Raw genomic sequence first — 55,480 nt, 5'->3', positions numbered from 1 at the left:
GCCCTACGAGTGCTCCATCGGCAGCGGGAACTGCTCGCGCGGCGTCTTCCAGGTGATGGCCGACGCGTTCGACGGTGCCAGTGCCCAGGCCGTGGCCGAGGAACGGATGGCCGGGTACGCCACGATGATGTTCGAACGCCTCTCCTCGCACCGCCGCCTCGCCTCCGGGCCCGTCACCGTCGCGGGCGTCCCCGGCTACGCCGAGCGCTGGCAGGTCGATCCGGTGACGGGGCCGAACGGGCAGGTCATCACCGTCGCCGTCCCGGCGGTGGGCGGTGGCTACGCGATCCTGGTCGGCTCGGTCGACGAGCACCCGGACGCCCCGCCGCTCGACATCCTCGACCAACTGGTCGCCGCCATCCGCCCGTTGTCCCCCCAGCTCGGCGCCGGTTAGCCCGCTGCCCCCGCTCCGTCGGCCAACCTGCGCTCCACCGAAGCGAGTTCGAGTGCGGTCAGCTCGGCGATCAGCAGCCGGTACACCTTCTCGACCAGCTCCGGCGGCAGGCCGTGCGCTTCCGCCAGCGCCCGCACCTTGGCGACCACCTGCTCCACCCGGTCGGGTGCCCGGACGGCGGCCTCGTCCGTCTTGTGCCGGGCCACCTCCCGCACCACGCCGACCCGTTCGGCGAGCACCGCGATCAACTGCTCGTCCAGGGCGTCGATCCGCCCGCGCAGTTCGGCGATGCGCGGGTCCACAGGCACTGACACGGAGGTCCTCCCAGGTCGGGTGCGGCCGGGCGGCCGATCACCCGGGATCCTACTGCCGGGCGCGGCGGACCTGCGGTGCCCGCCCGGCTGCGGGGCCACGGGCCTGACCTGGGAGCGGTGAGGGAAGGGAAGGGCGGTGGCCCGGAGTCAGTTCCGTCGTGCGCACCGCAGCGCCGTCGTCCAGGAAGCGCTGCGTCGCCCCGGGGCACCGACGGAGTCCACCCCGCCACGCCCCGGCTCACAGGTCCGCCCGCCGTCTGCCCGCGCCGCTCAGCCTCCGGACGCCAACCCGCCGACGATCAGGCCGACTTGGCGGACCGGACGAATTCGGTGATCAACGCCGGATCCTTCACTCCGCGCCGCACCTCCACCCCGCTCGACACGTCCACCCCCCACGGCCGGGCCGCCGCGATCGCCGCCCGCACGTTGGCCGGGGTCAGCCCACCCGCCAGCAGCCACCGGCCGGCCGGCGGCTTGGCCCCCAACTCGGCCCAGTCCCAAGCCTCCCCGGACCCCGGCACCGGCGAGTCCAGCAGCAGCAGTTCCTCGCCGAAGTCCCCGCAGGACGCCCCGGCCGCAGCCGCCGCGGAGGTCGCCCGGATCAGCGGCAGCCCGAGGTCCGCCAGCTCCGCGAAGGCGGCGGGCGGGTGGTTGCCGTGCAACTGCGCCGCCCCGACCCCGGAGGCCCGGACCATCTCCCGGACGTACGCGGCCGGTTCCTCCCGGAACACCGCCACCGTGAGCACGCCCTCGGGCACCTCGGCCAGCAACTCCCGCGCCAACTCCGGCGCGACCCGCCGAGGGCTCTCGGTCAGCACGAACCCGACCGCGTCGGCCCCCGCCGCGACGGCCGCCGCGACGTCCGGCGCGGTGCTCAGACCGCAGATCTTGACGAACACGTCCCCGCTCACTTCCACTCGACCGACCCCGTCAGCCTAGATCCTCGACGTGTCCGCGCTCCGCCCCCGAGTGGCCGTCCGGCCGAGCTGGACGCGATCGGCGCACCGGGCCACGCTCCTCCGGGCCGCCACCCATGACCTCCCGCCACCCCCTGGGGCGGTCCGTCCCGACAGCCGGCTGCCGCGCGTCCCGGGCCCCCCGCCCCGTCTCGGCGCAGCGGCAGCCCACGGCGTCACGGCCCACAGCGCCACGGACGCGCCGCAAGGCCCGGTACGGCCCCCCACCCACCGCCCCCCGTGGGACGGCCACCGGCTCCGGTGGAGCCGCCCGGACCCTGAGGCCGGGTCAGTCCCCGTACCGCGCCCAGAGCAACGGGAAGCGCTTCGCCATCTCCGTCGGGTCGTCGAAGTCGAACGAGTCGCCCTCCGGCTGCCTAGGCTGCTGCACCCCGAGATCGGGCAGCGGGAGCCCGGTCAGCTGCTCGTGCGCCTCGTCGGCGGCGTAGCCGATCTCCTCGGCCTCGCCGTCCTCCTCCTCGTCGAAGTCCGGCACCAGCTCCGCCAGCGCGTCGGGCTCGTGCAGCGCCCCCTCGAACACCTCCCGCCCCTGCGCGATCAGCCAGCAGCGGAAGTAGTCGAAGCTGTCCTCCGACGCCCCGTCGAGCAGCAGGTACGCCGCCCCCCAGAGGTCGTACCGGTACGCCCGCTGGAACCGCGCCTCGAACAGTCGCGCGAAGTCCACCACGTCATCGGGCGTCAGCTGCGCGAGCCGTTCGACCAGCGCCTCCGCCTGGTCGTCCGGATCGCCCTCGGCCGTGTCCCGGCTCTCGTCGATCAACTGCCAGAAGTCCGTCTCGTACATCACCGCTCCAGCATCGTCGCTCGCCGCCCCGGACGCTAATGCGACCGTCCGACCGGTGGCGCCGGTTCGGCCGTCCGCGCTACGGCTGCTGCGGCGACCGCCCGTCTGACGGTGGGTCGGACGGGACGCCGACCGACCGACTCACCGACCGGACCGGACCGCCGAAGCGGTGACCGGGCCTCCGGTCCGTCCCGGACGGCGGCTGTCGGCGGGGTACGGTCGGGGGCGCGGACCGCCGTGAGGGCGGGCCGGAGGGACGGTCGGAGTCCAGGGCGGTGCGGTCGGCGAGGACGGCATCGCCGCCACCCCCACCCAGTTGTTCGAACGCGCCCTGCCCGCCCGGCAGTTCGACACCGGCCGGGTCGGATCACAGTACTCGCGCGGCAGTCCCCCGGAGACGGGAACGGCGGTGCCCCACCGGTCCGAGGACCGGTGGGGCACCGCCGTTGGATCAGCCGGAGCTGACGGCCTTACAGGCCGAGCTCGACCTCGAACTCGCCCGCCTCGAGGATCTCCTTGACCGCGACCAGGTAGCGGGCGGCGTCGGCGCCGTCCACCAGGCGGTGGTCGTAGGAGAGCGAGAGGTAGGTCATGTCACGGATGCCGACGGCGGTCGCGCCGTCGACCTCGATGACGACCGGGCGCTTCACGGTGGCGCCGATGCCGAGGATGGCCGCCTGGTTCGGCGGCACGACCACGGTGTCGAACAGCGCACCGCGCGAGCCGGTGTTGCTGATGGTGAAGGTCGCACCGGAGAGCTCGTCCGGGCTGATCTTGTTGCCGCGGACCTTGCCGGCCAGCTCGGCGGTCTTCTTGGAGATGCCGGCGATGTTGAGGTCGCCCGCGCCCTTGATGACCGGGGTCATCAGGCCCTTCTCCGAGTCCACCGCGATGCCGATGTTCTCGGTGTCGAAGTAGGTGATGGTGCCCTCGGCGTCGTTGATCCGGGCGTTGATGACCGGGTTGGTCTTCAGCGCCTGGGCCGCGGCCTTGACGAAGAACGGCATCGGCGAGAGCTTGACGCCCTCGCGGGCCAGGAAGGACTCCTTGGCCCGGCCGCGCAGCGACATCACCTTGGTGACGTCCACCTCGACCACGGTGGTCAGCTGGGCCTGCTCGTGCAGGGCCTTCAGCATGTTGTCGCCGATGACCTTGCGCATGCGGGTCATCTTGACCGTCTGACCGCGCAGCGGGGACGGGGCGGCAGCGGCCTTCGGCGCGGCGGCCGGAGCGGCAGCGGCGGGGGCCGGAGCAGCGGCGGCGGCCTTGGCGGCCTCGGCGGCGGCCAGCACGTCCTGCTTGCGGATGCGACCGCCGACACCGGTGCCGGTGACGGAGGACAGCGCGACACCCTGCTCGGCCGCGAGCTTGCGGACCAGCGGGGTCACGTACGCGTCCGAGCTGTCACCGGCCGGAGCGACCGGGGCAGCCGGAGCCGCGACGGGGGCGGCCGGGGCGGCAGCCGGAGCAGCCGGGGCCACGGGGGCCGGGGCGGCGACCGGCGCGGGGGCGGCAGCGACCGGAGCCGGGGCGGCGACCGGGGCGGCGGGCGCGGCCGGAGCCGGCGCGGGGGCCGGAGCAGCGGGCGCGGCCGGGGCGGCCGGAGCGGCGGCGGGGGCCGGAGCGGCGGCCGGAGCCGCACCCGCCGCACCGATCAGCGCGAGCTGGGCGCCGACCTCGGCGGTCTCGTCCTCGCCGACCAGGATCTTCACCAGCACACCGGCGACCGGCGACGGGATCTCGGTGTCGACCTTGTCGGTGGAGACCTCGAGCAGCGGCTCGTCGACCTCGACGGTGTCACCCTCGGCCTTCAGCCAGCGGGTGACGGTGCCCTCGGAGACCGACTCGCCGAGCGCCGGCAGCACCACGGGGGTGGCGTCGGCGGCCGGCGCGGCCGGAGCGGCAGCGGCGGGCGCGGCCTCGACCGGAGCCGGGGCGGCGGCCGGGGCCTCGGCCACCGGGGCCGGGGCGGCCGGGGCGGCCTCGGCGACGGGGGCGGCAGCGGCAGCCGGGGCGCCGGAGCCGTCGTCGATGATGGCCAGCTCGGCGCCGACCTCGACCGTCTCGTCCTCGCCGACCTTGATCGCGGCCAGGATGCCGGAGACGGGGGCGGGGATCTCGGTGTCGACCTTGTCGGTCGAGACCTCGAGCAGCGGCTCGTCGACCTCGACGCGGTCACCCTCGGCCTTCAGCCAACGGGTCACGGTGCCTTCGGAAACGCTCTCGCCCAGCGCGGGCAGTGTTACTGAGACCGCCATGGTGTCAGCGACTCCTCTTCAAGTCTTGCGTACAGGTAAGGGGGGAACTGCCGTGGGGCGCGATCAGTCGTGGGCGTGCAGCGGCTTGCCCGCCAGTGCCAGGTGCGCCTCGCCGAGGGCCTCCGACTGCGACGGGTGCGCGTGGATGAGCTGGGCGACCTCGGCCGGCAGCGCCTCCCAGTTGTAGATGAGCTGGGCTTCGCCGACCTGCTCACCCATGCGGGCGCCGACCATGTGCACACCGACCACGGCGCCGTCCTTGACCTGGACGAGCTTGATCTCGCCGGCGGTCTTGAGGATCTTGCTCTTGCCGTTGCCGGCCAGGTTGTACTTGAGGGTGACGACCTTGTCCTTGCCGTACAGCTCGACGGCCTTGGCCTCGGTCAGGCCCACCGACGCGACCTCCGGGTTGGAGTACGTCACGCGGGGGACGCCGTCGTAGTCGATCGGCACGGGCTTGAGGCCGGCCAGCCGCTCGGCGACCAGGATGCCCTCGGCGAAGCCGACGTGGGCCAGCTGGAGGGTCGGGACGAGGTCACCGACGGCCGAGATGGTCGGCACGTTGGTGCGCATGTACTCGTCGACCAGGACGTAGCCGCGGTCCATCGCGACGCCCTGCTCCTCGTAGCCGAGGCCGGCCGAGACCGGGCCGCGGCCGATGGCGACCAGCAGCAGGTCGGCGTCGATGGTCTTGCCGTTCTCGGTCGAGACCCGGATGCCGGTCTCGGTGTACTCGACGCCGGAGAAGCGGGCCTTCAGCTCGAACTTGATGCCGCGCTTGCGGAACGCGCGCTCCAGCAGCTTGGAGGAGTTCTCGTCCTCCAGCGGGGCCAGGTGCGCCAGGCCCTCGACGATGGTGACCTCGACGCCGAACGACTTCCAGACCGAGGCGAACTCGACGCCGATCACGCCACCGCCGAGGATGACGGCGGACTTCGGGATGCGGTCGAGCTTGAGGGCGTGGTCGGAGGAGATGATCCGGTCGCCGTCGATGGTCAGGCCGGGGATCGACTTCGGCACCGAGCCGGTGGCCAGCACGATGTGCTTGCCCTGGACCCGCTGGCCGTTGACGTCCACCGAGGTGGGGGAGGAGAGCTTGCCCTCGCCCTGGATGAAGGTGACCTTGCGGGACGCGACCAGACCCTGGAGGCCCTTGTACAGGCCGGCGATGACGTCGTCCTTGTACTTGTGGACGCCGTTGATGTCGATGCCCTGGAAGGTGGCCAGCACGCCGAACTCGGCGGCCTCCTTCGTCTCGTCCGCGATCTCGGCCGCGTGCAGCAGGGCCTTGGTCGGGATGCAGCCGCGGTGCAGGCAGGTGCCGCCCAGCTCACCCTTCTCGATCAGCGCCACGCTCTGGCCGAGCTGCGCGGCACGGAGCGCCGCGGCGTAGCCGCCGCTTCCGCCTCCGAGAATGACTACGTCGAAAACGGTGCTGGCGTCGTTCGCCACGTCACGTCCTCCATGCAAAGGGGTGCGGTTCGCCGGGCCGGTCGCGGTCCGGTGAGCGTGCGCCCTCGTAAGGCGCCCACGTCTTCCGGAGAAACATCTTCGCACTTGTTCACGGCGGCTGGTGGCCGGGGCCACCGAGGTGACGCCGACGGGCCGTGGCACGCGGTGCCCGATGTCCCCTGTGTGAGGGTATCTCCGCAGCTCACGGATGCGTAACGGCGGGGGTGACGAGGGCATGGAGGGTCGCATCACCGTGCCGGTTCCGCACTACGGAACAAAGTTTCGCCTATGGCGAACAGACGTTGTCAGAAACGGGCCCGGCGTATTACCAGCAGGTAACTGGCAATGCGCCGGGCCCGTGAATGCCCTACCGGAGGGTTCAGCCCTTGGCGGCGGCGGTGTCCTCGGCGAAGCGCAGCAGGGTGCGGATGGCCGAACCGGTACCACCCTTCGGGGTGTAGCCGTGCGGTGCGCCCTCGTGGAAGGCCGGGCCGGCGATGTCCAGGTGCGCCCAGTCGATGCCCTCGGCGACGAACTCCTTCAGGAACAGACCGGCCACCAGGCCGCCGCCCATCCGCTCGCCCATGTTCGCCAGGTCGGCGATGCTGCTCTCGGTCATGCCCTTGCGCAGCTCGACCGGCAGCGGCATCGGCCAGGACTGCTCGCCCGCCGCCTCGGCGGTGGCGTGCAGGCGGTCGCGCAGCTCGTCGCTGTTGGACATCACGCCGAAGATCCGGGTGCCCAGGGCCAGCACCATGGCGCCGGTCAGGGTGGCGACGTCGACGATGACGTCCGGGTTCTCCTCGCCGGCCTTCACGATCGCGTCGGCCAGCACCAGGCGGCCCTCGGCGTCGGTGTTCAGCACCTCGACGGTCTTGCCGCCGTACATCCGCAGCACGTCACCCGGGCGGGTGGCGGTGCCGGACGGCATGTTCTCCGCCAGGGCGAGCCAGGCGGTGACGTTGACCTGCAGGCCCAGGCGCTTGGCCGCGACCACGGTGGCGAACACGGCGGCGGCGCCGGCCATGTCGCACTTCATGGTCTCGTTGTGGCCGGCCGGCTTGAGCGAGATGCCGCCCGAGTCGTAGGTGATGCCCTTGCCGATGAAGGCGAGGGTGGCCTTGGCCTTCGGGTGGGTGTAGGCCACCTTGACCAGGCGGGGCGGGTTGGCCGAGCCGGTGCCGACGCCCAGCAGGCCGCCGAAGCCGCCCTTGGTCAGCGCCTTCTCGTCCAGCACCTCGACCTTGAGGCCGTGCTCCTTGCCGGCCGCCGTGGCGATCGCGGCGAAGGACTTCGGGTTGAGGTCGTTCGGGGCGGTGTTGACCAGGTCGCGGGCGCGGTTGATCTCCTCGCCGACGGCGGTGGCGCGCTCGACGGCGGCCTTGGCGTCCTTGCTGCCCTTGCGCTCGGTCAGCACGACCAGCTCGCCGACCGGCGCCTTGGCGTCGCTCTTGTACGAGCCGAAGGCGTACGAGCCGAGCAGACCGCCCAGCGCGACCGCCTCGACCTCCTCGGCGGTGGCGGCGGGCAGCGCCAGCGCGGCCTTCTTGGTGCCGGCCAGCGCACGCGCGGCGGTGCCGGCGGCCTTGCGCAGCGTCTCCAGCCCGAAGCCCTGCTCGCCGTCACCGAGGCCGACCGCCAGCACCAGCGGGGCCTTCAGCCCGGCCGGAGCGGCGAGCTTGACCGCCTCGCCCTCGGCGCCGGTCGCGCCCAGGGTGGCGAGCACCTCGGCCAGCTTCCCGTCGAACGCCTCGGCCACCGCCTCCGAACCGGCCGCCGGCAGCAGCCCCTTGGGGCCCTTGGCCACGCCGATCACCAGGGCGTCCGCGCGCAGCGAGGCGGCGGAGGAGGTGCTCACAGACAGTGCAGTCACGTAAACGAGTCCTGTTCTTCATCGGGTTCACGGCCGGTACGGAAGCCGCACCCGGCACAGTGCTCACCGCATGGTAGTCCGCATGCTGGAATGCTGCCCCGTCCGGCCGCCCCAATCGGTCAGGACGGCGCTCCGGGCCGCCACCCCGTCGCGGTGAACGGAAACCGACGACCCGTCAGGAGGTCCGTGGGCTATCGTTCTCCGCCGGGGACAGGGGGGGCAGTGGCGAACGCCGGGCTGACGCACCAACTTCGCATGCAGTACGCCGGCGTGGGCGATCCACAACTGGTGCTGGCGGAATTCCGGGCCGGCCTGGTGCTGGTGCCGCAGACCGGTCCGGACGGGCCGGTCTGGACGGGTGACCAGGGCGGGATCCGCTGGATCCACGCCTTCACCGACGAGGCCGAGCTGGTCGCCTTCGCGCGGGCCAGGGGGCAGCAGAGCGGCGCGGTGGACTACCTGACGGTCCGTGGGGCACGCCTGCTGGACGTCGGGGTGCCCGCCGTCGGGGTGCCCGCCGGGGTGGCGCTGAACGCGGCCGGGAGCATGCCGATGCTCTTCCCGCCGGTCCGCGGGATCGTGCCGGACGCGGTCGCGTTGGACGGGGCGGGCGGCGCGGGCGCGGTGGCCGGCTGATGGCCTCGTACCAGGTGGATCCGCAGGCGCTCAAGCTCGCCGCGGACGGGATCGACCACGCGATCGAGGAGCTGCGCTCGCTCGGCATCGAGGAGGCGGCGCTGGTCGGCCGGGGCTTCGGCGACATCAGCCTGACGGGGCTGGAGATCGGCCACCCCGCGCTCCAGTCCGTCTTCGAGGAGTTCTGCGACCGCTGGTCCTGGGGCGTGCGGGCACTGATCCAGGACGGCAACGAGATCGCCCGCCGGCTCAACCTCTCGGCCGGTCTGTACGCCGAGCAGGAGGAGTACGTCAGCGGGGTGGCGAAGGAACTGACCAACGCGGCGCTCGGCAATCCGAACCTGACCGGCGAGGACCTGGCGAAGATGTCCTACGGGGAGGTGCTGGCCGACAACCCGTTCACCCAGGTCCGTGACGCGGACTTCTCCGCCGAGTCCTTCGCGCAGTCCTCGCTGCGCACCGAGGCCGCCGTGCAGGCCACCAAGGCCGACCTGCTGGAGAACTCCTTCGTGCGCGGCAACGTGGCCGCCGCCGGCTTCGGTGCCGAACTCGCCGAGGAGACCGCCGAGTCCAAGGACCGGGCCGAGCAACTCACCCGGCAGGCCGAGCAGTTCGTGGACCGCAGGTGAGCAACCTGTTCGAGCGCGTGGTCGACGGCGGCAAGCGCGCGCTGGGCGAGACGGTCAACGCCGGTGCCCACCTGGTCGGCGACGGCTTGGACCTGGTGGGACTGGACAGTGCCGCGCACGCCGTCGACCAGTGGGGCGACGGCGTCGCCGACAGCCTGGGCGCGCTGGTCGGTGAGCTGAACCTCGGTCAGACCGACGACCCCAAGGAGCTGGTGCACGGCGACGTCGGGGCGATCAACGAGGCCGCGCAGCATCTGCACACGTTCCAGGCCGCCTTCGACGAGACCGGCTCCGGACTGACCAGGCTGGACGCCGAGCACTGGAAGGGCGAGGCCGGGGACGCCTTCCGGGCCAAGTTCAGCCCGCAGCCCGCCCTCTGGGTGCTCGCCGCCGAGGCGTGCGGCGCCGCCGCCAAGGCCCTCGACACCTACGCCCGCACCGTGGAGTGGGCCCAGGGCCGGGCACGGCAGGCGATCGACGCCCACGAGGCGGCCCACAAGGCGTCCGAACGGGCCCGGGACGCGTACAACGACCAGGTCGACCGGTACAACGACGCCGTCAAGCGGTACAACAGCGCTGCCGCCGCCGGGGGCACCGACCTCACCCGACCGACCGACCCGGGCACCTTCCACGACCCCGGCCAGGACGGCCTGAAACAGGCTCAGGAACTGCTCCGCGAGGCCCGTCGCCAGCGCGACGCCGCCGCCCTCACCGCCGCCGACGCGGTGTCGGCCGCCACCGCCTCCGCACCGCGCGAGCCCAGCTTCCTCCAGCAGGTCGCCGCAGCCCAGACCGACCTGGTCCAAGGCGCCGCCGTGGGCAGCCTCCACCTGTTGGGCGGCGTCGCCAAGGGCGGTGCCGACGCGGTCAAGTTCGTCCGCTCGCTGAACCCGCAGGACCCCTACAACCTCACCCACCCGGCCCAGTACCAGGAGCACGTCCTCACCACCTCGCTCGGCCTGCTCCGGACCGCCAACCACCCCACCGAGCTGGTCAAGTCCCTCGCCGGCTCCGGCTGGCGCTCCGACCCCTTCGAGGCCACCGGCCGGGTCATCTTCGACGTCGCCTCCGGCGCCGCCACCGGCGGCACCAGTACGGCCGGCGTCGCGGCCAGGCGGGTCGCCGCCAACGCCCTGAAGAACTCCGCCGAACGCGGCGCCCTCAGCGGGGCCGACGACCTCGCCCGCCGCGCCGTCGCCGACACGGCCCGGCACGCCGACATCCCCACCCCCGGCCGGGCCACCCCACCCACCCGACCGGAGGGTTTCCCGGAGGCGGCGTACCGGCAGGCGCCTCCGGCCCGGGTGGAGGGTTTCCCGGAGGCGGCGTACCGGCAGGCACCCCCGGCCCGGGTGGAGGGTTTCCCGGAGGCGGCGTACCAGCGCGCTCCCGAACCCGCCCCGGTGCACACCCCGGAACCGCCCGCCCCCGAGGCCCCGCGCGTCCCGGAGCCCGAGGCGCGTGCGCACACTCCCGAGCCTGACGCCCCCTCACCACACCAGCCCGAGCCCGAGGCGCCCAAGGCGGAGGGTGCGGGGTCCTTCGACCTGGACCTCGAGGCCTCCGCGAAGTCCCAGCAGGAGCTGGCGGCGATCCGGGAGGCCGTTCAGGCCCAGGCCCAGACCGCCAGGCTCTACGACGACGCCGCCGCCCAGACGTACGCCCAGCAGACCTGGAACCGGACCGCCGACGGGCTCCGCGAGCAGGAGAAGGTCGCGCTCGAAAGCTACACGCGCGGTGAGGCGAACCGGGGAGCGGGAGCGCCGTACGAGAAGGTCAACGGCTCGCTCCGGGCCGCCGACGGGCAGATCGACGCCGTGACCGACCCCAGCGTCAGACGGAGCGTCGATCTGATCGACCAGGCACTCCGGCGGCAGCCCGTGCCGCAGGACCTCATCGTGACCCGGGGCACGGACATCGAGCACCTCATCGGGGTCGGCGGCGACCCGATGAGCCTGAAGGGCCAGGCGTTCACCGAGCGGGGCTACCTGTCCACGGGCTTCGGCGACCTCCCGGCGATGTGGCGGGGCAAGGAAGCGGTCATGCACATCAAGGTCCCCGCCGGGACGCCCGCGATGTGGATGGAGCGGCCCGGGTCGATCGCCAACGCCGAGCGGGAGCTGCTCCTCGGCCGGGACCTCACCTGGCGCGCGACCGAGGTGCTCACGGAGGGCAACAAGGTCCACATCTTCGCGGAGATCCTGTCATGACGGAAGAGAGCGAACCAGTGAGCACCATGGGAGCGCCGCGCTACCCGAACACCACCGAGAAGCCGGTCGAGTACGTCGAGGTGCGGACCGACCGGGGCGAGCTGGTGGGCTACCTGTGGATCTGCGACGAGGACGGCGCGGCCGACATCGCGCGGTACCTCGTCGCCGACAACTTCAACGGCGCCATGTACTGGTACACCAAGCTCCTCGAAGCCAGGGCCCGGGAGCTGTCCCCGTCGGAGGCCCTCCGGGAGCTGGTCCTCGATCCGGGCACGCCCCTGGCCGGCCGGCCCGTCCCCGAGAGCCGAGCGGTGTCGGGCCTCGCCGAGCTGAAGGCACGCGCCGCCGAGGGGTACCGGCCGCCGAAGGAGCCGTGCAAGCCGCTCGACTGGCTCCCCGACCCGGAGTACGACCAGCCCTGGACGGAGCCCTCCGGGCCCCCCGGCAGCCGGGTGTACCGGTACAAGGTGGACGAGGGCCACGACCCGGCCGGCCGGGTCCCCCCGCACGCCGTCGCCGGTGTCTGGATGCTCGACCACTGGGGCAGCGCACGGGCCTTCTGGCACAACCCGGCGTACGGCTCCGTCCCGGAAGCCGGCGTCCCGTCGGGCGGGGCGGCGCCGGTCCCGCCGCTGCGGGCCGGCCGGCGGCCGGCCGGGCGGGCGCTGCTCGACTGGCTGGAGGACGAGCGCGCTCCCCGCTTCTGCCGGATCGCCGGCTCCTCGGGCAGCGGGCGCACCCACCTGCTCTCCTGGCTCGCCGCCGCCGCCCCGCCGGACAACCCCCGGCCCGGACGCCGGGTCCATCTGCTGCTCTCCGCCGAGGGCCTGACGTTCCGTGGTGCGACCTGGCGGCTGGCCGAGTGGCTCGGCACGGTGGCGCGCACCGTCGAGGAGCTGATGGAGGCCCTCCAGGACGGCGTGCCCCGCACCCTGGTCGTCACCGATCTGGACCGGGCCGGCGGCGACCTGCTGCCGGACATGCCCGAGCGGATCGCCGTCGAGCTGCTCACGCCGCTGCTCCAGGTCCCGTGGCTGCGGGTGCTGGTGGAAGCCGCCTCCGGCACGGCCGCGGCGACGGTGCTGAGCGCCGCCGCACCGGCCGGGGCGCTGCTCGACCTGGACGACCCGCGCTGGACGGAGCCGGACCGCTTCGCCGCCTGGTGCGCCGGTCTGGCCGGCCACCCGGTGGCCGCCGACCGGGTCCACCCGAGCCCCGGGCTGGCCCTGCTCGCCTCCCGCACCCCGCCCGGCACCCCGCTCGACCCGGCGGCGCCGCTCGCCGAGCGGGCCGCCGCGCTGGCCGCGGCCTGGTGGGCGGCCCTGCCCGAGGGGCCGCGCCGGACCGTCGGTGCGCTGGCCGCCGCCGGCCGTCCGGTCACCGACGGGGTGTGGGCCGCGCTCCCGGGAGCCGGCGGGGCGGAGGCCGTCCGGCTGGCCGCCGCGTACCTGCCTCCGGCCGACGGTCCGTACCGGCGGCTGCAGCCGGACCTGCTGGAGCGTCAGGTGGTCTCCGGCAGCCCGCCGGTGGACCACCGGGCGCTCCAGGCGGGCATCGCCGGAGGCCTTCCCCGGGGGGCCGACGGCCGCCCGCTGCTGTCGGGTGTGGACCCGCAGTGGCTGGGCCTGCTGCTGCGGCACACGGTGCACGCGGGCATCGGCGGGCAGCTGCTCGCCGATGCCGACTTCCTGATCCACGCCGACCCCGCCGCGATCACCGCCGCCTTCGAGTACCTCCAGCCGCCCCAGCCCCCCTACGACCCGCTGTTCGACGACGAGGCCCCGCCCCCGGTCCCGCCACCGCCGGGAGCCGAGTACCTGAGCACCGCGCTCGCCGGGGCCTGGGAGCTGGCCGCCCCGGTACGCCCCGCCGGCTCCACCCCGGCCGACCGGGCGGCGGCGCTGCACGCCTGGCTGGCCGGCCGCGACCAGCTGGCCGCCGACCACTGCGCGGCCGTCTCCGGGCAGCGCTGGCGAGCCGTCTGGTCGGGCCCGTTCGAGGGCTGGGTGCCCGCCCACGAGCCACGGGGCGAAGCACGCGTGCTGCGGATCGCGCCGGGGCACGGCCCGCTCCGGCCGTACCTGCTGGCGGCCGTCAGCGGCATCCTCCGCTTCCTGGACCCGGCGACCGGCCTGGACGTCAGGGAGGTGGACCCGAGCCGGCTGCTCGGCCACGGCCGGGCGGGCATGGTCTGCGGTGCGGAGGGCTCGCAGTTCCTCCTCCAGCAGGACGGCACCGTGGTCACCTACCCGTACCCCGAGACGAAGGGCGGCCGGCCGACCCCGGCCGTGGTGGAGGCGACCAAGCACTTCACCGACGGGGTCACCGCGCTGGCCGCGCTGGTCGGCGCCGACGGCCCGCTGCTCGCCGTCGGCGACGGCGGCGGCGGGCTGGGCCTGATCCGGACGGCCACCGGGCAGAGCACCACGACCGACCGGCCGCTCCACCGGGGCCGGGTCACCGGCGTCGACCTCACCGAGGCGGACGGCGGTGTCCTGCTGGTCAGCGGCGGCACCGACGGCACGGTACGGACCTGGATGGACGGGCGGGGCCCGGCCCCGGAGCCGATCGACGCCCGCGAGTGTCCGGTCACCACCGTGGCGGTCCGGGACACCGCCCGGGGGATGGTGCTCGCCGCCGCCTGGGCGGACGGCCTGGTCCGGCTGTTCCGCTGGGGCGCCGACCCGGTCGCGCTCGACCTCCGGCTCGGCCTGCCCGCCCGCTCCGTGGTCCTCGACCCGGACGGCCGGGTGTTCCTGGCCCTCCCGGAGGGCATCCTCGCGCTGACCCTGGACTGACCCGACCGCACCGACGACCCGGCCTGACGCCCGGTCAGCCGCCGAAGCCGAAGCCGTCCGCCAGGGCGGCGATCACGGCCCGGCCCTCCAGCTGCGCCACCCACGCCGGCGGCAGCGCCCCGGCCCCGTACCGGGCCCCGAGCAGGGCGCCGCAGATCGCGCCGGTGGAGTCGCTGTCGCCGGAGTGGTTGACGGCCAGCAGCAGCGCCGGGCCGACGGCGGCCGGTCCGGGCGCGGCCAGCGCGGCGTAGACGCCGACGGCCAGGGCCTCCTCGGCGACCCAGCCGGCGCCGAGGTCCTCCAGCCGGTCCACGGTGGCCGGGCCGGTGGCGGCCAGCGCGAGGGCCCGCTCCAGCGCGGTGCTGGTCTCCCGGTGCCCGGGGTACCGGGCGAGCAGCGCCAGGGCCCGGCGCACGGACGGCTCCAGCGGCTGACCGGCCGTCAGCTCGCCCACCAGGAAGGCGTACGCACCCGCCGCGTACGCCGCCGTCGGATGCCCGTGGGTGATCAGCGAGCAGCGCGCGGCGAGCTCGAACGAGCCGCCGGTGAAGCCGAACGGCGCCGACCGCATCACCGTGCCGCAGCCCTTCGAGTCCGGGTTCACGGGGCCCGGGGTGCCGTCCCACGGGCGCTGCGGGTCGGGCGCGTACCCCTGCGCCAGACCGTGCAGGCAGGCCCGGCCGGGGCCGCGCCGGGCGTACAGCCAGCGCTCCTCGCGCAGCCGTCCGGTCCGGTGCGCGGCGGAGCCCGCCGGGGGCGGCTCCGGATGCTCCTGGGTGTCCAGCCAGCGCAGGTACGCCTGGTGCACCCCGGGGACGGACGGGTCCCGCAGCAGGGCCTCGGCGGTGAACAGCGTCAGCTGGGTGTCGTCGCTGATCCGCCCGACCACCCCCTCGCGGTCCGGGACGGGCCCGGTGACCCCGGACGGGCCGTGCCGGTCCTGGATGGTCCACCACGTCGCGCCCTCCACCGGGAAGCCGAGCGCGTCGCCCAGCGCCCCGCCCAGCAGGCAGCCGTGCACCCGGTCCTGAAACGACGTCAAAGTCCCCCCTCGGTCCGCAGTCCTCAGCCGGGCGCCGAAGCCACCGTCCTTCGGCTCCCGGCCCTCAGCAGAACGCCAGCGCCACCAGCGTCCCGGTCGCGGCCGTCTCGGCCGTCGCCCCGAGCACGTCCCCGGTGATCCCGCCGAACCGCCGTACGCAGCGCCGCAGCAGCAGCCACCCGCACCCCAGCCCGACGGCCAGCGCGAGCGGGTGCCACGGCGAGATCCACGCCAGCGCGAAGGCCACCAGGGCCGACCCGCCGAGCGCGGCGGGCCATGGCACCGTCGCCGCGACCATCGCCCCCAGCCCGCCCGGCCGCGCCGCCGGCACCGAGCGCAGGCAGCCCCAGGCCAGCACGCACCGCGCCGCGAGGGCGGCGGTCAGCACGGCGGCGGCGCCCCGCCACGGCGAGACCGCGAACTCACCGGCCAGTGCGGCGATCTGGGCCAGCATCACCAGCAGCAGCGTCAGCACCCCGAACGGACCGATGTCCGACTGTTTCATGATCCGCAGCGCGTCCTCGGCCGGCTTCCCGCTGCCCAGCCCGTCGGCCACGTCCGCCAGCCCGTCCAGGTGCAGGCCCCGGGTCAGCCCGGCGAGCACGGCGACGGCCGCGACCGCGCCCAGCAGCGGCCCGCCGCGCCAGCACACCAGCGCACCGAGCCCGGCCGCCAGGCCGCCGAGCACCAGGCCGACGACCGGTGCCAGCGCCATCGCCCGCCCGCCGCTCTCCCGGTCCCACCGCTCCACCCGGACCGGAAGGACCGTCAGGGTGCCGAAGGCGAAGCGCAGACCGTCCGGCAAGACGGGTCAGCCCCGGCCCAGCAGCTCGGCCGCGGTGGGCAGCGGGCGCGGCACGGCCGGCGTCCGGGGAGCGGTCGTGCCGGCCGTGGCGGCCAGCGCCTGGTCCGGGTCGGCCAGGGTGTCGGTGGCGGCCTGGAAGAGCGGCAGGGCCAGCAGCGCGCCGACGCCCTCGCCCATGGTGACCCCGAGGGTCTGGACGGGCGTCAGGGTCAGCCGGTCGTACGCCTTGGCCTGGGCCGGCTCGCCGGTGGACTGCCCGGCCCGCCACCACTCGGGCGCCCGGAAGGCGATCCGCTGGGCGACCAGCGCGGCGGCGGCGCCGACCACGCCGTCCAGCACCACCGGGAGCTTGCGCACGGCGGCCTGGAGCAGGAAGCCGGTGAGGGCGGCGTAGTCCGCCCCGCCGACGGTGGCCAGCAGCGCCAGCTGGTCGCCGAGCACCGGGCGGGCCCGGCGCAGCGAGTCGCGGACGGCGGCGCACTTGACCATCCAGGTGCGGTCGTCGATGCCCGAGCCGCGCCCGGTGACGGCGGCGGCGTCGGTGCCGCAGAGCGCGCCGACCAGGACGGCGGCGGCCGTGGTGGAGCCGACCCCGAGGTCGCCCAGCAGCACCAGGTCGGTGCCGGCGTCGGCCTCCTCGTCGGCGACGGCCATGCCGGCCCGGAACGCCTCGGCGGCCTGAGCCTGCGTCAGGGCGTCCTCGACGTCGATCCGGCCGGAGCCCCGGCGGACCCGGAAGCGGCTGACCTCGGCGGGGAACTCCTCCGGCCCGGCGTCCACGCCGACGTCCACCACCCGCACCGCCGCGCCGTAGCGGCGGGCCAGCACGGCGACCGGGGCGGTGCCGTCCAGCACCGAGTGCACCCGGTGGGCGGTCCCGCCGGTGAGCTTGGACACCCCGGCCGCGGCGATGCCGTGGTCGGCGGCGAACAGCACCACCTTGGCGGCGGTCAGCGGCCGGACGGGCGAGGCGCCCTGCACCCCGGCCAGCCAGGCACCCAGCTCCTCCAACTGCCCGAGGCCGCCGCGCGGCCGGTCCAGCTGCTGCCAGCGCTCCTCGCCGGCCCGGCGGGCGCTCTCGTCGGGGCGCTCCACGAGGGAGGAGAAAACGTCGAGATCCACGGTCGTGTCCATCGTCCGGAAGGCTACACGCCAGCGGGTTTGACGGTCAGCACCTGCCCCGCGACCACCAGCAGCACCCGCTCCGAGGCGTCCGCCACCGCCATGTTGAGCCGGCCCAGGGTGTCCCGGAAGCGCCGCCCCGAGGCGGTGGCCGGCACCACGCCCATCCCGACCTCGTTGCTGACGGCGATCACCCGACGCTCCGTCACCTCCCAGGCCGCCGCCAGCTCGGCGCACCGGGCCAGCACCGCCGCCTCGGCCCCGCCCTCCCGCCAGGCCCCGTCCTCCCAGGCCCCGCACTCGTCCATCACGGCGGTCAGCCAGAGCGCCAGGCAGTCGATCAGCACCGGCGCCGGATCGGTGGTGTCGGCCAGCACGGCCGGCAGGTCGCAGGTCTCCGCCGTCCGCCAGCTCGCGGGCCGCCGGTCCCGGTGCAGCCGCACCCGGTCCGCCCAGTCGGCGTCCCCGTCCCGGGTGCCGCCGGTGGCCACGTAGAGCACGTCGGGCCGGTCGGCGAGCAGCTGCTCGGCCCGGGTGGACTTGCCCGAGCGGGCGCCGCCGAGGATCAGGGTGCGGGGCATCGACATGGTCACCATCCTCGCGCACCAGGCATGGGGCCCCGCCCGGCGGGCACGCTAACCTGCGCGCAGCTGAACCGAGCAGAAGGAGACGGGCATGGTCTGGACGTGGCGGTACGAGAAGGCGGACGGCACCGTGGTGACCCTGCCGGGCGAGCAGGAGGAGTTCACCAGCCAGGGCGACGCCGAGTCCTGGATCGGCGAGGGCTACAAGGACCTGCTGGACCAGGGGGTCGACAAGGTCGCGCTGCTCGACGACGCCGCGGTGATCTACACGATGAGCCTGCAGGAGGGCTGAGCCGCCGTCAGGTCGGCGTCAGGGCTTGGCGCCGACCACGTGCAGCAGCGCCGCCACCCGGCGGTACGGGTCCTGCTGCCCGGCGCGCTCCTCGGCGTCCAGCAGCTGGGCCAGCTGGCGCCCGTCCACCGGGGCCTCGTGGTCCGGGGTGGCGTCGGTGAAGACCCGCACCCCGTACCAGTGCCGGACCGGCACGGCGATCTCGCGCAGCGTGGTGGAGAGGTCGGCGAGCCGGTCCGCCCGGGCCGGCAGCCCGAGGCGGTTGGTGTAGCGAGTGGAGTCGAAGGACTCCAGCGCGGTGCGCCAGTCCCCGGTCAGCCCGGGCCGCATGGCGAGCGCCTCGGCGTTGCGGACCACCAGCGAGAGCACCCCGCCGGGGGCGAGCAGCCGGGCCAGCGAGGCCAGCATCGGGTCCGGGTCGGAGAGGTACGGCAGCACCCCGTGGCAGAGCACCACGTCGAAGCTGCGCGGGCCGAACCAGCGGCCCACCTGGTAGCAGTCCCCGCCCAGCAGCTGCACCCGCATCCGGACCTCGTCCGGCTCCGCGGCCAGCGCGGCCTGGGCGGCGCCCAGGGTGACCGGGTCCGGGTCCAGCCCGGTGACCAGGTGGCCGGCCCGGGCCAGCCGGAGCGCCTGGGTGCCCTGGCCGCAGCCGACGTCCAGCACCCGCAGCCCGGCGAGTCCGGCCAGCTGGGCGCCCAGCTGACGGGTCACCAGCTCCTGGCGGACCAGGTTGCGCAGCCCGCCGTGCCGCTCCAGCCAGGTCGCGGCGGTGGGCAGGGCGCCCCGGGTCGGCAGCCGGTGCAGCCGGTCGTGCTCTCCCATCGCCTGCTCGGGCAGCCCCTGCTCGGGCAGGCCGCCCGGGGCCGACCACGCGTCAGCCGTCCAGGGCTGGGCCCAGGACGGCTGCTGCACGTGGTCCGCGGTCAGGGCTTCTCGCCCCGCTTGACCTTCGGCTTGGGCAGCCGGAGGCGGCGCATCTGCAGGGTGCGCATCAGGCCGTAGGGCACCGAGCCCCGGGTGTTGGTGTCGGGGAACTTCGCGGCCAGCGCCTTGCGCAGGCCGAAGCCGAGCCGCAGGAAGTCCGCGATCACCATCACGAAGAAGAGCATGAAGAGCAGGGTGGAGGCGGTCTTCAGCTCGTTCGACGGCAGCACGCTGAGCACCAGCACGACCACCGCGTACGGCAGGAAGAACTCCGCCAGCGACCACCGGGAGTCGATGTAGTCGCGGATGTACCGCCGGACCGGGCCCTTGTCACGGGCGGGCAGGTAGCGCTCGTCGCCCTCGAGCAGCGCGCTGCGCTGCTTCTCCCGCTCGGCCCGCATGCGGTCGCGCGACTGCCGCGCGGCCTCCTTGCGGTCCTTGGGGACCGTCACCCGGGTGCGGCGGTTGGCCTCGGCCTCGCTGCGCTTGGGGGTCGGCCGGCCCTTGGGGGCCTGCGGGTCACGGGGCTGGGTGTCGTCCTGCTCGGCCAGCGCGGTGGCGGAGGAGGCTTCTTCTGAACGGCGTCGGAACACACCACCAGCGTACGTGCTGGCCATCGGCAAATCGTGGTGCCCTCGGACCCAAACGGATATCGAATGTCCCCGGAGTGTCCCCTAGGAGTTCGGGCCCACTGCTCCGATCATGGTCAGGGGTCGTCTCCACCCAGGGGATGAGGCTGGAGCCGGAAGGCTGTAGCAGGCTTGTTGCAGGCAGGAGCACTGCGGTCGGACGGCCGCCGCGCATAGACTCGTTCCTGTCAGCCGAGACGGAACCGCAGGCCCGAGAAGGGGGCACCCGAGGCCCATGAGCGACGGAATCATGAAGCGTATGGGGCTGATCTTCCGCTCCAAGGCGAACAAGGCCCTGGACCGTGCGGAGGACCCGCGTGAGACGCTCGACTACTCCTACCAGAAGCAGCTGGAACTGCTGCAGAAGGTGCGCAGGGGCGTCGCCGACGTGGCCACCTCCCGCAAGCGCCTGGAGCTCCAGCTGACCCAGCTGCAGCAGCAGTCCTCCAAGTACGAGGAGCAGGGCCGCAAGGCGCTCTCGCTCGGCCGGGAGGACCTGGCCCGCGAGGCGCTGACCCGCAAGGCCAACCTGCAGTCCCAGATCACCGACCTGGAGACCCAGTACCAGGCCCTGCAGGCCGAGGAGGAGAAGCTCACGCTCGCCTCCCAGCGCCTCCAGGCCAAGGTGGACGCCTTCCGCACCAAGAAGGAGACCATCAAGGCCACCTACACCGCCGCCCAGGCGCAGACCCGGATCGCCGAGTCCTTCTCGGGGATCTCGGAGGAGATGGGCGACGTCGGCCTGGCCATCCAGCGGGCCGAGGACAAGACCGCGCAGATGCAGGCCCGGGCCGGTGCGATCGACGAGCTGCTGGCCTCCGGCGCGCTCGACGACGCCAGCGGGCTGGGTCGCAAGGACGACATCGAGGCCGAGCTGGAGCGGGTGGCCGGCGGCAGCGACGTCGAGCTGGAGCTGGCCCGGATGAAGGCCGAGCTGACCGGGGGCACCCCGGGCGGCGCACCGCAGGCGATCGAGCAGGGCAAGCAGGACACGCCTCCCACGATCAACTACAACAAGTAAGCAACCCCTACGCAGGGAGACCACCGGCATGATCATGCGGGTCATGGGCGAGGGCCAGTTCCAGGTCGCCGAGGCGCACCTGAACCGGCTGAACGAGCTGGACGAGGAGCTCCTCGTCGCGCTGGAGTCGGGTGACGAGGCGCACTTCCGGGCCGCGCTCGGAAGTCTGCTCGACGCGGTGAAGGAGTACGGCACGCCGCTGCCGGACGACTCGCTGGAGCCCTCCGACCTGATCCTGCCGGACCCGGACGCCACCCTGGACCAGGTCCGGGAGCTGCTCCGCGAGGAGGGCGACGGCCTGATCCCCGGTCTCCCGGCGTAGCGGCGCACGCGCGAAGAAGGGCGGGCCCCCGTCGGGGGCCCGCCCTTCGCCGTACCCGGCGAATCGTTACGGCAGGGCCAGCATCCGGTCGAGCGCGGCCTTGGCGTACTTCTCGGTCTCCGGGTCCACGGTGATCACGTTCGGCACCCGGCCCTCGACCAGCGACTCCAGCGTCCAGACCAGGTGCGGGAGGTCGATCCGGTTCATGGTCGAGCAGAAGCAGACCGCCCGGTCCAGGAAGACGACCTCCTTGTCCGGGTGCGCCTTGGCGAGGCGGCGGACCAGGTTCAGCTCGGTGCCGATGGCCCACTTGGAGCCGGGCTCGGCCGCGTCCAGCGCCTTGATGATGTACTCGGTCGAGCCCACCAGGTCGGCCGCCGCGACCACCTCGTGCTTGCACTCGGGGTGCACCAGCACGTTGACGCCGGGGATGCGCGCGCGGACGTCGTTGACCGAGTCCAGCGAGAACCGGCCGTGCACCGAGCAGTGGCCGCGCCAGAGGATCATCTTGGCGTTCCGCAGCTGCTCGACGGTCAGGCCGCCGTTCGGCTTGTGCGGGTTGTAGAGCACGCAGTCGTCCAGCGAGAAGCCCAGGTCGCGGACGGCGGTGTTGCGGCCCAGGTGCTGGTCCGGCAGGAAGAGCACCTTCTGGCCCTGCTCGTACGCCCAGGTGAGCGCGCGCTCGGCGTTGGAGGAGGTGCAGATGGTGCCGCCGTGCTTGCCGGTGAAGGCCTTGATGTCGGCCGAGGAGTTCATGTACGAGACCGGCACGGTCACGTCGGCGACGCCGGCCTCGGTGAGCACGTCCCAGCACTCGGCGACCTGCTCGGCGGTGGCCATGTCGGCCATCGAGCAGCCGGCCGCCAGGTCGGGGAGGATCACCTGCTGGGCGCTGCTGGTGAGGATGTCGGCCGACTCGGCCATGAAGTGCACGCCGCAGAAGACGATGTACTCCGCCTCCGGCTTGTTGGCGGCGTCCCGGGCGAGCTTGAACGAGTCGCCGGTGACGTCGGCGAACTCGATCACCTCGTCGCGCTGGTAGTGGTGGCCGAGGATGAAGACCCGGTCGCCCAGGGCGGCCTTGGCGGCACGGGCCCGGGCCACCAGGTCCGGGTCCGAGGCGGGCGGGAGGTCGCCGGGGCACTCGACGCCGCGCTCGCTGTTCGGGTCGGCCTCGCGGCCGAGCAGCAGCAGTGCGAGCGGCGTCGGGGTGGGGTCGACGCCGTAGGTCTCGGTGGTGGTGGTCACGGGCGGGTGCCCTCCTGTGCGGCGGAACTCTGTGGAGCCTCGGCCTTTATCGTCTATCTGACGTTATCTATGATAACCCGTTCGCGTCGCTCTGACGATGGCCGAAGTGTCGATGTGACGAGAACCGCGTGCCGTACCGTCGCGTCGGCCGGTCCGTCCGGTTGGCTTGGCCGGTATGAAGGCAATCGCGATCAGGCGTTACGGCGGCCCCGAGGTCGTCGAGTACACGGAGCTGCCCGACCCCAAGGTCGGCCCGGATTCGGTGCTGGTCCGGGTCCGGGCCGCCGGGGTCAACCCGGTGGACTGGAAGATCCGGGAGGGCTACCTGGACGGCGTCACCGACGCGCACTTCCCGCTGGTGATGGGCTGGGACGCCGCCGGGGTGGTGCAGGCGGTCGGCGGCGGGGTGACCGAGTTCGCCCCGGGCGACGAGGTCTTCGGCTACGTCCGCAAGGACGCGGTCGAGCACGGCACCTATGCCGAGCTGGTGGCCGCCCCGGTGCGCACCCTGGCCCGCAAGCCGGCCTCGCTGAGCTGGGCCGAGGCGGGCGGGCTGCCGCTGGCCGGGCTGACGGCCCATCAGTGCCTGGTCCGGGCGCTCGGGGTGACGGCGGGCCAGACCGTGCTGGTGCACGCCGCGGCCGGGGGCGTCGGGGTCTTCGCGGTGCAGATCGCCAAGGCGCTCGGCCTGCGGGTGATCGGCACCGCCAGCGAGCGCAACCACGACTTCCTCCGCTCGCTCGGCGCCGAGCCCGTCACCTACGGGCCCGGGCTCGCCGAGCGGGTCCGCGCGCTCGCCCCCGGTGGGGTGGACGCGGCGGTGGACCTGGTCGGCGGCGACGCCGTCGAGGTCTCGGCCTCCCTGGTCCCGGACGGCTCCCGGATCGCCTCGATCACCGACTACGGCGTGAAGGCGCTCGGCGGGCACTACGTCTGGGTCCGCCCCGACGCCGACGGGCTCGCCGAGCTGGCCCGGCTCGCGGACGAGGGGCGGCTGCGCGTCCCGATCGCCTCCACTTTCCCGCTCTCCCAGGCCGCCAGCGCCCAGGCCCTGAACGCCGAGGGCCGCACCCGGGGCAAGATCGTCCTGCTGGTCGACTGACCCCGGGGGCCCCGGCGGTGCCGGCGCGTCCAGTGGGCGTGCGTGCTCGGGCGCGCCTGCTCTTCCGGTGGGTGCCGGAGACGATCGCGTCGGCGAGGGTCATCCGGTCTGCCTGCCTGCCGGTCCGTCGGTCGGCCTGCCAGCCGACGGCCCGGCGGGCAGGCACCCGCCGACCCGGTCGCAGGCACCGGCGTGGAGCGCGGCGGCATGACGTTCCGTCAGTCCTGGCGGGTGGGCGGCCAGTGCCCGGCCCCGCCGTCGGAGCCGCCGGTCCCGGGTGGGTCAGACGTCCGTCCAGCGGGCCGTGAGCTCGGCCACCTCCGCTCCGCTCAGGGTGATCCGGGCCGCCTGCACGTTCTGCTCCAGGTGGGCCGTCCGGGAGGTGCCCGGGATGGGGAGGACGGTGGGGGAGAGGTGCAGTAGCCAGGCCAGGGCGAGCTGGGCCGGGGTGGCGGCGCGGGCGGCGGCCAGCTCGGCCAGGCCGGGAGTGGGGCCGTCCGGGCGGGCCAGGTCGCCCCGGCCGAGCGGGAAGAACGGGAGGTAGGCGATGCCCTCGCGGGCGCAGTGGTCCAGGGTGTCCCGGTGACGCTGCCGGGTCAGGCTGAAGACGTTCTGCACGGTGGCGACCGGCACCACCGCTCGGGCCGCCTCGATCTCGGCCACCTCGACCTCGGAGAGGCCGATGTGCCCGATCTTGCCCTCGGCCCGTAGCTCGGCCAGCACCCCGAGCTGCTCCGCGAGCGGCACCGCCGGATCGATCCGGTGCAGGTGGTAGAGGTTGATCCGCTCCAGCCGCAGCCGGCGCAGGCTCAGCTCCACGCACTGGCGCAGGTACTCGGGCCGCCCGACCACCGCCCAGCGGTCCGGCCCCTGCCGGGTGTACCCGCCCTTGGTGGAGATCACCAGCCCCTCCGGGTACGGGTGGAGCGCCTCGGCGATCAGCTCCTCGGCGACGTGCGGCCCGTACGAGTCGGCGGTGTCGATCAGGCCCACCCCCAGCTCCACCGCGCGGCGCAGCAGCCGGACGGCCTCGGCCCGGTCGGCGGGCGGCCCCCAGATGCCGGGGCCGGTCAGTCGCATGGTGCCGAGCCCCAGCCGGGCCACCGGCAGCTCACCACCGATCAGGTGCGTGCCGCTCGCGGCGGCCGGACGATCCGTCAGCTCGGTCACTGTCCTCCTCGGGAATCCATCCGCCCAGGGCAGCACACCGCCACCGGCAGCGTCGACGGAATTACCGGAGTCGGTGTACGGACGGACGTTCCGCCGCAGGCCGGGCGGGGCGTGCGAGCTGACCGGCCGTCACATCTCCCTTGTGATACCGGCCGTCATCAATGAGGATCACGGTCGGATCGTCGAAGATCCGTACGGACCTCACGGGGGAGTCACACATGTCCACGAACGAACGAGGGACGCTCGGCCGCCGCTCACTGCTGGCCGGCCTGACCGGGGCGGGTGCCGCCGGGGCACTGGCGCTCGGCGCCGGGAGCGCCGAGGCGGCGGCCGGGACCTACGTGGTCGACGTGCTGGCCAAGAACGCCGACCCGACCGGGCAGACGCCCAGCGACCAGGCGTTCAAGGACGCGGCCACCGAGCTGCTGGCGTCCTTCCAGCCCGACCCGGTCTCCGGTGCCATCCCGAAGAAGGTGCTGCTGATCCCGCCGGGCAACTACCTGATCACCCAGCCGGACGCGCTGCTGCCCGGCATCGCGGGCCCGGGCAACGGCGGGATCGTGGACGGCATCGCGATCGTCGGCCACGGCAAGCGGCTGAGCCGGATCACCTACGCGCCGACTGCCCGGAACACCACCTTCTGGACCAACCGGGACCGGTACAAGAACATCCGGATCAGCGGCCTCACCTTCGACAGCCGCGACGCCACCTCCACCTTCAACTACGCCTACTCCTCGGACGCCGGCGGCGTGCAGGACACCTGGTACACCGACGTCGAGTGGCGCGGGGACTGGAAGGCGGGCATCGTCCTGGACGGCGCCCCCGACCGGGCGGCCGGCGACACCGAGAGCCCGCAGTCCGACCTCAACAGCGAGATGGGCTGGGACCACTGCCAGGTGGGCGGCAGCTACGCCGACGCCTTCCTGGTGATGGGCGCGACCCCGGCCGCGACCCAGCAGGACCAGTTCCTCAACATGTGGTTCCGGGACTGCAAGGTCGAGTTCAAGTCCGGGATCTTCGTGCGCAACGAGCGCGGCGGCTCGATGAACTTCACCGGCGGCTCGTACATCCTCACCGACCCGGCGGCCAACGGGACCTTCTTCAAGCTGGGCGGCACCACCGGCCGGGCCGACTCGGTCAACCGGCTCTACGCCCAGGGCATCCGCTTCGAGGTCCGCAGCGCCAAGCACAAGGTCATCGACTCGGCCTGGTACAAGGGCACCATCACCTTCGTCTCCTGCGACGACACCGCGCTGTCCTTCCAGTCCTGGGCCACCACGGCCCAGGCGCACGTCTACCGCTTCGACGCGGTGAGCCCGAACCGGGCCCCGATGATCCGCTACCAGGACTGCGCCCTGCTGGGCTCCCACCAGGTGACCACCAGCAGCGCCACCACCGCGGGCAAGCTGCTCTACGACGGCTGCCGCTTCATCGACGCGACGGCCGGCACCGGCAGCTCCGGCGGCTTCCTGCGCTGGACCGGGAACGCGCCCTGGTACGAGTTCCGCGACTGCCTGGCCGGCTCCGTCCGACTGGCCGACGCCAAGGGCCAGTAGCCCGCCACGGGGGACGCGTCCGGCACCGGGCGCGTCCTTCGGTGCAGAATGGTCCGGCGTTTCGTTTCTTCCCAGGAGCCCCGTACCGATGAGCACCAGCAGACCGTCAGATCCCGGCGGGGCCTCCCTGGACGAGACCGACCGGCTGCTGCTCACCCATCTGAGCCGGGACGGCCGCGCCTCCTACGCCGAGATCGGCCTGCTGGCCAACCTCTCCGCCACCGCCGTCCGCCGCCGGATCGACCGGCTCCGGGCCCGGGGCGTGGTCCGGGGCTTCACCGTGGTGCTGGACCCGGAGGTGCTGGGCTGGCAGACCGAGGCGTTCGTCGAGGTCTACTGCCGGGAGCGGACCGCCCCCGAGGAGATCCTGGCCAGCCTGCGGCAGTTCCCCGAGGTGGTCGCCGCCTGGACGGTCACCGGCGACCCGGACGCCCTGGTGCACCTGCGGGCCTCGGACACCCGGCACCTGGAGGCGGTGATCGAGCGCATCCGCAAGGAGCCCGGCGTCCAGCGCAGCCGCAGCTCGGTCGTCCTCTCCCGGCTGATCGGCTGAGATCGGCTGACCGGTCGCCCGGCTGCTCGGCCGACGCCCGTCCGGGCGACGCAGGATTCCTGCGCCGACCCCCGCGAACACGCCCGATTCCGGCCCTGACCGGCGCGTTCCGACGCGCGCCGGGCGCACACCGCTGCCTACGCTGATCATGTCCGGCGAGCCCCACGCACCCCGGGCCTCCCATGACGCTCCCTCAGTGAGAGGCACTGCCATGTCCGCAGCCCCCGACCGCATGCACCGGCCCGACAACGAGCTGGTGGACCTGGTGTTCGACTACATGCGCGAGCGGCTGCAGTACGACCCGGTGCCGCTCGACCACCCCGGCGACGGCGAGCACCTCAAGGCCCAGCTGGCCGGCCTGCTCAACCCGACCGGCAACGCCCCGGCCGACGTGCTGAAGCTCTACGACCACGAGCTGTCCCGCGCGGTGATCTCCGCCGACAGCCCGCGCTACCTCTCCTTCATCCCGTGCGCCCCCACCAAGGCCGCGCTGCTCTTCGACATGGTGGTCTCCTGCGCCTCGCTCCAGGGCATCTCCTGGCTGGAGGCGGCCGGCGCCATCGCCGCCGAGAACCAGGTGCTCCGGCTGATAGCGGACCGGGCCGGGATGCCCGAGACGGCCGGCGGCACCTTCGTCTCCGGCGGCTCGGCGGGCAACCTGTCCGCCCTGGTGGTCGCCCGCGACACCGCCCGCCGCCGGCTCGGCGAGGGCGTCCGGCTGCGGGTCGCGGTCGCCGACCAGGTGCACTCCTCGGTGAAGAACACCTTCAACATCATCGGTGTCGACGCCTTCAAGGTGCCCACCGTCGACCGCCGCTTCACCGGCGAGGCGCTGCGCGCCGCGCTGGCCGCCGACCCGCACCCGGAGACCGTGATCGCGGTGGTCGGCACCGCCGGCACCACCAACGAGGGCATCGTCGACGACCTCCGGGGCCTGTCCGAGGTCACCCGGGAGCGCGGCATCTGGTTCCACGTGGACGGCGCCTACGGCGGGGCCGGCCTGTTCGCCCCCTCCGTCCGGGCCCGCTACGACGGCATCGAGCACGCGGACTCCTTCGTGGTGGACCCGCACAAGTGGCTGTTCGCCCCGTTCGACTGCGCCGCGCTGATCTACCGCAACCCGCAGCTGGCCCGCGCCGTGCACACCCAGGACGCCTCCTACCTGGACGTGCTGCACACCGAGGGCGACGAGTGGAACCCCACCGACTACGCCTACCACCTGACCCGCCGGGCCCGAGGCCTGCCGCTCTGGTTCTCCCTCGCGGTGCACGGCACCCAGGCGTACACCGACGCGATCGAGGCCGGCCTCACCCTGGCCCGGGAGACCGCCGCCCTGATCGAGCGCACCGAGCACCTCGAACTGCTGATGGACCCGCAGCTCTCCTCGGTCTGCTTCCGCCGCACCGGCTGGACCCACGAGGACTACTACCGCTGGTCCCAGCAGCTGCTGGCCGACCAGATCGGCTTCGTCACCCCGACCGGCTGGGACGGCGAGACGGTGGCCCGGTTCGCCTTCCTGCACCCCGGCACCACCATGGAGATGGTCGAGGAGATCCTCGCCACCATGGCCTGAGCCGCCGCCTGCCGCTGCCGCCGCCTGCCGCCCGCCCGCCTGACGCCCGTCGTCCGACGCCCCGTCACCGGCGCCGCGGCGGCCGCTCGAAGACGCAGTCCCCGCACAGCCCCGCCCCCGGCGCCCGGTAGTACAGGCAGCAGCTCGTCCGCCTCCCGTCGGCCCGCAGCGCACCGCGCAGCGGGCCGACGGCGTGCAGCTCGGCCGCCAGCTCCCGGCCGCCGCCGAGCACCTTCACCGCCCCGGCCAGCGCCGAGGCCGCGTTCCCCCAGAGCAGCCCCTCGGCCACCGGGGTGACCCGGCGCACCGCCTCGTTGAACGGGCGCAGCTGACCCTCCACCAGCTCCAGGTACAGCTCCGCCGCCAGCCCCGCCGGGCCGGGCCCGCGCACCCCGGGCACCCAGAGCTCCAGCATCGAGCCGGGCACCAGGCGCCAGTACGCCCCCGCCAGGTCCGGCACCACCCCGCCGAGCACCGCGGTGCCCAGCCCGACCGACCAGAGCCGGGCCGCCGCCCCCAGCTGCGCCGCCGAGGCGGCCACCCGGGGCTCGGCGGTGCCCATCCGGCGCGCCACGTCGGCGATCCGCTCCCGCAGGAAGACCGCCCCGCGTAGCTCGGCCACCGGCCGGAAGCCCGCCGGCGGACGCGGCCCCGGCGTGACGGCGAAGAACCCGCCGACCGCCGACACCCTCCGCAGCACCGCCTGACCGTCCGTCAGGTCCTGCCCGCCGCTCATCCCCGGCTCCTCCCGTCCGCGCCCGTCCCCGGCGCCGCACCGGGACACATCCTCACAGGAACGCGGGGTTCGGCACGTAGGTGGCGGGCGGTCGCATGCCCCGGACCGCGAGGTAGCCCCCGGTGGAGAGCGACAGGCCCAGCTCCATCCCGACGTCCACCGCCCACTCCTGCTCCGCCGTCAGCCCCTCGACCGCCACCTCGGCCCCGTCCGGGGTGCGGGCCAGCGCCTCCCGCAGCAGCCGGGTGGCGATCCGCTTGGAGGTGGCGGCCAGCAGCTTCACCGCGCCGCCGCTGCGGTAGCAGTAGCCGCTGCCGGCCAGCGCGTCGGCGATCAGCAGTTCGTCGTAGTGGGCCAGCATGAAGGCGTGGTCCACGCCGTGCGCCGAGCCCCGGGCGCGGCGGTCCACCGAGTCCAGCAGGTGCAGGTGGGTGTGGTTGCCCGGGTGCACCGGGATGTCGCCCGGGTCCAGCAGCCCGGCCCGGTCCACCGTGCCGCTCAGCCGCATCGCCGGGTGCAGGGTGAAGCCGGCCCGCCGGTACCGCCGGGCCGCGGCCGGGGAGGCCGAGGCGTACAGCATCCCGCGCAGGCAGCCCCGCCCGTAGGTGCCCGCCCGCTCCAGCAGCAGCCGGCCCAGCCCCTGGCCCTGCGCCTCGGGCAGCACGGCGAACAGCGAGAGCAGCCAGAGCCCCTCCCGGCGCAGCGAGAGCGCCACCCCGAGCGCCCGGCCGTCCCGCTCGGCGATCCAGCAGCCGGGCCCGTCGTGCCGGACCGCGTGCGCCGTCCGGGCCAGCTCGCGGACCCGCCGGTCCGGGTCGGGCGGGCCGTCCGCCGGGGCCGTGGGGTCGCGGAAGGCGGCCCGGCTCACCGCCTCGACGGCCTCCGCGTCGGCGGAGGTGTCTCGGAGCTGACGAATGATCACCCCGTCATCCTGCCGTGACGGCGTGCCCCGGGCGGGGGCTTTGTCAGGATCGGCCGGTGACCACGCTCCGGCGGTGTGCGAGCATGGGGGCGTGGGGAGTGGACTCGCACCACCGTCCACCCCACGAGAACCACCGCCCGGGGAAATGAATCCGGGAGGCCGCTGGTTGGCACTGGCGGCAGATCGTCGTCACATACCGGGAGTAACCAGATGAGCGTCCAGGACGAGACCACCGTCGAGAGTGGTCTGCTCCTCACCGATTCCGCCGCGGAGAAGGTCAAGGGCCTGCTGGACCAGGAGGGCCGTGACGACCTGGCGCTCCGCGTCGCCGTGCAGCCCGGCGGCTGCTCCGGCCTGCGCTACCAGCTCTTCTTCGACGAGCGCTCGCTCGACGGCGACGTCGTGAAGGACTTCAACGGCGTCAAGGTCGTCACCGACCGGATGAGCGCCCCGTACCTCGGCGGCGCCACCGTCGACTTCGTCGACACCATCGAGAAGCAGGGCTTCACGATCGACAACCCGAACGCCACCGGCTCCTGCGCCTGCGGCGACTCGTTCAGCTAGTCGTACCGCGAAGGCCCCCACCCGCTCCGGGTGGGGGCCTTCGCCGTGTCCGCGTCCTGACGGGACGTCAGTGCTTCGGGCCGCCGACCGGGTCCGGGCCCTGGTTGCGCGGCAGCTCCTGGCCGGTGTTCTGGTCGAAGACCGTCCGGGCGCCGAGCTGCTCCTTGAGGTCGGCGGAGACGTCCTGGAGCTTGGCGATCGCCGCACACGCCTGCCCGGCCGGCTGCGGCTCCCGGACCACCACCTTGGCCTGCACGGTGCCGGGCTTGGACTCGTCCAGCTTCAGCCCGTACTTCTCGCAGACCCCGCCGTAGAAGACGACGGTCAGCCGGAGCCCGTCCACCCGGTACGAGACGCCGGGCGCCTTCCCGTTCGGGTCGGGCTCGCCGACCGCGATGCCCGGGGTGGTGGCGGTCGTGCTGGGCAGCGGCGAGGGCTTCACCGGCGGGGGAGTGGAGGGCCGGGGCTCGGGGTTCGACGGGCTCGCGGAGGCGGAGGCGGACGGGGACTCCACCGTGGTGGTGGCGGTGGCCGACGGCGTGCCCGCCGGCACGTCCCCGGGCGCGGTCGGACCGGAGGTGGTGGCCGAGCCGCAGGCCGTCGCGCTGCCGAGGGCGAGCAGGAGTCCGGCGACGGCGAGGGTCCGGTGGAGCCGGGGCTTCTGGTTCATGGCGGTTCTTCCTCCCGAGGGTGCAGCGTGCTGCGGTCCCGGTCTGACGTGCCCCGGCCGAATCCGGTTCCGTCCGGCCGCCCCGAGCGGTAGATCACCACCGTGCGCACACTTACCCGTTCGGGTTGCCGGACCCCCTTGTTGATCACGCTCCTCTCGGGCGCGCAGCCGGCCTACCCCGGAGCCGGCCCGACCGTCGTCCTCGACCTGCTCGGCCTGGTGCTCCTCGCGGTGTCGGCCCACGTCACCGAGCACCACCCGCTGGTGGGCGCGCTGCTGGTCCTCGCGGTCCTGGCCGGCTACGTCCGCCGGATCCGGAGCGGCGGCCCGTGGCGGCCGGGGAACCCACGCTGCTCTCCTGCGCCCTGCCGGTCCTGTTCGGAGCGGCGGCGTTCAGCGGGCCCAGGCCGGACGGGGCGCTGCTGGTCGGGCTGCTCGGCCCCCGGTACCGCTGGGACCAGGATCCGGTCTGACCGGTCGTCAGCTGCCGTACTCGGACATCCCGGCGACCAGTTCGCGGGTGCCGGCCGGGACCTTGACCGGGCCGCGGGCCGGGCGGGCGGGCTCCGGCTGGAGGGTGCCGGCGGGCCAGAACAGGCCCAGGCGGCGGGACGAGGTGACCAGTGCGTCAAGCGATCCGAGATCCGCGTCACCCAGGAGGGCGGACGGGACGCGCAGGGTGGTCGGCCGGTTCGGCATCATCGGTACGGGCTCCGATCGGCGGGCCGCGAGGGTGGGCGCGGGCCTGGGCGGGCCGGACGGTTCCGGCCCCGACGGATTCGACCCTAGATCGGGCGGGCGGGCCGGGCCAGGCTTACCGGAGGGTAGTACCCGTGGGTGTCGGAAGGGGCGGGGCCCGGACCGTGGTGGGCGGCCGGGCGACGGGCCGGTAACGTGTGGGGGTCAATTCCACCGCTTGACCGTGCCGTCCCCGGCCACCTGAGGAGTCCCCCGTGCGCATCGCCGTCGCCGGCTCGATCGCCACCGACCACCTGACCACCTTCCCCGGCCGCTTCGCCGACCAGCTGGTCGCCGAGCAGCTGCACACGGTGTCGCTCTCGTTCCTGGTGGACACCCTGGACATCCGCCGGGGCGGGGTCGCTCCGAACATCGCCTTCGGCATGGGCGTGCTGGGCCTGCGCCCGGTGCTGGTCGGCGCGGCCGGTGCGGACTTCGAGGAGTACCGCAGCTGGCTGGAGCGCAACAACGTGGACACCGCCTCGGTGCACATCTCCGAGACCCGGCACACCGCGCGCTTCATGTGCACCACCGACCAGGACCACAACCAGATCGCCTCGTTCTACACGGGCGCGATGGCCGAGGCCCGCAGCATCGAGCTGAAGCCGATCCACGACCGGGTCGGCGGCCTGGACCTGGTGCTGATCGGGGCCGACGACCCGGCCGCGATGGTCCGGCACACCCAGGAGTGCCGCACCCGGGGCTACGCCTTCGCGGCCGACCCCTCGCAGCAGCTGGCCCGGCTGGACGGCGACGACATCCGCGAGATCGTGGACGGCGCCGCGTACCTGTTCACCAACGAGTACGAGGCCGCGCTGATCGAGACCAAGACCGGCTGGGACGCCGACGAGATCCTCCGCCGGGTCGGCACCCGGATCACCACCCTCGGCTCCAAGGGCGTCCGGATCCAGCGGGCGGGCGAGCCGGACGTCACGGTCGGCTGCCCGGTCGAGGAGCGCAAGGTCGACCCGACCGGGGTGGGCGACGGCTTCCGGGCCGGCTTCCTGGCCGGCCTGTCCTGGGGCTTCGACCTGGAGCGCTCGGCCCAGCTCGGCTGCATGGTCGCCACCCTGGTGATCGAGACCGTCGGCACCCAGGAGTACGAGCTCAAGCACACCGCCTTCCTGGAGCGCTTCACCGCCGCCTACGGCGAGGAGGCCGCGGCCGAGGTCCGGGCGAAGCTGGCCCGCTGACCCACCGTCACCCGGAGGGGGTCCCGGAGCCCCGGGGCCCCCTTCAGGCCGTCCGCTCGACCAGGTACGCGGTGCCGCGCTCCACCCCGTAGCGCTCGGCCGGGGCGGTGCCCCGGTACGCCTGACCGCGCATCTCGCACCAGGCCGGCACGTCCAGCCGGGCCGCCTCGTCGTCGGCCAGCACCACCACCGTGCCGCCGACCGGCACCTCGCCGATCCGCTTGGCCAGCTCGATCACCGGCAGCGGGCAGCGCCTGCCCAGCATGTCCAGCACCAGCTCGTCCGCGACCGCTGCCCCGGCCGGGGCCGGCAGGTCCAGCCCGAGCGGCGCGCGCACCCCGGCGACCAGGCCGGGCAGCAGCTCCAGGAAGCGGTCCACCTCGGCCTCGGTGGTGCCGGAGGGCAGCGAGATCCGGACGTTCCCCTCCGTCAGCACGCCCATGGCGGCCAGCACGTGGCTGGGCGTCAGGGTGGAGGAGGTGCAGGAGGAGCCGGAGGAGACCGCGAAGCCGGCCCGGTCCAGCTCGGTCAGCAGCACCTCGCCGTCCACGTAGAGGCAGGAGAAGGTGACCAGGTGCGGCAGGCGGTGCACCGGGTCGCCGACCACCTCCACCTCCGGCACCAGGCGCGGCACCTGACGGCGGATCCGCTCGACCAGGGCGTGCAGCCGGGCGTTGCCGGCCTCCGCCTCGGCCCGGACGGCGCGCAGCGAGGCGGCGGCGGCCACGATCGCCGGCACGTTGACGTAGCCGGGCACCCGGCCGCGCTCGCGCTCGTCGGCGGGCAGCGGCGAGGAGTACCGGACGCCCTTGCGGACGGCCAACACGCCGACCCCGGCCGGGCCGCCCCACTTGTGCGCGCTGGCGGCCAGCAGCGACCAGCCGCCGGGCAGGCCCACCCGTCCGGCCGACTGGGCGGCGTCCACCAGCAGCGGGACCCCGCCGAGGAGTTCGGCCGTCTCCTCGACCGGCTGGACGGTGCCGGTCTCGTGGTTGGCGGACTGCAGCACGGCGAGCGCGGTGTCCGGACGGACCAGCGCGGCGAACGCCTCGGGGGAGACCCGGCCGTACCGGTCGACCGGGGCGGAGGTGACCTCGCCACCGTCCGCCGTGAACCGTTCGGCCGAGTGCAGCACGGCGGAGTGTTCGACCGCCGAATGGAGCAGGTGACGGCCCGTCCGCCGACGGCCGGTCAGGGCGCCGAGCACGCCCAGCTGGACGGCCTGGGTGCCGCTGGTGGTGAAGGAGACCTCGTCGGCCCGGCAGCCGAGCACCTCGGCCACCGTCTCCCGGGCCGCGTCCAGCAGCATCCGGGCCTGCCGCCCGGAGCGGTAGAGCCGGGCCGGGTCGGCCCAGCCCTCGTCCAGGGCGGCGGTCAGCGCCTGCCGGGCGACGGGGTGCAGCGGGGCGGTGGAGGCCACGTCGAAGTAGGGCACGTGACCCACCCTACTCACCGTCAGATCGGCTCCGGAGGATGATCCTCCGTGGCCGGTTTGCACCGGTTCGGGAGCGCCCGCCGGAGCGTCCGACGGTCCGTCAGCCGCGTGTCGGCGGGCGGGTGTCGGGTGGTTCGTGGGAGCCTCGAATGCCTGTACTGACCTGGGAATCCACTCCTTTGGGGGCTGATCGGGTAGCCGGGCGGCGCGTTAGCGGGGGCTGCTCGTGAGTGCCGCATAAGGATGGAGTAGCGTTTGGCCCGCATAAGCATTCAAACCGTGCCCGTGGCCGGGTCGCCGGGGAGGCGCACAGCGACTCCCGGTGGTGACGCGATCCCGGGCGAGACTTCGGGAAGGCGCTACGTGAGTCCCAACGGCTCCGACCGCTCGCCGCGGCGCACGATGCGGCGGAAGCTGCCTCAGGCGCTGGCACTGGGCCTCGTCATCGCGACCGCCACCGGCTGCTCGGCCAACGACCTCCCCAGGCTTGGCCTTCCGACCCCCGTCACCGCAGAGGGCCCGCTGGTCCTCCGGATGTGGCAGGGCTCCTGGATCGCGGCTCTGGTGGTCGGCGCACTGATGTGGGGTCTGATCATCTGGAGCGTGATCTTCCACCGCCGCAGCCGCAGCAAGGTGGAGGTCCCCCCGCAGACCCGGTACAACCTGCCCATCGAGGCGTTGTACACCGCGGTCCCCCTCGTCATCGTCTCGGTCCTGTTCTACTTCGTCGCCCGCGACGAGGCTCGGCTGGTCCAGACCTCCGCCAAGCCCGACCACATGATCAACGTGGTCGGCTTCCAGTGGAGCTGGGCGTTCAACTACGAGAACACCGAGAACCCGGACCCGGCCAACACCCAGGCCGTGTACGACGTCGGCACCCCGGAGGTCGCTCCGACCCTCTACCTGCCGATCAACGAGACGGTGCAGTTCCGCCTCACCTCGCGGGACGTCATCCACGACTTCTGGCCCGTCAACTTCCTGATGAAGATGGACGTCGTGCCGGGTGTGGTGAACAAGTTCGAGGTCACCCCGACCTCGTACGGCACCTTCCGCGGCAAGTGCGCGGAGCTCTGCGGTGTCGACCACTCCCGGATGCTCTTCAACGTCAAGGTCGTCGACCGGGCGGAGTACGACAAGCACCTGGCCGAGCTGCGCGCCAAGGGCCAGAAGGGCGCGGTGCCTTCGGGCATCACCACCCAGGGAAGTGAGAAGTGACTATCCTCAACGAGCCCGCCGCCGCGGGCGGGGCCGCCGGGGCTTCGGTCACGGCCGGCGCCCAGCGGACCCGGAAGCCCGGGTCCACCATCATCAAGTGGATGACCACCACCGACCACAAGACGATCGGCACGCTGTACCTGGCGACGTCGTTCGCGTTCTTCCTCATCGGTGGTGTGCTGGCGCTGGTCATGCGCGCCGAGCTCGCTCGTCCGGGGACCCAGATCCTCTCGAACGAGCAGTTCAACCAGGCGTTCACCATGCACGGCACGATCATGCTGCTGATGTTCGCCACCCCGCTGTTCGCGGGCTTCGCGAACTGGATCATGCCGCTCCAGATCGGCGCCCCCGACGTCGCCTTCCCGCGACTGAACATGTTCGCCTACTGGCTCTACCTGTTCGGCTCGATCATCGCGGTGGCCGGCTTCCTCACCCCGCAGGGTGCGGCCGACTTCGGCTGGTTCGCCTACTCGCCGCTCTCCGACGCCGTGCGCTCGCCCGGCATCGGCGCCGACATGTGGATCATGGGTCTGGCCTTCTCCGGCTTCGGCACCATCCTCGGCTCGGTCAACTTCATCACCACCATCATCTGCATGCGCGCCCCCGGCATGACGATGTTCCGGATGTCGATCTTCGTCTGGAACGTCCTGCTGACCGCCGTGCTGGTGCTGCTGGCCTTCCCGGTCCTCGCGGCCGCGCTGTTCGCCCTGGAGGCGGACCGGAAGTTCGGTGCGCACGTCTTCGACCCGGCCAACGGTGGCGCCATCCTCTGGCAGCACCTGTTCTGGTTCTTCGGTCACCCCGAGGTGTACATCATCGCGCTGCCGTTCTTCGGCATCGTCTCGGAGATCATCCCGGTCTTCAGCCGCAAGCCGATGTTCGGTTACCAGGGTCTGATCGCGGCCACCATCGCGATCGCCGGCCTCTCGGTCACCGTGTGGGCGCACCACATGTACGTCACGGGCCAAGTGCTGCTGCCGTTCTTCTCCTTCATGACCTTCCTGATCGCGGTCCCGACCGGTGTGAAGTTCTTCAACTGGGTCGGCACCATGTGGAAGGGCAGCCTGAGCTTCGAGACCCCGATGCTCTGGACGGTCGGCTTCCTGGTCACCTTCCTCTTCGGTGGTCTGACCGGCGTGCTGCTGGCCTCCCCGCCGATCGACTTCCACGTCTCGGACTCCTACTTCGTGGTGGCGCACTTCCACTACGTGGTGTTCGGCACCGTGGTGTTCGCGATGTTCGCCGGCTTCCACTTCTGGTGGCCGAAGATGACCGGCAAGATGCTCGACGAGCGGCTCGGGAAGATCACCTTCTGGACGCTGTTCATCGGCTTCCACGGCACCTTCCTGGTCCAGCACTGGCTCGGCGCGGAGGGCATGCCCCGCCGCTACGCCGACTACCTGGCCGCCGACGGCTTCACCGCCCTGAACACCATCTCGACCATCGCGTCGTTCCTGCTCGGTCTGTCGATCCTGCCGTTCCTCTACAACGTCTGGAAGACCGCGAAGTACGGCGAGAAGATCGAGGTCGACGACCCGTGGGGCTACGGCCGCTCGCTCGAGTGGGCGACCTCCTGCCCGCCGCCGCGCCACAACTTCCTCACCCTGCCCCGGGTGCGGTCCGAGTCGCCGGCGTTCGACCTGCACCACCCCGACATCGCCGCGCTCGACTACCTCGAGTACCACGGTGAGCCGGGCAAGCACTTCGAGGGCGTCACCCCCGCGAAGTACGACGCTCCGCAGCTGGGCAAGGGCCCGAAGAAGGACGGGGACGCCTGATGAAGGAACAGGGCAAGATCTTCTTCGGCTTCGCCGCGTTCATCCTGATCATGGCCGTGGTCTACGGCCTGTGGTCGAAGGAGCCGGCCGGTACCACCGCGCTGTTCCTCTCCTTCGGTCTGTGCGCCATGGTCGGCTACTACCTGGCGTTCACCGCCAAGCGGGTGGACACCGGCGCGGGTGACAACCCGGACGCCGAGGTCGCCGACGACGCCGGCGAGCTGGGCTTCTTCGCCCCGCACAGCTGGCAGCCGCTGTCGCTGGCCATCGGTGGCGCGCTCGCCTTCCTGGGCGTCGTCTTCGGCTGGTGGCTGCTGTACTGGTCGATCCCGGTCATCCTGATCGGCCTGTTCGGCTGGGTCTTCGAGTTCTACCGGGGCGAGAACCAGAACCAGTAGGTTCCTCCCGCACCGACCGGACGGCCGGGCATCCCTCACGGGATGTCCGGCCGTCCGGCGTTTCCGGCGTCCGGTGTTGTCAGCGTCCGGTGTCGTCGGTGTCCGGCGTTCCCGCACCTGCTGGCGGCCCACCGGGTGGCGGGTTCACCCGGGCGGCGCACGCCGGTGGTGTCCGGGGGCCCGTTCCGGTCTGCTGTTCCTACGATCTGATGTGTCGTCGGAGATCCACCGGGAGGCAGCCGTGAAGACCAGGCACGGAGTCGTGGCGGCAGCGGTCCTGGTCCTGCTGGCAGGATGCTCCAGCGGGCCCGCGATGATGGCCGCTGCCCCCCAGGGGCCGGTGGACGTCAACGCGCTGGTGAAGCTCTCCGCCACCGACCGGACCGACCCCGGACAGCCCGTCACCGTCTCCGCCGAGCAGGGCGGCCTGCTCACCGACGTCACGGTGATCGGGGCGGACGGCCGGCTGCTCCAGGGCGAGCTGACGCCCGATCAGCGCAGCTGGCGCTCGACCGACCCGCTGCGGGCCGGCAGCGACTACCGGGTGCTGGTGCTCGCCGCCGACGCCAACGGCGCCTTCGGCGGCACCACCCGCCGGTTCGCCACCACCGCCGCGACCCACCTGCTCACCGCGGAGCTGGGCCCGGACTCCTCCGGCAGCGGCACCTACGGCGTCGGCCAGCCGCTCACCGTGAAGCTCTCCGAGAAGGTGGACGACCCGAAGGGCCGTCAGCAGGTCGAGCGGGGCCTGACGGTGGTCTCCGAGCCCGCCACCACGGGTGCCTGGTACTGGGTGGACTCCGACACCCTGCACTTCCGCCCGAAGGAGTACTGGCCGGCCAACGCCACCGTGAAGCTCGCCTTCGACGCCCGCGGCCGGCAGATCGCCGGCGACCTCTACGGGGGCGACGTCAGCAGCCGGACGATGAGGACCGGGGACCGGGTGGAGGTCACGGTGGACGCGGCCTCGCACTACCTGACCTACAAGCGCAACGGCGTGGAGGAGCGGTCCATCCCGGTCACCACCGGCAAGCCCGGCTTCTCCACCCGCAACGGCGTCAAGGTGGTGCTCGGGCAGGAGGCCCAGGTCCGGATGAACGGCGAGTCGATCGGCATCCGGGAGGGCAGCACCGAGGCCTACGACCTCCAGGTGAAGTGGGCCACCCGGGTCACCTGGAGCGGTGAGTACGTGCACGCCGCCCCGTGGTCGGTCGGCTCCCAGGGCCGGGAGAACGTCAGCCACGGCTGCACCGGGATGAGCACCGAGGACGCCAAGTGGTTCTTCGACCAGACCCGGATCGGTGACCTGGTGCAGGTGGTGAACAGCAAGGGCGCCGCGATGGAGCCGTTCGGCAACGGCTTCGGCGACTGGAACGTCCCGTGGGACCAGTACCTCGCCCACTCCGCCCTCGGCAAGCCCGTCTCCACGGCGGCGACGACCACCTGAGCGGTGCGCCCCGGCCTCCGCCCCGCCGCCGTCGGCACAGCCGGGCACCTCCTCGCGGAGCCGGCGTCAGCCCCCGTACGCCACGTCGAGGGCCGTGGACACCGCCGCCAGCGCCTCGGTGCGGCCGAGGCCGAGGCGGGTGACCCGCTGGGCGTAGTCGGCGGCTGCGGCGGCGGCCAGCTTGTGGGCGGTGTCGCCGGTGGCGGCGATCAAGGTGCCGCGCCGTCCGTGCGTCTCCACCACGCCGTCCGCCTCCAACTCGCGGTAGGCCCGCGCCACGGTGTTGGCGGCCAGGCCGAGCTCCTCGGCCAGGGCCCGGACGGTGGGGAGCTTCAGACCGGCCGACAGGGCTCCGCTGCGCGCCTGTTCGGCGATCTGGAGGCGGACCTGCTCGTAGGGGGGAGTGGCCGACTGGTGGTCGACGGACAGCTGCACGTGGTCTCCTGACGGTTCGTTGGCCCCATTCTGCCGGAAAGGCCGATGGCCCCCACCGCAGGTGCGGTGGGGGCCATCGGCCGTGGCGTCGCTACGGGTGAGATCAGTGGTGGCCGTGGCCGCTGGTGATCTCGTGGTGCTCCTCGGCGGTGGGCTTGGGGATCTGGCTGCCCTCGCCGTAGAAGCCCTTGGAGAGCTTCGAGCGGGTCTTGGCCAGCACGCCGGCCTTGCGCTTGACGCCGTTCTCGTCCACCTCGGCCGGCAGCTCGATCGGCTGCGGCTGCTCGTGCGAGGTGATCTTGTGCAGCTCGCCCTGCGGCAGCTGCGCGTGCACCTCGACGAACTCGCCGTGCGGCAGGCGCTTGATGATGCCGGTCTCGCGACCGTGCAGCACCTTCTCCTTGTCGCGGCGCTGGAGGCCGAGGCACCAGCGCTTGGTGACGATGAAGACGATCACCGGGACGACGAAGAAGCCGACGCGGACGAAGTACGTGATCGAGTTGATCGACAGGTGCAGGTGGGTGGCGAACAGGTCGTTGCCACCGCCGACCAGCAGCACCAGGTAGAGGCTGATCCAGGCCGCGCCGAGGGCGGTGCGGACCGGGGCGTTGCGCGGGCGGTCCAGGATGTGGTGCTCGCGCTTGTCCCCGGTGACCCAGCTCTCGATGAACGGGTAGACCGCGATCGAGACCAGGACCAGCGGGAAGATCATCAGCGGGATGAACACGCCGAGGTTCAGCGTGTGGCCCCACAGGCCGATCTCCCAGCCCGGCATGACGCGGATCAGGCCCTCGGAGAAGCCCATGTACCAGTCGGGCTGGGCGTCGGTCGACACCTGGTCCGGTCGGTACGGGCCGTAGGCCCAGATCGGGTTGATGGTGGCGATCGCCGAGACGGCGGCGATGATGCCGAACACCAGGAAGAAGAAGCCACCGGCCTTGGCCATGTAGACCGGCATCAGCGGCATGCCGACGACGTTCTTCTCGGTCTTGCCCGGGCCCGCCCACTGGGTGTGCTTGTGGTAGAAGACCAGGATCAGGTGCGCGACCAGCAGGCCGAGCATGATGCCGGGCAGCAGCAGCACGTGGATGGTGAAGAACCGCGGCACGATGTCGGTGCCGGGGAACTCGCCGCCGAACAGGAACATCTGGATGTAGGTGCCGACCAGCGGCACCGCCAGGACGGCGCCCTCCATGAAGCGGATGCCGGTGCCCGAGAGCAGGTCGTCGGGGAGCGAGTAGCCCATGAACCCGTCGAACATGCCGAGGAACAGCAGCAGGAAGCCGAAGACCCAGTTGACCTCGCGCGGCTTGCGGAACGCGCCGGTGAAGAAGACGCGCATCATGTGCACGAGCATCGCGGCGACGAAGACCAGCGCGGCCCAGTGGTGGATCTGACGGATCAGCAGACCACCGCGGACCTCGAAGGAGATGTCCAGGGTCGAGGCGTAGGCCTCCGACATCCTGATCCCCTGGAGCGGGGCGTACGAGCCGTGGTACACGGTCTCGGCCATGCTCGGGGTGAAGAACAGGGTGAGGTAGACACCCGTCAGGATGATGATGATGAAGGTGTAGAGGCAGATCTCGCCCAGCATGAAGGACCAGTGGTCCGGGAAGATCTTCCGCAGGTTGGCCTTGGCCAGGGAGTAGATCCCCAGCCGGCCGTCGGCCCAGTCCGCGGCGGCCTCGTACTTGTTGGCCGGCTTGGCACGGGTGCTGGCCGGCTTGGCGGCACCCGAGGTGCTGCTCGTGCTCATCGGCTGCGCTCCCAGTAGCTCGGGCCGACGGGCTCGTCGAAGTCGCCGGTGGCGACCAGGAAGCCCGCTTCGTCAACGGTGATCTTCAGCTGCGGCAGCGGGTGGCCGGCCGGGCCGAAGATGACGCGCGCGCCGTCCGCCAGGTCGAAGGTCGACTGGTGGCAGGGGCAGAGCGCGTGGTGGGTCTGCTGCTCGTAGAGGCTGATCGGGCAGCCGACGTGGGTGCAGATCTTCGAGTAGGCGAGGATGCCCTCGAAGCCCTTCTCCTTGGACTCCTTGTCCTTGATGTCGTCCGGAGCGATCCGGACCAGCATCAGGGCGTCCTTGGCGATCTGGACCTGGAACTCGTGCGAGTCCTCCTCCAGGCCCTCGGGCTTCGCGAAGGTCAGCGAACCGACGAGGACGTCCTCGGGCTTCATCGGCTCGTTGGTGTTCATGTTGATCAGCTGCAGCGGCTTGGCCTGGGTGGCCTCGCGCCAGCCGGTGTGCTCCAGCTTGTCCTCGGGCAGCGGCCCGAGGTCGCGGAGCAGCACCACGCCGGAGAGCGGCACCAGGGCCATCGAACCGATCAGGGTGTTGCGGAGCATCTTCCGACGGCCGAAGCCGGACTCGGCGGCACCGGTCTTGAACTGCTCGATGACGTCGGCACGGACCTCGTCGTCGGCCTCGATCGGGTGACGCTCGGCCGGGATCTCGTGGTCCGACATCAGGGTGCGGGCCCAGTGGACCGCGCCCGCGCCGATGCAGAACAGGGCGACGCCCAGGGTCATGCCGAGCGAGAAGTTCAGCGCGCTGACGTGACCGAGCGGGAAGATGTAGACGATCTTGTCGATCGGGAAGATCACGAAGGACGCGATGAACCCGACGGTCGACAGCATCGACAGGATGAACAGCATCGAGACCTGGCGCTCGGCCCGCTTGGCGGCCCGCTCGTCGATGTCGGTCCGACGCGGCTCGTGGGCCGGCAGCCCGGGGTCGGCGAACGGGTCGCCGTGCGGCGCGACCTCGGCGCCGTGGGAGTCGTGGGACTCCGGCAGGGTGTCCTTGGACATGTCGTGGCTCATGACTTCTTGGCCTTGGTGGTGTGGGCGGCGACCCAGATCGCGACCGCGATGAGCGAGCCGAGGCCGAAGATCCAGCCGAACAGACCCTCGGTCACCGGACCGAGGCTGCCCAGGGTGAGACCACCGGGGTTGGGCTCGTCGTTCGTGGTGTGGCGGACGAAGGCCACGATCTGCTTCTTCTGCTCCTCCGGCATGGTGCCGTCGGGGAAGGAGGGCATGTTCTGCGGGCCGGTCTGCATGGCCTCGTAGATGTGCTTCGCCTCGACGCCGTCCAGCGGCGGGGCGTACTTGCCGTTGGTGAGGGCACCGCCCTTGCCGGCGAAGTTGTGGCACTGGGCGCAGTTGGTCCGGAACAGTTCGCCGCCCTTGGCGACGTCGTTCGGGTTGGTGGAGGTGTACTGCTCCGCGACCGGGGTGACCGGGCCGGGGCCGAGCGAGGCCACGAAGGCGGCCATCTGGTCGATCTCGGGCTGGCTGTAGATGACCTTCTTCTTCGGCACCTGCGCGCCGGGCTGCTGGGCCGGCATCCGGCCGGTGCCCACCTGGAAGTCGACCGCGGCCGAGCCGACGCCGACCAGGCTCGGACCGTCCGAGGTGCCCTCGCCGTTGAGGCCGTGGCAGGAGGAGCAGCCGACGGCGAAGAGCTTCTTGCCCTCATCGATCGCGAGCGACTGCGACGAGCTGTCGGCCTGCGCCTTCTCGGCGGGCGCGAACGCGGCGTACAGTCCCCCGGTTGCCGCCAGGGCGAAGATTAGGACGAGCAGCGCCGCCAGTGGGTGGCGCCGTCGTGCTGAGAGCTTTTTCACGGATTTAACCCCGGGGTCAGGATCTGGTCGGCTGGGTGGGCGTGCCCCGCGCTACCCGTTCTGCTCGGGTGCTGCGGGGCCGCGCGCGGTCGGTCGGTGCGGTCGTGTCGGGCTCCGGCCGGCGGCCAGCGACCTGATCTAGCTGGTTACTTGATCAGGTAGATGGTCGCGAACAGGGCGATCCACACGACGTCGACGAAGTGCCAGTAGTACGACACCACGATCGCGGCGGTGGCCTGCTCGTGCGTGAACCGCTTGGCTGCGTACGTCCGTCCCAGGACCAGCAGGAACGCGATCAGACCACCCGTCACGTGCAGGCCGTGGAAGCCGGTGGTCAGGTAGAACACCGTGCCGTACGGGTCGGAGGACAGCGAGAGGCCGTCCTTCTTCACCAGCTCGGTGTACTCGAGGATCTGACCGCCGATGAAGATCGCGCCCATCACGAAGGTGATGATGAACCACGAGCGGAGCTTCTTCACGTCACCGCGCTCGGCGGCGAACACGCCGAGCTGGCAGGTGAGCGAGGAGAGCACCAGGATCGTGGTGTTCACCGAGGAGAAGGGCACGTTGAGCGCGTGGGCCTTCTCGGCCCAGAACTCAGCCCCCTTGACCGAGCGGAGGGTGAAGTACATCGCGAACAGGGCCGCGAAGAACATCAGCTCCGAGCTCAGCCAGACGATGGTTCCGACGCTGACGAGGTTCGGCCTGTTGACCGCTCCGTGCGCGTGTCCGGTTTCTGTTGCTGTTGCTGTCGCCACGACGGACATTATGTCGGTCCCTTATTCCGTCTTCACGCCGGGGGGTGTACCTCGGAGTGTCCGGTGCGTGCGGTATGCCCCGTTGGCAGCCGACGGGGCGTCGGAGACCCTCTCCACCGGCCCGGTGTCCGTTTTCTGACGGTTCATCGGAAGGTGCCTGCACCCGTTCGCCCCGCGTGTTGCTCCCGGACTTCTGAGGGGCCGTCGGCTACTGCCCCTTGGCCCCTCCGCCGTCCGGGTGGACTCCGCCCCCCGGGTGACGGTCCGTCGCCCGACCGGGTGACGCGGCGGCGGGCCCGGCGCAGCGAGATCGCGCGAGGGGCTCACCACGAGGGGCGTCGCGGAGTAGCATCCGGAAGTGAACGTGGTCCGGATCACACCCGGCCCGGTCGAGCCGACGCGCGCGCACCACCCATATAAGAGGACGAGCACCGGGAGCAGGGCCCATGGCGCACACGACGGACGAGACGCTCACCGTCCTCGTCTACAGCGACGACCGCAACACCCGCGAGCAGGTCACCCTCGCTCTCGGCCGCCGCCCCGCCGCGGACCTCCCCGAGGTCGAGGTGCTGGAGTGCGCGACCGTCCCCGCCGTCCTGCGCGCCCTGGAGAAGGGCGGCATCGACCTCTGCGTCCTGGACGGCGAGGCCGTCCCGGCCGGCGGTCTCGGGGTGGCCCGCCAGGTCAAGGACGAGATCTACGGCTGCCCGCCGGTGCTGGTGCTGATCGGCCGCCCGCAGGACTCCTGGCTCGCCGCCTGGTCGCGCGCGGACGCCGCCATCTCGCACCCCGTCGACCCGGTCCCGTTCGCCGAGTCCGCCGCCACCCTGCTCCGCGCCCGGGTCGCCCGCCGCACCCCGGCGTAGCGCGAGCCCGCCCGGCCGAGCGCAGCGGTGCCGCACTCCGGCCTGACGTCCCGTCAACCCCACGGCGGCCGTCTCAAGGGGAAGAACAACGCCGCACCGCCGCACCGCGGATCGCTAGGCTGGCTCCAGTCCACGTCAAGACGGAGAACTGGAGCTAGCCATGGCCCGCACCTGGCCCGACCTGTTGAGCACCCTGCTCGCCGGTGAGAACCTCACCCAGGCCGACGCCGCCTGGGCGATGGACCGGATCATGAGCGGCGAGGCCACCCCCGTCCAGGTGGCGGGCTTCGTGGTGGCCCTGCGCGCCAAGGGCGAGACCGTCGACGAGATCGCCGGGCTGGTCGACTCGATGTACGCCCACGCCGTCCCGCTCACCGTCCCCGGACCGGCGGTGGACGTCGTGGGCACCGGCGGCGACCGGGCCAAGACGGTCAACATCTCCACCATGTCGGCGATCGTCGCCGCCGCGGCCGGGGCCAAGGTGGTGAAGCACGGCAACCGCGCCGCCTCCTCCTCGACCGGCGCCACCGACGTGCTGGAGCAGCTCGGCATCAGCCCGGACGTCCCGCCGCACCGGGTGGCCGAGATCGCCGAGGAGGTCGGCCTGACCTTCTGTCCGGCCCCGGTCTTCCACCCCGCGATGCGGCACGCCGCCCCGGCCCGCCGTGACCTCGGGGTGCCGACGGCCTTCAACATCCTGGGCCCGCTGACCAATCCGGCCCGGGTGACCGCCCACGCCATCGGCTGCTTCGACACCCGGCTGGCCGGGCTGATCGCCGGGGTGCTGGCCCGCCGGGGGGCCACCGCGCTGGTGTTCCGGGGTGACGACGGCCTCGACGAGTTGACCATCTCGGCCACCTCGCACGTCTGGGTGGTGAAGGACGGTCAGGTCACCGAGACCTCCTTCGACCCGCGCGAGGTCGGCATCGAGCTGGTCGGCATCGAGGCGCTGCGCGGTGGCGACCCGGCGTTCAACGCCGCCGTGGTGCACCGCCTGCTGGCGGGGGAGCGCGGCGCCGTCCGGGACGCCGTGCTGCTCAACTCGGCCGCCGCCCTGGCCGCGCTGGAGCTCACCGACGCCCCGCTGCCCGAGCAGCTCCGGGCCGGCATGGCCCGGGCCGCCGAGGCGATCGACTCGGGTGCCGCCGAGGCCCTGCTGAAGAACTGGGCCGCCGCCACCGCCCGTACCTGACAGGTGAGTTGAAGGCCCGGACCACGGTCCGGGCCTTCGGCGTACCCGGGTGCGTCCAGATAGTGGAATGCCGTTTGACCACTCTTCGGAAGCCGCCCTAGAGTTCTGCCCAGGTCATGAGTGACAGCGACAAGCCCCAGCTTGCTGTCCGGCAACCCTCCGTCCGTGGCGGGGTGCCCTGGGTGAGGACCGGGCACTGCGGCGATCCGTCCGCAGCGCAAGCGCGGACGTCGGTGGCACAGATGCACCCCGAGGTCCCGGACCTTACGAGGAGTGCACCCCCATGTCGACTGCCACCCGTACCTGCGCCCCGCTCGCCGTCCTCGGTCACGACGTCGAGGTCCCGCTGGCCTCCGGCGAGAAGGTCACCTACGCTGCCCTCGACTACGCCGCCAGCTCCCCGGCGCTCCAGCGGGTCTGGGACGACGTCGCCGCCTACGCCCCCTACTACGGCTCGGTGCACCGCGGCGCCGGCTACCTCTCCCAGCTCTCCACCGACCTGTTCGAGCAGAGCCGCCGCACCGTCGAGGAGTTCCTCGACCTGCGCGAGGGCGACCAGGTGGTCTTCACCCGGGCCACCACCGACTCGCTCAACCTGCTGGCCGCCGCCGTCCCGGCCGGCACCGAGGTCTTCGCCTTCGAGACCGAGCACCACGCCTCGCTGCTGCCCTGGGCGCACAACGGCCTCAAGGTCACCTACCTGCGCGCCCCCCGCTCGCACGCCGAGGCGGTCGAGGCCTTCGACCGGGCGCTGCGCGAGAACCCGGCCGAGCACCGCCTGCTCTGCGTCACCGGCGCCTCCAACGTGACCGGCGAGCTCTGGCCGATCGCCGAGCTGACCGAGACCGCCCACCGCCACGGCGCCCGGGTGGTGCTGGACGCCGCCCAGCTGGCCCCGCACCACCGGGTCTCGGTCCGCGAGCTGGACGTGGACTGGATCGCCTTCTCCGGCCACAAGATCTACGCCCCGTTCGGTGCCGGGGTGCTGGCCGGCCGCGCCGACTGGCTGGACGCGGCCGAGCCGTACCTGGCCGGCGGCGGCGCCAGCCGGACCGTGGCCCGCGAGCTGGACGGCTCGGTCGCGGTCGAGTGGCAGACCGGCCCGGCCCGGCACGAGGCCGGCTCCCCGAACGTGATCGGCGCGTACGCCGTCGCCTCCGCCTGCAAGGCGCTCACCGAGGCCGGCTTCGACGCGCTGGAGGCCCGCGAGCAGGAGCTGATCACCCGTCTGAAGGCCGGCCTGGCCGAGGTCCCCGAGGTCCGGGTGCTCAGCCTGTTCGGCGAGGACGCTGCCCGGGTCGGCGTGCTCTCCTTCGTGGTGCAGGGCTGGAACAGCTCGCACTTCTCCGCCGCGCTCTCCGCCGAGTACGGCATCGGCGTCCGCGACGGCCTGTTCTGTGCGCACCCGCTGGTGCGCACCCTGCTCGGCGGCGAGGAGGCCGCGCCCTCCGAGTGCGGCGCCCCCGAGTCCTCGCTCCCGGGCGAGCGCAGCCTCAACGCCATCCGGGTCTCGTTCGGCGCCGGCACCCCGGACGAGCACCTGGACCGCTTCCTCGGCGCCGTCCGCGAGCTGGTCGCCAACGGGGCGGCCTGGACCTACCGGAACGAGGGTGGCCGCTGCGTGGTGGACACCCGCCGCAGCTGAAGCCCGGGGCACCGGGGGCGCGAGGAGCCGCGCGCAGCGGAACGGCAGGACGGGCCACCGGCTGATGCCGGGTCAGCTGCCGGTGCGTCGCCGTCCGCCCCGCGCGGTTCCCCGCGCCTCCGGGCCGCTGCCGCCGGACGTCGCCCACCCGACGTCACGTCCTGCCGTGCCGTGCCGGGTCAGTCCAGGCCGAGGGCGAAGGCCGCCTCCAGGTCGTGCTTGGAGTAGGTGCGGAAGGCGATCTGGGTCTCGGTGTGCTCGACGCCCGGGATCTTGTTCAGCCGGGCCGGGATGACGGCCGCGAGGTCGTCGTGGTGGCGGACGCGGACCATGGCGACCAGGTCGTAGCCACCGGTCACCGAGTAGACCTCGCTGACGCCCTCGATGGCCGCGATCTCCTCGGCGATCTCGGGGATCCGGTCGACGCTGGTCCTGATGAGCACGATCGCGGTGATCACTCTGAAGCTCCTGTCCGTGGGTTCCGGGCCAGCGTAACGGCCGCCCAGGTGCCCAGGTACCCGGCGGCGAAGCCGATGACGTGGACCGCGTAGGCGACCCCGGTGCCGGACTGGCGGACCGACAGCCACTGGAGCAGGAACCACAGCCCGAGCACCAGCCAGGCCGGGAAGCGCAGCGGCAGGAAGAGCAGGGCCGGCACCAGGGTGGTGACCCGGGCCTTCGGGTACAGCCGCAGGTACGCCCCGAGCACCCCGGCGATCGCCCCGGACGCACCGACCAGCGCCCGCACCGACTCCGGCCCGCCCGTCTGTGCCAACGCCCAGCCGTAGGTGGCCAGATGACCGACCGCCAGGTAGCCGAGCAGGAAGCGCACGCGCCCGAACCGCTGCTCCACCCCCGGGCCGAAGACGAAGAGGAAGAGCAGGTTGCCCAGCAGGTGCGCCCAGCCCGCGTGCACGAAGAGCGCGGTCAGCACCGAGACCACCGGCAGCTTCTGGGGCGTGGGCGGCAGCGGTGGGCACTCCGGCAGGGCCGGTGGCAGCCGGCCGAGCTGATCCCGGGTCAGCGGACGGTTCGCCGTCAGCTCGGCCGGGACGGCGCCCCAGCGCTGCTCGTAGCGCTGCTCCGCGCAGACCCGGGCCGGGCCGGTGCCGTACCGCGGGTTGAGGCCGGCGCTGGGGGAGACCAGCAGGACCAGCAGGCTGAGTCCGATCAGCGTCCAGGTGACCACGGGCACCCGCTCGGGCGGCCGGACGTCGCGGGTGCCGGCCGGGGCCGGGGCGGTGGTGGCCATGGGTGCAGGCATTCCTCCGGGATCGGGCGGGCACACCCGCTCCTGCTGCATGTGGGGGACCCGACCGGATCGCGGACGGCGGTCCGGCCCGCCGCGGCCAGGCCATAGGCTTGGCCTCCCGGACCCTGGGTGACCGCCGACGCGGCACCAACGAGAGGACTAGGCACATGACGATCGCCCTCCCCACCGCCGAGACCCGCTGGCGCTGCACGCTCTGCGGCAACCTCACCCGCTTCGACGTGACCCGCTCCGCCCGGACGGTGGAGTTCCTCCACTTCGACCTGGCCGGTGAGTCCAAGGTGGAGGAGACCGAGGTGCTGGCGGAGACCGTCGAGTCGGTCCGCTGCCGCTGGTGCAACGCGGTCGACCAGGTCGAGCTGGTGGCGCGCCCGGGTGCCGAGGAGGCCGCGGAGGAGCAGCAGGGCCGGTAGGAGTCCTGATCCGGGGGTGCCCCGGCCCGCCCGGAGTGTGGCGTGGGTCGGGCCGGGGCACGGTACCCGCGACAATTGCAGAGAGCGGTGTGTTTGAGGGCAGCGGCAACCGGCCGTGCGGACCCCGCGCAGCAGCAGGATCGGAGCCGAGGACGTGGTGGACGCAGCCAGGGGGACAGCCGAACCGCAGGGGCAGCGACCCCCGGCGGAGCCGGCCCCGGCGGCCGTCGCACCGGCCGCCGCCGAGCAGACCACGGCTGAGCAGCCGTCAGCCGAGCACCCCGGGCAGCCCGCCGACGACCACGAGCAGCCCGACCACGAGCAGCCCGAGCAGGCCGAGCCCGAGCAGCCCGCCGCCCCCGAGCAACTGGGCCGACCGCTCCCGGAGGGGGTCCGCCACCGAGTGGTGGGCATCGCCGCCGACGCCCTCGGGGGCCTGCCGGTCGGTGAACTCCCGTCCGCGCTGCGGCAGTACGCCAAGTTCACCCCCGCCCGCCGGGCCAAGTACGCGGGCACCGCGCTGGCCGCCGCGCTGGAGGCGGAGCCCGCCTTCCGGCAGCGGATAGCCGATCGCCTGCGGCTGGGCCAGCCGGATCTGGTGAAGGCGCTGGAGGCCGGCAGCGTGCCGGGTGCGGCCGATCCGATGGACGTGGCCGCCGCCGCCTACCTGGTCCGCCCGGCGGGCTGGACGGCCCTGGTCGCGGAGGCCGGCGAGCAGGCCGAGCGGGCCGGGGCCGAGGGCGCCGCCGCCGAGGCCGAGCGCCTGGTGGAGAAGCTCCAGGAGGAGCTGGCCGAGGTGCGCGCGCAGGGCCGGGCCGACCTGGAGCGGCAGCGGGCCGAGGGCGAGGGCGTCCGCCGGGAGGCGGATTCGCTGCGCAAGAAGGTGCGCAGCCTGGAGAGCGACACCCGGCGGGCCCAGGCCGAGGCGCGCAAGGCGCAGGCCGAGCTGGCCGAGGCGAGGGGCGCGGCGGCGACGGAGCTCGGCACGGCCGAGGCGGAGGTCCGGCGGCTGCGGCACCGGATCACCGAGCTGGAGAGCGCGCTGGAGAGCGGCCGCCGGTCCGCGCGGGAGGGCCGCAGCGTGGAGGACATGCGGCTGCGGCTGCTGCTGGACACGGTGCTGCAGTCGGCCCAGGGGCTCCAGCGCGAGCTGGCCCTGCCGGTGACGCAGCTCCACCCGGCCGATCTGGTGGAGGCGGTGGTGCCGGGCTCGGCCTCGCCGCACGACGTGGCCCGGCGGGCACTGGCGGAGGACGATCCGGCGCTGCTGGACCAGCTGCTGGCGATCCCTCAGGTCCACCTGGTGGTGGACGGCTACAACGTGACCAAGACCGGGTACCCGACGCTGCCGCTGGAGCAGCAGCGGATGCGGCTGCTGGGCGGGCTGGCGATGCTGGCCCAGCGCACCCAGGCCGAGGTGACCTGCGTCTTCGACGGCCAGGACCTGGACGCCCCGGTCATCATGGCGCCGCCGCGCGGGGTGCGGGTGCGGTTCAGCCGGACCGGGGAGACGGCCGACGAGCTGATCCGCCGCCTGGTGCGGGCCGAGCCGCAGGGGCGGCCGGTGGTGGTGGTCTCCACCGACAAGGAGGTGGCGGACGGCGTGAAGAAGGCGGGTGCGCGCCCGGTCTCCTCGATGCTGCTGCTCCGGCGGTTGTCCAGGCCGTGAACTCTTCTGACGTCAGGTCAGGGCAGCGTGGCGCGTTTGTGTCCGTACCGTGAAAGCCGGTGAGCGTAGGGAAGTTCGTCCCGGTAGGGGAGTGGCGCGACGGGTTCTGACTCACTAGGGTCAGGCGTCAAACCTATTTTCTGGACTAACGCCCGAACGGGTGAGCGTCCAGAAGCTGAAGGAGTTCGTCACCTTGGCTTCCCACCGCCGTCCCAAGCAGCCGAGCCGCGCACGGGTCACCGTGCTCACCGCCGCCGCTGCGACCGCGGTCGCCCTCTCCGCCCAGTCCGGCGCCTACGCGGCCCCCGCGAAGCCCACCAAGGACGAGGTCAAGGCGCAGGTCGACAAGCTGTACGAAGAGGGTGAGCAGGCCGCCGAGCGCTACAACGGCGCCAAGGAGCGGGCCGACCAGCTGCGCAAGCAGGCCGACCAGCTCCAGGACCAGGTGGCGCGCGGCCAGGAGCAGATGACCGAGCTCCAGACCGGCCTGTCCGCCGTGGCGGCCGAGGAGTACCGCAACGGCGGGGTGGACCCGTCGGTGGCGCTGATGCTCGCCTCGGACCCGGACGGCTACCTCAGCAAGGCGTCCAGCGCCGACCAGGTCAACCAGACCCAGGCGTCCACCCTGCGCTCGCTCCAGGACCAGCAGCGCCGGCTGGACCAGCAGAAGGCCGAGGCGGCCTCGGTGCTCGCCGAGCTGGACCGCAACACCAAGGCGCTGAACGACTCGAAGACCGAGGTGCAGCGCAAGCTCCAGGAGGCGAAGAACCTCCTGAACCAGCTGAGCGCCGCCGACCGGGCCGCCGTGCTGGCCAGCGAGGACCGCTCCTCGCGCAGCAACGGCGGCGGGACCACCACCAAGTTCGACCCGAGCACCCTGCCGCAGGCCGCCGGCTACGCCGGCGCGGCGATGAACGCGGCGATGAGCAAGCTGGGCCGCGCGTACGTCTGGGGCGCCACCGGCCCGAACAACTTCGACTGCTCCGGCCTGATGGTCTGGTCCTACGCGCAGGCCGGCGTCTCGCTGCCGCGCACCTCGCAGTCGCAGGCCAGCGTCGGCACCAACGTCGGCAAGGACATCGCCAACGCCCAGCCGGGCGACCTGATCATCTACCACTCCGACGCCCACCACGTCGGCATGTACATCGGCAACGGCATGATGGTGCACGCGCCGCGCACCGGCGACGTGGTCAAGGTGGCCCGCGCCGACGTGATGCCGATCAAGACCATCCGCCGGGTCTGACGCGCGGTCAGCCGAGCGAGGCATAACGGACATCTGGTGTGACGTGGGGCAACTGACGCCCCGTGACACGCCCGGGCCCACCGGAAGAGCTCCTGTGATCTGGGACACCTCCGGTGGGCCCTGTGGCGTCCGGGGGCCGGAAATGTCGGCGGACCGTGCGATCACGATCACGCAGGGTCGCAATCACAAAGGCACTTGGACTTCATTACGACTTTTTACTGACAAGGATTTGAACCGATCACGGTTGGGTTACTAGGGTCCTAGTCGAACCACCGCACTGTCGATCGTCCAGCCTGGGCGGCGGCGGTGGTTACCGCCGAGTTCGAGAAGCAGCGGGGCAGGGTCAGTTGACTGCCCGACAGGGGACCCCGAGGGGTGGCTGCGGACCGGAGCCGGGGAACCACGTTCCTCGGGGTGAATCGGCGTCAGGCCCGCAGGGCCGTCGTGAGACGGCACGGGGGGTGAGGCGTCGTAGGGCTACCTTCCAGCCCGAACCCGTCAGCTCACCCGGTAGGCGGACGTAGGAAGAAGGAGCCCGCCTTCGTGGCGTCCCATCGTCGTCCCAAGCCTGCCGGTCGTACCCGCGTCTCGATCATGACCGCCGCCGCTGCCGCGGCCGTCGTCCTGTCCAGCCAGACCGGAGCGCACGCCGACCCGCAGCCCTCCAAGGACGAGGTCAAGACCCAGATCGACAACCTCAACGAGCAGGCCGAGGTCACGATCGAGCAGTTCAACGCGAACACCGAGAAGCAGCAGGCCCTGCAGACCCAGGTCGGCCACCTCCAGGACGAGGTGGCGCGCGGCCAGGAGCAGGTGAACGCGCTCCAGGCCAGCCTGGGCGAGATCGCCGCCGAGCAGTACCGCACCGGCGGGATATCCCCGACCGTGCAGCTGATGCTCTCCAGCAGCCCGGACGCCTTCCTCGGCCAGGCCGGCGCGATCAACCAGGTCGGCGTCTCGCAGTCGGACGCGCTGAAGCAGCTGAAGGGCGAGCAGGAGCGGCTCGACCAGCAGAAGGCCGAGACCCAGGCCAAGCTGGCCGACCTGGAGAAGACCAGCCAGCAGCTGAAGGCCCAGAAGGACGACGTCCAGGACAAGTTGGCGAAGGCCCAGGCCCTCTTCGACTCGCTGGACGCGGCCGAGAAGCAGAAGATCCGCGAGGCCGAGGAGAAGGCCGCCGCCGAGGCGAGCGCCAAGGCCGCTGCCGCCGCACAGGCCGCCGCTGCCGCCAAGCCCGCGCAGTCCGCGCCGCAGGCCCCCGCCGCGAAGGCCCCGGCCGCCGACGACCGCGCCTCCCGCTCCGAGGAGCGCACCGACCTCTCCAGCAGCGCCCCGGCCGGCTCCTACGCCGCCGCCGTGGTGGCCGCCGCCGAGGCGCAGATCGGCAAGCCCTACGGCTGGGGCGCCACCGGCCCCGGCGCCTTCGACTGCTCCGGCCTGATGGTCTGGGCGTTCAACAAGGCGGGCATCTCGCTGCCGCGCACCTCGCAGTCGCAGGCCGGCGCAGGCACCAACATCGGCAAGAACATCGCCGACGCCAAGCCCGGCGACCTGATCATCTACTACGGCGACCGCCACCACGTCGGTCTCTACGTCGGCGGCGGCCAGATCGTGCACGCCCCGCGCACCGGCACCCTGGTCCGGCACGAGTCCGCCACGGTGATGCCGATCAACGCGATCGTCCGGGTCTGACCCACCCGAACGTCCTACAGTCCGCAGGCCCGGCCCCGTGCCGGGCCTGCGGCGTTCCCTGACGATGGATCAGCTGTCCGATTAGTGGTCAAATATTCGGCCCTGTAGGGGTTTGGACTAGATCGCCGCGACTCGCTAACGTCTGCCCCCGGACCTCCGTCAGGACGCCCGCCCACCGGGCGGCGGCGGTGGCCCGGCCGCAGGACAGGAGCCGCCGCCGTGTCTCGTTCCCCCCTGCCGGCCGCCCGCCGGTTCACCCGGGCGCTGGTGCTCACCGCAGCCGCCACCACGGTGCTCTCGGTGGCGGCTTCCGGGGGCGCGACCGCCGCACCCGGCACCCCGGCCGAGCCGGCCAACCGCAAGGACGTCAAGGCCCAGGTCGACCGGATCTACGAGGAGGCCGAGCAGGCCTCCGAGCGGGCCAACGCCGCGCAGGAGCAGCAGCGGGTGCTCCAGGCCGAGACCGGCGCCCTCCAGGACCAGGTGGCCGCCGCCCAGGACGAGCTCAACCGGATGCGGGCCGACCTCGGCTCGGTGGCCGCCGCGCAGTACCGGGCCGGCGGCATCGACCCGGCGGTCCAGCTGATGCTGGACTCCGACCCGGCCGCCTACCTCTACCGGGCCCGCACCCTGGACCAGGTGAGCGAGCGGCAGAACGACACCCTGCGCCAGGTGATCGACCGTCAGCGCCGCCTCGACCAGCGCCGCGCCGAGACCTCCGCCAAGCTGGCCGAACTCGAGTCGGTGCGGCGCACCCTGACGGAGAGCAAGCAGGACATCCGCCAGCGGCTGGCCAAGGCCCAGCGCCTGCTGAACGGCCTCGGCGCGGCCGAGCGGGCCCGGCTGCAGGCCGACGACGCCCGGGAGGCCCAGCAGCGGGCCGCCCGGGGCGCCGAGCGGGTCGACCTCGGCACCGCCCCGCCCGCCTCCGGCCGGGCCGCCGCCGCGCTGGCCGCCGCCGCGAGCAAGATCGGCTCCCCCTACGTCTACGGATCGACCGGCCCCCGTACCTTCGACTGTTCGGGTCTGATGTACTGGAGCTGGCGGCAGGCCGGAGTGACCCTGCCGAGGACCTCGCAGCAGCAAGCCAACGCGGGCCAGCGGATCAGCCTTTCCGAGGCCCGGCCGGGAGACCTGGTGATCTTCTACAGGGACATGCACCACGTCGGCATGTACGCCGGCGGCGGTGTCGTGGTGCACGCGCCCTATCCCGGTGCCCGGGTCCGCTACGAGAGCGTCAACGCGATGCCGGTCACCGGAGTCGTCCGGGTATGAGAGCCGAGGGCCCCCGGGGCGGCTCCGGG

General features: G+C 72.9%; 53 protein-coding genes and 2 riboswitches (1 of these 55 cut by a window edge). Of the genes, 27 read left to right on the top strand and 26 right to left on the bottom strand.

What is annotated here, in order from left to right:
* Positions 1–394, top strand: partial view of a hypothetical protein gene (locus tag ACIRBX_RS11170; protein WP_402295510.1) — the final stretch only. It extends 656 nt beyond the left edge of the window; the window shows 394 of its 1,050 coding nt (coding positions 657–1,050); its start codon lies beyond the left edge, outside the window; its stop codon occupies positions 392–394.
* On the opposite strand, the gene ACIRBX_RS11165 is transcribed toward ACIRBX_RS11170, so the two are convergent.
* From ACIRBX_RS11165 to ACIRBX_RS11140, 6 genes are all read right to left on the bottom strand, one after another.
* Positions 391–708, bottom strand: a complete 318-nt coding sequence (locus tag ACIRBX_RS11165; RefSeq protein ID WP_402295508.1) for a chorismate mutase — start codon at positions 706–708, stop codon at positions 391–393. The genes ACIRBX_RS11170 and ACIRBX_RS11165 overlap by 4 nt on opposite strands.
* A gap of 299 nt (positions 709–1,007) precedes the next feature.
* On the bottom strand, positions 1,008–1,607 hold the full coding sequence (locus tag ACIRBX_RS11160) for a phosphoribosylanthranilate isomerase (protein ID WP_402295507.1): 600 nt from the start codon (positions 1,605–1,607) through the stop codon (positions 1,008–1,010).
* Between the two features lie 346 nt (positions 1,608–1,953).
* Entirely contained in the window at positions 1,954–2,469 is a 516-nt protein-coding gene (locus ACIRBX_RS11155) for a DUF4240 domain-containing protein (RefSeq protein ID WP_402295505.1), read from the bottom strand.
* 470 nt (positions 2,470–2,939) lie between these two features.
* Positions 2,940–4,727, bottom strand: coding sequence for a 2-oxoglutarate dehydrogenase, E2 component, dihydrolipoamide succinyltransferase (sucB, locus tag ACIRBX_RS11150; RefSeq protein WP_402295503.1), 1,788 nt, complete (start codon positions 4,725–4,727; stop codon positions 2,940–2,942).
* A gap of 63 nt (positions 4,728–4,790) precedes the next feature.
* Positions 4,791–6,179: a dihydrolipoyl dehydrogenase gene (gene lpdA, locus ACIRBX_RS11145; protein WP_402295501.1), complete on the bottom strand. Its 1,389-nt coding sequence runs from the start codon at positions 6,177–6,179 to the stop codon at positions 4,791–4,793.
* Between the two features lie 379 nt (positions 6,180–6,558).
* On the bottom strand, positions 6,559–8,052 hold the full coding sequence (locus tag ACIRBX_RS11140; RefSeq protein ID WP_402295499.1) for a leucyl aminopeptidase: 1,494 nt from the start codon (positions 8,050–8,052) through the stop codon (positions 6,559–6,561).
* A gap of 255 nt (positions 8,053–8,307) precedes the next feature.
* Here ACIRBX_RS11140 and ACIRBX_RS11135 point away from each other — a divergent pair, with 255 nt between their 5' ends.
* The 4 genes from ACIRBX_RS11135 to ACIRBX_RS11120 are packed head-to-tail and all read left to right on the top strand — an operon-like array spanning position 8,308 to position 14,325.
* Entirely contained in the window at positions 8,308–8,688 is a 381-nt protein-coding gene (locus ACIRBX_RS11135) for an SseB family protein (RefSeq protein ID WP_402295497.1), read from the top strand.
* A complete protein-coding gene (locus ACIRBX_RS11130; RefSeq protein WP_402295495.1) occupies positions 8,688–9,317 on the top strand; it encodes a hypothetical protein in 630 nt (209 codons plus the stop codon). The genes ACIRBX_RS11135 and ACIRBX_RS11130 overlap by 1 nt, the downstream gene beginning before the upstream one ends.
* Positions 9,314–11,527, top strand: a complete 2,214-nt coding sequence (locus ACIRBX_RS11125; protein ID WP_402295493.1) for a putative T7SS-secreted protein — start codon at positions 9,314–9,316, stop codon at positions 11,525–11,527. Before ACIRBX_RS11130 ends, ACIRBX_RS11125 begins: the two co-directional genes overlap by 4 nt.
* Positions 11,524–14,325: a hypothetical protein gene (locus ACIRBX_RS11120; RefSeq protein ID WP_402295491.1), complete on the top strand. Its 2,802-nt coding sequence runs from the start codon at positions 11,524–11,526 to the stop codon at positions 14,323–14,325. Before ACIRBX_RS11125 ends, ACIRBX_RS11120 begins: the two co-directional genes overlap by 4 nt.
* Positions 14,326–14,359: 34 nt before the next feature.
* Here ACIRBX_RS11120 and ACIRBX_RS11115 read toward each other — a convergent pair whose 3' ends face one another.
* The 4 genes from ACIRBX_RS11115 to cobU all read right to left on the bottom strand — a co-directional run bounded on the left by ACIRBX_RS11115 (position 14,360) and on the right by cobU (position 17,881).
* On the bottom strand, positions 14,360–15,367 hold the full coding sequence (locus ACIRBX_RS11115) for an ADP-ribosylglycohydrolase family protein (RefSeq protein ID WP_402295490.1): 1,008 nt from the start codon (positions 15,365–15,367) through the stop codon (positions 14,360–14,362).
* A 64-nt stretch (positions 15,368–15,431) separates the two neighbouring features.
* On the bottom strand, positions 15,432–16,172 hold the full coding sequence (locus ACIRBX_RS11110) for an adenosylcobinamide-GDP ribazoletransferase (RefSeq protein WP_402295488.1): 741 nt from the start codon (positions 16,170–16,172) through the stop codon (positions 15,432–15,434).
* Positions 16,173–16,178: 6 nt separating this feature from the next.
* Positions 16,179–17,306, bottom strand: coding sequence for a nicotinate-nucleotide--dimethylbenzimidazole phosphoribosyltransferase (locus tag ACIRBX_RS11105; protein ID WP_402295487.1), 1,128 nt, complete (start codon positions 17,304–17,306; stop codon positions 16,179–16,181).
* Between the two features lie 11 nt (positions 17,307–17,317).
* Positions 17,318–17,881, bottom strand: coding sequence for a bifunctional adenosylcobinamide kinase/adenosylcobinamide-phosphate guanylyltransferase (gene cobU / locus ACIRBX_RS11100; protein WP_402295486.1), 564 nt, complete (start codon positions 17,879–17,881; stop codon positions 17,318–17,320).
* A gap of 88 nt (positions 17,882–17,969) precedes the next feature.
* Between cobU and ACIRBX_RS11095 the strand changes: the two genes are divergently transcribed.
* Positions 17,970–18,170, top strand: coding sequence for a hypothetical protein (locus tag ACIRBX_RS11095; RefSeq protein ID WP_402295484.1), 201 nt, complete (start codon positions 17,970–17,972; stop codon positions 18,168–18,170).
* A gap of 18 nt (positions 18,171–18,188) precedes the next feature.
* On the opposite strand, the gene ACIRBX_RS11090 is transcribed toward ACIRBX_RS11095, so the two are convergent.
* Together ACIRBX_RS11090 and ACIRBX_RS11085 are read right to left on the bottom strand one after the other, a co-directional pair.
* A complete protein-coding gene (locus ACIRBX_RS11090; RefSeq protein ID WP_402296452.1) occupies positions 18,189–18,995 on the bottom strand; it encodes a class I SAM-dependent methyltransferase in 807 nt (268 codons plus the stop codon).
* 101 nt (positions 18,996–19,096) lie between these two features.
* On the bottom strand, positions 19,097–19,714 hold the full coding sequence (locus ACIRBX_RS11085; RefSeq protein WP_402295483.1) for a DUF3043 domain-containing protein: 618 nt from the start codon (positions 19,712–19,714) through the stop codon (positions 19,097–19,099).
* Positions 19,715–19,961: 247 nt separating this feature from the next.
* Here ACIRBX_RS11085 and ACIRBX_RS11080 point away from each other — a divergent pair, with 247 nt between their 5' ends.
* Complete coding sequence (locus ACIRBX_RS11080; RefSeq protein WP_402295482.1) at positions 19,962–20,747, top strand: PspA/IM30 family protein; 786 nt, start codon at positions 19,962–19,964, stop codon at positions 20,745–20,747.
* Positions 20,748–20,775: 28 nt separating this feature from the next.
* Positions 20,776–21,069 carry a hypothetical protein gene (locus ACIRBX_RS11075; RefSeq protein WP_402295481.1) on the top strand — a complete coding sequence of 98 codons (294 nt, stop codon included), beginning with the start codon at positions 20,776–20,778 and terminating at the stop codon, positions 21,067–21,069.
* 66 nt (positions 21,070–21,135) lie between these two features.
* Here ACIRBX_RS11075 and nadA read toward each other — a convergent pair whose 3' ends face one another.
* Positions 21,136–22,317 (bottom strand): quinolinate synthase NadA, encoded by a 1,182-nt coding sequence (nadA, locus tag ACIRBX_RS11070; RefSeq protein ID WP_402295479.1) that lies wholly within the window; start codon positions 22,315–22,317, stop codon positions 21,136–21,138.
* A gap of 175 nt (positions 22,318–22,492) precedes the next feature.
* On the opposite strand from nadA, the gene ACIRBX_RS11065 reads away from it, so the two are divergent.
* The gene (locus tag ACIRBX_RS11065; protein ID WP_402295478.1) at positions 22,493–23,419 is read left to right on the top strand and encodes an NADP-dependent oxidoreductase; all 927 of its coding nucleotides are present in this window, start codon (positions 22,493–22,495) and stop codon (positions 23,417–23,419) included.
* 282 nt (positions 23,420–23,701) lie between these two features.
* Here ACIRBX_RS11065 and ACIRBX_RS11060 read toward each other — a convergent pair whose 3' ends face one another.
* Positions 23,702–24,589 (bottom strand): aldo/keto reductase, encoded by an 888-nt coding sequence (locus tag ACIRBX_RS11060; protein WP_402295476.1) that lies wholly within the window; start codon positions 24,587–24,589, stop codon positions 23,702–23,704.
* Positions 24,590–24,807: 218 nt separating this feature from the next.
* Between ACIRBX_RS11060 and ACIRBX_RS11055 the strand changes: the two genes are divergently transcribed.
* From ACIRBX_RS11055 to ACIRBX_RS11045, 3 genes are all read left to right on the top strand, one after another.
* Complete coding sequence (locus tag ACIRBX_RS11055) at positions 24,808–26,145, top strand: hypothetical protein (RefSeq protein ID WP_402295475.1); 1,338 nt, start codon at positions 24,808–24,810, stop codon at positions 26,143–26,145.
* A gap of 88 nt (positions 26,146–26,233) precedes the next feature.
* Positions 26,234–26,698, top strand: coding sequence for an Lrp/AsnC family transcriptional regulator (locus ACIRBX_RS11050; protein WP_402295473.1), 465 nt, complete (start codon positions 26,234–26,236; stop codon positions 26,696–26,698).
* A 211-nt stretch (positions 26,699–26,909) separates the two neighbouring features.
* Positions 26,910–28,271 carry a pyridoxal phosphate-dependent decarboxylase family protein gene (locus tag ACIRBX_RS11045; protein ID WP_402295471.1) on the top strand — a complete coding sequence of 454 codons (1,362 nt, stop codon included), beginning with the start codon at positions 26,910–26,912 and terminating at the stop codon, positions 28,269–28,271.
* Positions 28,272–28,335: 64 nt separating this feature from the next.
* Here ACIRBX_RS11045 and ACIRBX_RS11040 read toward each other — a convergent pair whose 3' ends face one another.
* Together ACIRBX_RS11040 and ACIRBX_RS11035 are read right to left on the bottom strand one after the other, a co-directional pair.
* Positions 28,336–29,007, bottom strand: coding sequence for a (2Fe-2S)-binding protein (locus ACIRBX_RS11040; protein WP_402295469.1), 672 nt, complete (start codon positions 29,005–29,007; stop codon positions 28,336–28,338).
* 52 nt (positions 29,008–29,059) lie between these two features.
* Positions 29,060–29,929: a GNAT family N-acetyltransferase gene (locus ACIRBX_RS11035; protein ID WP_402295468.1), complete on the bottom strand. Its 870-nt coding sequence runs from the start codon at positions 29,927–29,929 to the stop codon at positions 29,060–29,062.
* Positions 29,930–30,139: 210 nt separating this feature from the next.
* Between ACIRBX_RS11035 and erpA the strand changes: the two genes are divergently transcribed.
* A complete protein-coding gene (gene erpA / locus ACIRBX_RS11030; protein WP_345279850.1) occupies positions 30,140–30,493 on the top strand; it encodes an iron-sulfur cluster insertion protein ErpA in 354 nt (117 codons plus the stop codon).
* 67 nt (positions 30,494–30,560) lie between these two features.
* Here the strand turns inward: erpA and ACIRBX_RS11025 are convergent, their stop codons facing one another.
* Positions 30,561–31,163, bottom strand: coding sequence for a hypothetical protein (locus ACIRBX_RS11025; protein ID WP_402295466.1), 603 nt, complete (start codon positions 31,161–31,163; stop codon positions 30,561–30,563).
* Between the two features lie 329 nt (positions 31,164–31,492).
* On the opposite strand from ACIRBX_RS11025, the gene ACIRBX_RS11020 reads away from it, so the two are divergent.
* Entirely contained in the window at positions 31,493–31,636 is a 144-nt protein-coding gene (locus ACIRBX_RS11020; RefSeq protein WP_402295464.1) for a hypothetical protein, read from the top strand.
* A 7-nt stretch (positions 31,637–31,643) separates the two neighbouring features.
* Here ACIRBX_RS11020 and ACIRBX_RS11015 read toward each other — a convergent pair whose 3' ends face one another.
* A complete protein-coding gene (locus tag ACIRBX_RS11015; protein WP_402295463.1) occupies positions 31,644–31,865 on the bottom strand; it encodes a hypothetical protein in 222 nt (73 codons plus the stop codon).
* A gap of 251 nt (positions 31,866–32,116) precedes the next feature.
* On the opposite strand from ACIRBX_RS11015, the gene ACIRBX_RS11010 reads away from it, so the two are divergent.
* The gene (locus ACIRBX_RS11010; protein ID WP_402295461.1) at positions 32,117–33,094 is read left to right on the top strand and encodes a carbohydrate kinase family protein; all 978 of its coding nucleotides are present in this window, start codon (positions 32,117–32,119) and stop codon (positions 33,092–33,094) included.
* A gap of 43 nt (positions 33,095–33,137) precedes the next feature.
* Here the strand turns inward: ACIRBX_RS11010 and ACIRBX_RS11005 are convergent, their stop codons facing one another.
* Entirely contained in the window at positions 33,138–34,529 is a 1,392-nt protein-coding gene (locus ACIRBX_RS11005) for a cysteine desulfurase/sulfurtransferase TusA family protein (protein ID WP_402295459.1), read from the bottom strand.
* Between the two features lie 363 nt (positions 34,530–34,892).
* On the opposite strand from ACIRBX_RS11005, the gene coxB reads away from it, so the two are divergent.
* From coxB to ACIRBX_RS10985, 4 genes are all read left to right on the top strand, one after another.
* On the top strand, positions 34,893–35,744 hold the full coding sequence (coxB, locus tag ACIRBX_RS11000) for a cytochrome c oxidase subunit II (RefSeq protein ID WP_402295457.1): 852 nt from the start codon (positions 34,893–34,895) through the stop codon (positions 35,742–35,744).
* Between the two features lie 89 nt (positions 35,745–35,833).
* Positions 35,834–37,522, top strand: a complete 1,689-nt coding sequence (gene ctaD, locus ACIRBX_RS10995) for a cytochrome c oxidase subunit I (protein WP_402296450.1) — start codon at positions 35,834–35,836, stop codon at positions 37,520–37,522.
* Positions 37,522–37,920, top strand: coding sequence for a cytochrome c oxidase subunit 4 (locus ACIRBX_RS10990; RefSeq protein WP_402295455.1), 399 nt, complete (start codon positions 37,522–37,524; stop codon positions 37,918–37,920). The genes ctaD and ACIRBX_RS10990 overlap by 1 nt, the downstream gene beginning before the upstream one ends.
* Positions 37,921–38,161: 241 nt before the next feature.
* Positions 38,162–39,367: an Ig-like domain-containing protein gene (locus tag ACIRBX_RS10985; protein ID WP_402295453.1), complete on the top strand. Its 1,206-nt coding sequence runs from the start codon at positions 38,162–38,164 to the stop codon at positions 39,365–39,367.
* Positions 39,368–39,433: 66 nt separating this feature from the next.
* Here the strand turns inward: ACIRBX_RS10985 and ACIRBX_RS10980 are convergent, their stop codons facing one another.
* From ACIRBX_RS10980 to ACIRBX_RS10960, 5 genes are all read right to left on the bottom strand, one after another.
* Positions 39,434–39,802, bottom strand: coding sequence for a GntR family transcriptional regulator (locus ACIRBX_RS10980; protein ID WP_402295451.1), 369 nt, complete (start codon positions 39,800–39,802; stop codon positions 39,434–39,436).
* Positions 39,803–39,905: 103 nt separating this feature from the next.
* Positions 39,906–41,558 (bottom strand): cytochrome bc complex cytochrome b subunit, encoded by a 1,653-nt coding sequence (locus tag ACIRBX_RS10975; protein WP_402295449.1) that lies wholly within the window; start codon positions 41,556–41,558, stop codon positions 39,906–39,908.
* Positions 41,555–42,610, bottom strand: coding sequence for a Rieske 2Fe-2S domain-containing protein (locus ACIRBX_RS10970; protein ID WP_402296449.1), 1,056 nt, complete (start codon positions 42,608–42,610; stop codon positions 41,555–41,557). Before ACIRBX_RS10970 ends, ACIRBX_RS10975 begins: the two co-directional genes overlap by 4 nt.
* A gap of 8 nt (positions 42,611–42,618) precedes the next feature.
* Positions 42,619–43,428: a c-type cytochrome gene (locus ACIRBX_RS10965; protein WP_402295447.1), complete on the bottom strand. Its 810-nt coding sequence runs from the start codon at positions 43,426–43,428 to the stop codon at positions 42,619–42,621.
* A gap of 146 nt (positions 43,429–43,574) precedes the next feature.
* Entirely contained in the window at positions 43,575–44,195 is a 621-nt protein-coding gene (locus tag ACIRBX_RS10960) for a heme-copper oxidase subunit III (RefSeq protein WP_402295445.1), read from the bottom strand.
* Positions 44,196–44,632: 437 nt separating this feature from the next.
* On the opposite strand from ACIRBX_RS10960, the gene ACIRBX_RS10955 reads away from it, so the two are divergent.
* The 3 genes from ACIRBX_RS10955 (at position 44,633) to ACIRBX_RS10945 (ending at position 47,889) form a co-directional block, all read left to right on the top strand.
* Entirely contained in the window at positions 44,633–45,052 is a 420-nt protein-coding gene (locus ACIRBX_RS10955; RefSeq protein ID WP_402295443.1) for a hypothetical protein, read from the top strand.
* A gap of 160 nt (positions 45,053–45,212) precedes the next feature.
* The gene (gene trpD, locus ACIRBX_RS10950; RefSeq protein WP_402295441.1) at positions 45,213–46,244 is read left to right on the top strand and encodes an anthranilate phosphoribosyltransferase; all 1,032 of its coding nucleotides are present in this window, start codon (positions 45,213–45,215) and stop codon (positions 46,242–46,244) included.
* A 112-nt stretch (positions 46,245–46,356) separates the two neighbouring features.
* Positions 46,357–46,474, top strand: a riboswitch (SAM riboswitch).
* Positions 46,475–46,527: 53 nt separating this feature from the next.
* Complete coding sequence (locus ACIRBX_RS10945) at positions 46,528–47,889, top strand: aminotransferase class V-fold PLP-dependent enzyme (RefSeq protein WP_402295439.1); 1,362 nt, start codon at positions 46,528–46,530, stop codon at positions 47,887–47,889.
* A gap of 179 nt (positions 47,890–48,068) precedes the next feature.
* Here ACIRBX_RS10945 and ACIRBX_RS10940 read toward each other — a convergent pair whose 3' ends face one another.
* Together ACIRBX_RS10940 and ACIRBX_RS10935 are read right to left on the bottom strand one after the other, a co-directional pair.
* The gene (locus ACIRBX_RS10940) at positions 48,069–48,347 is read right to left on the bottom strand and encodes an Lrp/AsnC family transcriptional regulator (protein WP_402295436.1); all 279 of its coding nucleotides are present in this window, start codon (positions 48,345–48,347) and stop codon (positions 48,069–48,071) included.
* Positions 48,344–49,141: a rhomboid family intramembrane serine protease gene (locus ACIRBX_RS10935; protein WP_402295434.1), complete on the bottom strand. Its 798-nt coding sequence runs from the start codon at positions 49,139–49,141 to the stop codon at positions 48,344–48,346. The genes ACIRBX_RS10940 and ACIRBX_RS10935 overlap by 4 nt, the downstream gene beginning before the upstream one ends.
* 167 nt (positions 49,142–49,308) lie before the next feature.
* On the opposite strand from ACIRBX_RS10935, the gene ACIRBX_RS10930 reads away from it, so the two are divergent.
* The 5 genes from ACIRBX_RS10930 (at position 49,309) to ACIRBX_RS10910 (ending at position 55,451) form a co-directional block, all read left to right on the top strand.
* Positions 49,309–49,572 carry a hypothetical protein gene (locus tag ACIRBX_RS10930; RefSeq protein WP_402295432.1) on the top strand — a complete coding sequence of 88 codons (264 nt, stop codon included), beginning with the start codon at positions 49,309–49,311 and terminating at the stop codon, positions 49,570–49,572.
* Between the two features lie 367 nt (positions 49,573–49,939).
* Positions 49,940–51,241 (top strand): NYN domain-containing protein, encoded by a 1,302-nt coding sequence (locus tag ACIRBX_RS10925; RefSeq protein ID WP_402296447.1) that lies wholly within the window; start codon positions 49,940–49,942, stop codon positions 51,239–51,241.
* 160 nt (positions 51,242–51,401) lie between these two features.
* On the top strand, positions 51,402–52,484 hold the full coding sequence (locus ACIRBX_RS10920) for an NlpC/P60 family protein (protein ID WP_402295430.1): 1,083 nt from the start codon (positions 51,402–51,404) through the stop codon (positions 52,482–52,484).
* 367 nt (positions 52,485–52,851) lie between these two features.
* Positions 52,852–53,017, top strand: a riboswitch (cyclic di-AMP (ydaO/yuaA leader).
* A 61-nt stretch (positions 53,018–53,078) separates the two neighbouring features.
* The gene (locus ACIRBX_RS10915; RefSeq protein ID WP_402295428.1) at positions 53,079–54,176 is read left to right on the top strand and encodes an NlpC/P60 family protein; all 1,098 of its coding nucleotides are present in this window, start codon (positions 53,079–53,081) and stop codon (positions 54,174–54,176) included.
* Between the two features lie 219 nt (positions 54,177–54,395).
* A complete protein-coding gene (locus ACIRBX_RS10910; RefSeq protein WP_402295426.1) occupies positions 54,396–55,451 on the top strand; it encodes an NlpC/P60 family protein in 1,056 nt (351 codons plus the stop codon).
* The last annotated feature ends 29 nt before the right edge of the window (positions 55,452–55,480 follow it).

It is taken from the genome of Kitasatospora sp. NPDC096147, from assembly GCF_044763225.1.
In the GTDB taxonomy this organism is placed as follows: domain Bacteria; phylum Actinomycetota; class Actinomycetes; order Streptomycetales; family Streptomycetaceae; genus Kitasatospora.
Note: the sequence above shows the minus strand (reverse complement) of the source record. Positions and strands in the feature narration are given on the sequence as shown.

What these genes read in the sequence shown, in the direction of transcription:
- ACIRBX_RS11155 (WP_402295505.1), bottom strand. Translation starts at nt 2,469, where the DNA reads ATGTACGAGACGGACTTCTGGCAGTTGATCGACGAGAGCCGGGACACG.
- sucB (WP_402295503.1), bottom strand. Translation starts at nt 4,727, where the DNA reads ATGGCGGTCTCAGTAACACTGCCCGCGCTGGGCGAGAGCGTTTCCGAA.
- ACIRBX_RS11135 (WP_402295497.1), top strand. Translation starts at nt 8,308, where the DNA reads ATGCAGTACGCCGGCGTGGGCGATCCACAACTGGTGCTGGCGGAATTC.
- ACIRBX_RS11130 (WP_402295495.1), top strand. Translation starts at nt 8,688, where the DNA reads ATGGCCTCGTACCAGGTGGATCCGCAGGCGCTCAAGCTCGCCGCGGAC.
- ACIRBX_RS11120 (WP_402295491.1), top strand. Translation starts at nt 11,524, where the DNA reads ATGACGGAAGAGAGCGAACCAGTGAGCACCATGGGAGCGCCGCGCTAC.
- ACIRBX_RS11105 (WP_402295487.1), bottom strand. Translation starts at nt 17,306, where the DNA reads ATGGACACGACCGTGGATCTCGACGTTTTCTCCTCCCTCGTGGAGCGC.
- cobU (WP_402295486.1), bottom strand. Translation starts at nt 17,881, where the DNA reads ATGTCGATGCCCCGCACCCTGATCCTCGGCGGCGCCCGCTCGGGCAAG.
- ACIRBX_RS11095 (WP_402295484.1), top strand. Translation starts at nt 17,970, where the DNA reads ATGGTCTGGACGTGGCGGTACGAGAAGGCGGACGGCACCGTGGTGACC.
- ACIRBX_RS11090 (WP_402296452.1), bottom strand. Translation starts at nt 18,995, where the DNA reads ATGGGAGAGCACGACCGGCTGCACCGGCTGCCGACCCGGGGCGCCCTG.
- ACIRBX_RS11085 (WP_402295483.1), bottom strand. Translation starts at nt 19,714, where the DNA reads ATGGCCAGCACGTACGCTGGTGGTGTGTTCCGACGCCGTTCAGAAGAA.
- ACIRBX_RS11080 (WP_402295482.1), top strand. Translation starts at nt 19,962, where the DNA reads ATGAGCGACGGAATCATGAAGCGTATGGGGCTGATCTTCCGCTCCAAG.
- ACIRBX_RS11075 (WP_402295481.1), top strand. Translation starts at nt 20,776, where the DNA reads ATGATCATGCGGGTCATGGGCGAGGGCCAGTTCCAGGTCGCCGAGGCG.
- ACIRBX_RS11065 (WP_402295478.1), top strand. Translation starts at nt 22,493, where the DNA reads ATGAAGGCAATCGCGATCAGGCGTTACGGCGGCCCCGAGGTCGTCGAG.
- ACIRBX_RS11055 (WP_402295475.1), top strand. Translation starts at nt 24,808, where the DNA reads ATGTCCACGAACGAACGAGGGACGCTCGGCCGCCGCTCACTGCTGGCC.
- ACIRBX_RS11050 (WP_402295473.1), top strand. Translation starts at nt 26,234, where the DNA reads ATGAGCACCAGCAGACCGTCAGATCCCGGCGGGGCCTCCCTGGACGAG.
- ACIRBX_RS11045 (WP_402295471.1), top strand. Translation starts at nt 26,910, where the DNA reads ATGTCCGCAGCCCCCGACCGCATGCACCGGCCCGACAACGAGCTGGTG.
- ACIRBX_RS11040 (WP_402295469.1), bottom strand. Translation starts at nt 29,007, where the DNA reads ATGAGCGGCGGGCAGGACCTGACGGACGGTCAGGCGGTGCTGCGGAGG.
- erpA (WP_345279850.1), top strand. Translation starts at nt 30,140, where the DNA reads ATGAGCGTCCAGGACGAGACCACCGTCGAGAGTGGTCTGCTCCTCACC.
- ACIRBX_RS11025 (WP_402295466.1), bottom strand. Translation starts at nt 31,163, where the DNA reads ATGAACCAGAAGCCCCGGCTCCACCGGACCCTCGCCGTCGCCGGACTC.
- ACIRBX_RS11015 (WP_402295463.1), bottom strand. Translation starts at nt 31,865, where the DNA reads ATGATGCCGAACCGGCCGACCACCCTGCGCGTCCCGTCCGCCCTCCTG.
- ACIRBX_RS10990 (WP_402295455.1), top strand. Translation starts at nt 37,522, where the DNA reads ATGAAGGAACAGGGCAAGATCTTCTTCGGCTTCGCCGCGTTCATCCTG.
- ACIRBX_RS10975 (WP_402295449.1), bottom strand. Translation starts at nt 41,558, where the DNA reads ATGAGCACGAGCAGCACCTCGGGTGCCGCCAAGCCGGCCAGCACCCGT.
- ACIRBX_RS10970 (WP_402296449.1), bottom strand. Translation starts at nt 42,610, where the DNA reads ATGTCCAAGGACACCCTGCCGGAGTCCCACGACTCCCACGGCGCCGAG.
- ACIRBX_RS10960 (WP_402295445.1), bottom strand. Translation starts at nt 44,195, where the DNA reads ATGTCCGTCGTGGCGACAGCAACAGCAACAGAAACCGGACACGCGCAC.
- ACIRBX_RS10955 (WP_402295443.1), top strand. Translation starts at nt 44,633, where the DNA reads ATGGCGCACACGACGGACGAGACGCTCACCGTCCTCGTCTACAGCGAC.
- trpD (WP_402295441.1), top strand. Translation starts at nt 45,213, where the DNA reads ATGGCCCGCACCTGGCCCGACCTGTTGAGCACCCTGCTCGCCGGTGAG.
- ACIRBX_RS10945 (WP_402295439.1), top strand. Translation starts at nt 46,528, where the DNA reads ATGTCGACTGCCACCCGTACCTGCGCCCCGCTCGCCGTCCTCGGTCAC.
- ACIRBX_RS10935 (WP_402295434.1), bottom strand. Translation starts at nt 49,141, where the DNA reads ATGGCCACCACCGCCCCGGCCCCGGCCGGCACCCGCGACGTCCGGCCG.
- ACIRBX_RS10930 (WP_402295432.1), top strand. Translation starts at nt 49,309, where the DNA reads ATGACGATCGCCCTCCCCACCGCCGAGACCCGCTGGCGCTGCACGCTC.
- ACIRBX_RS10915 (WP_402295428.1), top strand. Translation starts at nt 53,079, where the DNA reads ATGACCGCCGCCGCTGCCGCGGCCGTCGTCCTGTCCAGCCAGACCGGA.